This window comes from Halobacterium sp. CBA1132, from assembly GCF_001485535.1.
GTDB lineage: Archaea > Halobacteriota > Halobacteria > Halobacteriales > Halobacteriaceae > Halobacterium.
Genome location: NZ_BCMZ01000001.1, coordinates 2,231,846 through 2,286,756, shown reverse-complemented (window position 1 = coordinate 2,286,756; position 54,911 = coordinate 2,231,846). Strand labels below are relative to the sequence as shown.

The window sequence follows — 54,911 nt, the reverse complement described above, 5'->3', positions numbered from 1 at the left end:
GCGTAGTTCGTCTGGAGGATGTGCTGGGCGAGCTGCGCGTCCTCCTCCGGGTCGGGCTCGTCGGTCACCGTGAAGATGAGGTCGAACCGGGAGATGAGCGCGGGTTCGAGGTCGATCTGCTCGCCGATGGGCTCGTACTGGTCGAAGCGGCCGTACTTCGGGTTCGCCGCGCCCAAAAGCGAACAGCGGGCTTTGAGCGTGGCGTTGATACCCGCCTTCGAAATCGAGATCTTCTGCTGTTCGAGCGCCTCGTGCATCGCCGAACGGTCCTCGGAGTTGTGGACGACCATCCCGTTCGCGACGAAGTTGTGCGTCCCCGCGACGGTGAGATCGTACACTTTCGGCTGTTCGCGCCGCTCGATTTCGGAACGCAGCCGGTCCACCTCGCTGCGGACCTCGTGGATGCGGTCGAGTGCGGCGTCTGCGACCTCGACGAACCGGTCCGTCTCGACGTCCTCGTTCAGCCACCGCGTCACCGTGCTCTGGTTCACGCCGAGGTCCGCCGCGAGTGCTTCGTGAGCGATTCCGTGCCGCGACAGCGCCGTCCGGAGCGCGCTCCACGAATCGACGCTCGGTTCTCGAGCGAGCAGTTCGTCTGCGACCTCGACAGCCTCGTCCTCCGGGACACCGAGGCTGTCGGCGAGTTCACCGCGCAACACCGGAATCCGGTCATCCTGTTCGTCCGGCGAAACGGACTCGACGCTAGCTACTCGCCGCCACTTCACGTCCCCGTAAACGATCTCGCGGAGACCGGTAAGCTCCGTCTCCGCGGCACCCTCGACGACCTCCCGGAGCCGCGACCGGACCGTCGTGAGCAAGCGCTCGTCCTCGCCCCACAGCCGGGAGATTTGCTGCTGGCTGAACGCAGTTCCGGTCGCGAGTTCGTCCTGAGAGACGTGATAGCGGTCCCGGAGGCGCTTGAGTGTCCGCCAGTCGGCGTCTGTCACCTGCTGGCCGTCTCGATCGGCCGCGCGTCGCCGTGACTCGAAGGCGTCGAGGACGTCTCGGGCCAGCCGGATCGAGACGTTCGCGTCGCCGTTCTCGAAGTTGCAGTACGTCACGTCATCGATGCCACACTCGGACTGGTGCAGACGTAGCGACTTTCGGGCCGCCTCGAGCCGTCCGCCAATGCCCGGGACCACGTCCCGAATCGTCCGCTCGCCGGACACGCGTTCGACAGCGTCCTCGAGTGCGTCCTGCTTCCGGTCGAGCGTGAATCCGACGCACTGGTCGAACGCGGCCAGCGAGTCCGCGTCCGTGATCGCGAGCTGGTAGATGTCGCGTTTGTCCTCGTGTTCCCGGTGGTGGAGCTGGCTGGAGACGCCGAACTCCAACAGGAGGTGTTTCACGCCGAGCAGTAGTTCGTAGCTCGCGGAGTGGATGCGGAGCTGCCGGTCGCCGACCGCCCCCTCGCTGTCGGCGAGTGCGCGAACGAACGCCGCCTTCGCTGTCCGCGACGACGCCGTCACGTCGTCCGGTAGCGTCTTTCCGTCGTACGTCTCGCGGTTCATCCCCGCGTCGAGTACCCGGTCGGCGTGTTCTCGGCCGTGGACGCGGACGGTGTCGACGCCGTCGGCGCGCTGCTCGCTCGGCGGGCGCGTCGGCTCGGTGTCGAACGTGCTCCGGGCAGCATCCTCGAAGTCCGCGAGCAACTGTTCTTCGGCGTTCGTGAATCTGATTCCGTAGACCCCCTCGCTGCGGTCGTAGTAGAGGTTCCCGTCGCCGGCGAGATAGCCCAGGACCGCGGCGAATTCCGGCTCGATGCCGTCCGCTCCGGACGAGACAGAGGGCGGTACTGACGCTTCGGTCACCGACCCGCCGTCGGCCGTCGCCCCGGACAGCGACCGCGGGACGTACACCCAGTCGTCGTCGGAGAGCTCCTCGGCCGGCTGCTCGACGCGCTCGCCGTTCTCGAAGGTGAAGAACGGGTGGTCGGCCGTCGCGGTCAGTCGCTCGCCGGACTCCAGTGTCACCTCGACGAGCTCGCTCGGAGCGTCGTACTCGTGGACGGCCGTCACGGGGCGTTTTTCGATTCGTCCGGATTCCGTCATCGTCCAGACGTCGGCCTCGACGCCCCGAATCGTCCGGCCGTTCGGCAACTCCTCCAGATCACCGGACTCGGCAGCGTCGACGGCGAAGTCCCGAATTCTGCTCACTCGGTCGTCAAAGTGGACCAGCGTGTCCCCCGTCACACATCGCATCTTGTCGAGTTCGTCCACCGCCGCGACGCCCTGGTCGGCGAGCACGAGCGCGCCGGCTTCCAGCGTCCACTGCTGGCCGTCCCCGAAGTCGTCGCGGACCGCCGCCGCCGTCAGCCCGGCTGAGCTAGAGCCCTTACCGGAGGTGTAGACGGAGCGCGGCGCGATGTTCTGGACGTAGGAGATGAGCGCGGAGTTGTGCGAGACGACGCCGTTCGAGACGTACGCGTGCGTCCCTTCGACTTCGATGTCGTAGACCCACTCCTCGGCCGGCTCGACGGCCTCGATGGACTCGATTCGGTCCCAGTCGACCGTGGGTAAACTCGCTCCTATTTTGTCATTAGGTCGCTCGACTACACGCCCGCCGTCCGTTACGATTTGTTCGGTTTGGAATCTCTTCGAATCGGCTGCAACCGCTTCACCTTTCTCGAGATTTTCTGCTCGTACCGCTTTCGGTCCGCGGCCCCGACGGACAAACAGCGGGTGCGAGGGCGTCACTTCGAGTTCGCGCCCACTCGACGTGCGAATCCGATACATCTGGTCTGGTGCTTCTCGCTTCCAGACTCGGGTCGCTCGCCGTTCGGTGAGCGTTCCGTCGGCGTCCATCGAGAGAACCGGCAGGTCGGCGTCGTCGTACACGCCGTCGTCGACCGGCTTCGGGTTTTCGAGGTTCTCCTCGACGATGTCCCGAATCGGGCGCTCGGTACCGTCAGCGAGCGTCACGTTCGTGTCCCCGTCGAGGCACTTCCCCGTCCCGGGGTCCCCGATGAGGAGCATGTGGAGGTCGCCGCGGATGCGGGACTCGTCGGGGAGGTGTTTGGTGACGCCGGAGAACAGCTGGAGAATCATCGCGAGCTTGGCCTCCCGGTGGCCGTAGATGGAGGGGGCCATCGAGTCGACCATCTGCTCGTAGATGTTCTCGCGGTTCGAGATTTCGACGATCTGCTGTTTGTCCTCCTCGGTGATGTTCATCTCGTCGAACTCCTCGTCCTCGATGACGACCGACGTCCCCTCCATGTAGAGGTCGAAGACGGGGGACTCGTTGCTCCCCTCGCTCTGGTCGAGGCGGAGCACGCCCGCGACGGTGACGTGGTCGCCGGGCGTCACTTCGCCGGTGATGTCGTCGGTGACGTGCACGTCGATGCTCTGGGGGGTTTCGCCGCCCGCCAGCCCCTCCGGGGACTCCTGAATCCGGAGCTTCTGGGAGTCGACGAACTCCGAGCGCTCGGGGTCGAGTTTGAACGGCCCCTGTCGCTCGCAGGACTCGCACTGGTAGGGCTCTTGGAAGCCGGCGTCTCCCTGGGGCACCTCGGTTTCGGCGCCGCAGCGCTGGCAGACGAACACCGCGCGCTCGATTTTCGGGCGGACGTCCGTCGCCTTCCGCACCATCCCCTGCACGCTGACGAGCGTGTTGAGGTGTTCGGCGCGAATCGCCCGGATTTCGGTGTGCTCGTCGAGGTTCTGGACGCGCACGTGGGCCTGCCCGAGGCTGACGTCGACCGGGAGGTCGTAGAGGCGCAGCGCTTCCTCGGCGGCTTCCCGGAGGTCGTCGGGGTGGTTGATGTAGTCGTCGGCCAGGTCGGGGTCCATCTGGTAGAGGTCCCGCCAGTCGAGGTGGAGGGACTTCGACTCGCGGGGGTACTTGCGCGCGAGCTCCGCGACGTCGTCGCTGTAGTACCGGCGGTAGAACTCCTCGAACCTGTCGACGAGTTCCTGGTTTGCGGCCTGGGCCATTCTGTCCACGATAGGTAACGCGCGCTCGCCTAAGAAGGTTCGCAAACCGGGGTGGAAGTGAATCCACGCCCGAACAGGTATCCCGCTCTGCTGAGAACCCCCGACAACTCCGGAGTCGTCTGATGACAGGACTGGTGTTCGCTGGCTACGTCGCGGTGTTCGGTGTGTCGGCGCTGGCGTGCGTCGCGGGGCTGTCGCGGGTCGAGCGCGTCGAGGACCCCGACACGCGCCGCGGGCTCGCCGCGCTGCTCGTGACCAGCGGCGGCTGGGCGGCGGCGCAGGCGGGGTTCCTCGTCGTCCCGTCGATACAGCTCAAGGTCGCGGTGTACACCGCGGGGCTCGTCTTCGGCATCGCGACCGTGGGCGCGTGGCTGTACTTCTGTTCGGCGTACACCGGCCGGGCGTTCCACCGCGACCCGACGGTTCGGCGAGCCGCCGTCGCCGTCTTCCTCGCCGTCGTCGCGGTGAAGCTCACGAACCCTTGGCACGGCTTCTACTTCGGCGTCGAACAGGTGTCGGCGCCGTTCCCGCACGTGGCCATCGAACACTACGTCCTCCACTGGGTCGTGATGGGGACGGCGTACGCGCTCGCCGCCGTCGGCTACTTCATGCTGTTCGAGCTGCTCGGGCAGACGGGCTACGACACGCGCCCGCTGCTCGCGCTCGTCGGCATCACCGGCCTCCCGGTCGCCGCGGATGTCGTCGGTGCGTCCACGACGCTCGTCCCGGCGCTCAGCTACGAGTCGGTTGGCGTCGCGGCGTTCGCCGTAGGCGTGCTGTTCGTCTACCTCGACCAGTTCCAGGCCGTCCAGCTCGCCGGCGACGTCGAGGACGCGGTCGTCTTCCTCACCGAGGACGACGAGATTCGAGACACGAACGAGCGCGCCCGCGAACTGTTCCCCGCGCTGGCGGGCGCGACCGGCGAACCGCTCGACGCGGTCGTCCCCGAAGTCGCCGACCGACTCGCCGGCAACCGGGACGTCGTCGAACTCGGCCGGAACGGGGAGCGGCGGTTCTACCAGGTGTCGGCGACGCCGTTCACGTTCGGGCGGACGCGCGTCGGGCGGATGGTCGTCGTCACGGACGTCACCGGCGAGGAGACCGCGCGCCGCCGCATCGAGCGACAGAACGAGCGCCTCGGGCGCTTCGCGAGCGTCGTCAGCCACGACCTCCGCAACCCCCTGAACGTCGCCTCCGGGCACGTCGACTTGGAGCGGGAGACCCGCGACAGCGAGCACCTCGACGCGGTGGCGCGGGCGCTGGACCGCATGGAGCAAATCATCGAGAGCGTGCTGTTGCTCGCCCGCGAGGGCGAGGACGTCGGCGAGTACTCGCGGGTGTCACTGGCGACGCTCGCGGAGCGCGCGTGGTCGTCCGTCCCGGCCGAACACGCCACCCACGTCGTCGACACCGACCTCGTGTTCGACGCGGACACGGACCGCGTCGTCCAGATTCTGGAGAATCTCTACCGGAACAGCGTCGAGCACGGCGGCCCGGAGGTCGCGATTCGCGTCGGCGCCCTCGACGACAGCGAGGGGTTCTACGTCGAGGACGACGGCCCCGGCATTCCCGCCGAACACCGCGAGGACATCTTCGAGTTGGGGTACACGACCGGACAGGGGACGGGCCTCGGGCTCTCGATTGTCGAGACGATTGCGTCCGCCCACGGCTGGGGCGTCTCGGTGACGGACGCCGAACACAGCGAGACGGGCGCGCGCTTCGAGGTTCGCGGCGTGGAAACCGCCGCGGAGTGACGCCGACGACGGCGAGGCGGGCGTCGGCCGACGCAGCCCCACTCAGGACGCCACGAGGACGACCGCCGCGACCGCCAGCACCAGCCCCGCGACGTTCGTCGCGGACAGCGCGGCGTCGAAGTAGAGCACGCCGACGACCGCCGGAATCACGAAGTACAGCGCCACGATGGCGGAGACGACAGCCATGTTCCCGCGCGCCAGCGCCGCGTAGAAGCCGATGGTGCCCGCGGCCAGACAGACCCCGGACACCACGGCGAACGCGAGGTCCACCCGGGAACCCGTCATCGGCTGTCGCGTCCACAGCGCGTACCCGCCCGCGACCGTGATGCCCGCGACGTAGGAGACGAACACCGCGTTCACCGCCGTCATGCTCCGCGTCGCCACGCCGGCGGTGACCGCCCACGCGCCGTACAACACGAGCGCTACGACCGCGACGAGAATCGACGACCCGACCATACAGGTCGGTTTCGCGTGCGCCGGAAAAACGCCGCGTTCGAGAAGACTCATCACCGTCGAACACCTCTCGTCGCGTGTGTCCGAGACGCTCCACACGCAAGTGCTGGCCGTCGTCCCCCCGGAAGACGTCGACGACCACGACCTCCAGCCCGCGCTCCGCGACCTCGCGGCCTCGCGGTACGTCCTCGTCTGTCGGAAGGGCGGCGCGCCGTCGTGGCCCGAACGCATCAAGTCGTTCCTGCTGCGCGACCCCATCGAAGCCGTCACGCTCGTCGCCGACGACGCGCCCGAGGAAGGCGCGGAATTCACGGCGCGCGTCGAGGAGACGGAGATGGTCGGCGTCTACGACGTCGTCGGCGTGGAGTGAGGAAATCCATTCGACTATCTGCCGTAACGCCCGCTTCTGTTCGTCTCTCGGTAGACGTATCGGCGGGCAAGTCACACCGTAATTGATTCTCTTGACTATCGAGCAAAAAGGGCCAAGTTCACCGAAAACCATCAAAAATACCGGCCTGATTCACGTCTCGAAGCAACACATCTCGTCGCGACTCAACAAAATGGCCGACCACGGGCTGCTGTATCGGCTTCCGAACGGCGTGTACGGGCACTGAGGAGGGGAAGGCGTACCTCGAAGGCGAGTACGACGCGGAGGCAGAGGAGTTCACCAAGGAGGCGGACGCCGAGAAGTACCAGCTCGGCGACTCCGAGACGGAGGCCAACGGAGCATGAATGTGCGTCGGACAGGCGACTGGATGACGACGCTCGACGACCGGATTCTCGAATACCTCGACACGGACGCAGCTGCGACGCCGCGGACTATCGCACGGTCTCGTCGGCGACCCGTGAGCACGCAGAAGATTCGCGAGCGGCTTCGCGTGCTTGCGCAGGCTGGCTACGTCGACCCGTAGACCGACGACTACGGCCTGTTCTCGCTCACTATTTGGGGGCGGTTCTACCTGGATAGGGAGGCGCGCGCTGACCAGATCGTGCCTGAGCCGAGCGCGCAGCGACCCGGCTATGTGCTGGCTTAGTCCTCGGAACCTTCGTTGAACTCCAGCTCGTCTGTCACGGTGCAGAGAATATCACGTACGTGTTCGGCCTTATCTTCTCTATCGAGCCGATTCACAGCGAGATTTACGAGCTGACGACTTGCGGTCGGCTATATATCGAAGACGAGATTGATGCTCGACATCAGCCGCGACCCCCGCTGGACATGTTCTATAACTAATTGCGTTATAGCTAGTTAGTTGGCTTCTGGAGTATCACTACCCATTCACAGTCAATCACTCCGCTTCCATGGTCTCTACCTTGGAAGAGGTCACGATTAGTAATCTCATCCCAAGCAAATCCTATCAGGTTGAATCCTTCATCTGATTCAAGATTTCCACCATGGCCCTCAAACTGGCCGAGATTCTGTGCGATATCTGCCACGTAGCGGTGACTACTGATATGCCGTCCACTGATGGTATTTTCCCCGATAATGAAAAAGAAATGAGCGCCCCGCTTGAGATGCTCGTAGCTCCGGGTTAACGCTCGTAGGATGTCGTGAGCGAAGAACCGCCAAGTTGTGTATGCTCGACGATTGGCTTCAGTTAGATGTCCCTCGTGGATTTCTTCTATATCTTCATCAAGAGCTGGGAGACTTGTGGCATTAAATAACTCTGTAGAACCCTTCCAACGATCACGAAGAGAGCCCGGAAGGTCTATCTCCGCCTCGCTAATCCTCGAAGCGTTTGTGCCAACTATAGACCGGCGTAACTCATCGGCTTCAAATTCATCTTCGATTAGATCGTAAATCCAGAATAACCGCAGCTTCGTGCCCCGATAGTAATTCATCGCGTTGATGTATGGGGGTGAGGTAATTGCTAAATCGACTGATTCTGAGTACTCCGGATATTGGAATTCACGCGCGTCTGCTAGACGGATATCTATCTTTGCTTGATGTCGTGGATTAGATTCCAGGTCGTCAATATCTTTCTCTGGGTATACGGCATCCCATAAATCCTCTAACCGGTCTTTACTGTCGGCTAGCTCTTCCTGATAAACCGAAACCGCGCTTTGTGGGTGCTCCCCTGCAGATATTTTTTCCTTTATATCTGGCGACTTATATGCCTTCGATACGCCAGGATCTGCATTTGATACTTCATAGACGGCATTTGCTAGCATCAGAACGAGCCACCTCTTGATTTTCTTCAGCAGCGAGGTTGAACCCTCTTTGATTGCTTCTTCCTCAAATCGAGTCAGGTTCTCATATGGGTTGAACTGATCTGTGAATTCTTGAATGACCTTTCTAACAGCAGTTAGCTCTCTTTGAGCGCTTTCCTCGAACCAATGGCCCTTATTGGTCTGATCAAGAAACTCGACATCATATTCTTCGAATTTTTCACTTGTGTCAACCCTTTCTAAATGGGCGGTAAGCTCCGTCACCACTTCATCTAGTACCGTATGTGGTACCGGACTTGTTGACACTTCACTAACTAACTTTGAGAGTGGGTTAATTTCCACACCAAGGTAGTTTCGACCCTTTATCTTCGCTTCCACCCCTGTTGTTCCACTTCCGGAAAACGGATCCATTACTGTAGTTTGCTCGCCCTTAACGTTCCTCACGCTGCTGAATTGCTCGATAATATATTCCGGTATTTGTGGAATGAATATTGCAGGATGTTTGTGAAGAACATGTGTTAGATACTGTGTGTCTTTAACAGAGGATAACGCTCGAAAATCCATCTCTGGATACTCTAGATGTTCTTGGCCAGGTACTACCTTGAGCGGATAAGTTGGAAACTTCCGATCATCTGAGATCGCGGGAGAGGACTCAAAGCCAAAATCAAAATCTGAGGTAGAGTCACCATCGCTAAGTGAACCGCTGAGGTGAGTTTGCTCCGACTGCGACGTCTCCTCGTCCATCTTGTAATGTAACTCAACAGGCGGGGATATAAATTTGGCTTGGAAGAATGACCTCCGTTCCCTTCTGCCATTTTGTGGTTGAGTAGTCCAATAGATTAATCAGCATAGAATAAGTTCGCTGTAATAATGCCAGCATTGGGCTTTCTAGAAGCTCATGAGGAAAGTGAATTTAGGGCACCAATTACCCAACGAGGGTATAACTCTGAATTCTTCCACAGGATTGATCAGCTATTTAATGACCTGGGGAAATCTGATCCCGGCGTAGATCTGGATGACCGAGACCGTATCAAAGCTAAAATTCTTAGAACAGGTCCTTGCCCCTCTAATGCTAGGGTGTACCACCAGTTTAGCACTCCGCCAGAATTTGAAAACTCAGACGATGAGGTTAGCGAAATCCTCGGTCGTGAGGTAAATGTAACACGACGTGAAGCAGGGAACCTCTTCGAAGAATGGGTCGATAAAGCAAATCGCGCGTTTAATCAATGGCTATCCACACAGGATCCGTCCGCGTTGGAAGAACCGGATATCCCGGAAAATCTTAGAGAATTTTATCTCGATAGAACCACGGATATATCCAAGAAAGTTGATGAGCTCGATATCGATTTAGAAGCTCTAAAAATTGATGTCCAACACTCTGTTTCAACTGACTATTTTCATGATGCAGAACCAGATGGCGCATGGTTGCCGGACGAACTTCCCGGGGGCGTTTTTGAATCGAAAATAAGCGTTCCAGATAGTCCGATTGACCGTCATCTACTCGCGGGGTATGCTGTTCACGTCGAAAGAGACAGTGATATCCCAGTTAACTATGGTATTTATCTTAGCTTAAATGAAGAATTGTCTGAACTACGGATTGATCGAGTGTATGTTGATGATGTCATACGAGAGCAGATAAGAACAAATTTGGAACGGTTCACTAGCCTAGCGTTCGACAGTATAACTGAGGATGAGTGGGATAACTCTGAACCACTCAAGGACCGATTACTTGAACCTGAAGAGCCAAAGTATGCGGGGGCATGTACTTCTTGTCTCTACGCTAATGCCTGCCATCAGGGAGGGAAATACTACGACCTTAGAAATGATATTTATAATGATCTAACCAATCTAAAACTGAGCGGCTCGCATATTCTGAAGGTTCTGGAAAAAGTCGCTTCTGGAGCTCCAGCGAGACCGGATGTCGCTGCGAGTGTAATGGAGGTCTTCCCAGACAAAAGTAAGAAGAGCGTTTTCCGAGGTATGGCCATCCCGACCCTGACAAGACTCCATCTAATAAGGGTTGAAAATGATGGACAAAGCATTAATATTGCTCCAAATGGACAGATGATTCTTCAAGCTGAGAACCAAGAAGAGCAAATCCGACGCTTGGCGACTTCAATTCGAGATTACGTGGTATGTGAGCTCAGTCTAACTGGTGACGCTCTGCGATACTTTGAGGATTACGGAGACGAAGTCTCTACAGGAGAATATCCTAATTTCACTCCCGCCCTAGAGCGGTTCAGGAATCAATATCTGGATTATTTCAATATTGACCTGCCAGAGTCTGATGATGGTAACCCACACTTGATTGACCATCTATATCGGGCAGGTGGATTGTACCAGTATCTAATTGATGAAGACTCTCGACGAGAACTAATCCAGATTTCGTTGCCGAATGATCGGCGAATCCAGTATGATTATGCTCGGCGAAAGGTGCTGAAAGAATTAGATAATAGAGACGAACACGCTAGTTCTTGGCTCGTGGATGAACTTATCTGGAGAGAATGGTCTTCAAAATCTCGGGCAATTGATTTAATGGAGGGTTCCACAATGTCCAATACAAGACTCATGAGGAACGCACGAATTTACGATGCAATACTGTTGACCGAGCCGCAAACGGGTGATAGTTAAACATGAACCAAGATGAGCCTCAACAGGTCAAGGACTTACTCCCGAACGCGCCCTTCCAATTGGGCGGTGGTTTGGACCTTGATACTGGACGTGAAACCTTTGTCGCCCTTGATCAACATAAACGGTTCAAGGAGCACGTTCAGAAAAATCGAGTAAGAGGGGTCTGTGTCTATCCACTATCTGGCCCTGTTGGCATCGGTCGGACATGGACGCTTGCTTGGCTAGCTAGGCAAGCCGTTGAGAATGATTTAGATACTGATGAACGCTGGGAAGCCGCACTAGTATCGGACCTTGGTGGGGGGGAAGTTCGAGATCTTTATCAATCTATTTTCTCGGCAACCGAATATCTGCGTGGTGAAGTGGAAGAAGACTTACCGACTGGGACCGATTCAATTTCCGGTCGAGGACGGGAAGGAATTCTCAACCACGCAGTCATGAACCGCGAGAGTTGGGCTGTCCTAACTGGAAATAAGGGACGGTTCCCCAGTATCTCAGGGATAGATGAAAAACCGAAGTGGACGCAAAGAGAGGTGCAAACTGACTTCTTGAGAAGATGGCTAACGCGATTATACGACACGGGAGTCGATAATTTATTAATTCTTATTGACGAGTTCGAGACTACAGTAACCCGACTGAGTTCGAATAAGATGACCGACTTCAGTGACGGTCTCCGTAGACTTTACGACGTAATTGAGCAAGAGGATAACGTTCCTAATGTGGAGATCATCATTAGTGCAACTACGCAAGCAGCAACGAAGATTGATCCAACTGCTTCGTCAAAGGATTTGCCAGGTTGGTTGACTGCACTCGAATCCCGAATGGTTCGTGGATTCAGCTTGGGTAAGATTAGCGAGGATGATGCAAAACAAATAGCATCTCGCGTTATCGACTACAGACGGACCGTTGATCTTGAGGATCAATTTGAGCCGTATACTGAGGCTTCAATTGAAACTGCATTCGATGGCAGTGATGGATTGACCCGAAGATTGGGTGAAATACTTAATGAGATGTACATAATTGCGTATACGGAAACCCAGATTGATGAAGAAATCGCCCGAGAGGCCGTTGAAGCTTTGGACTATGACTTGAGGATGCTTGATTAGACCTGATTGAGTTAGTAAATATATACGCGCTCAAAATCTATATTATGTCTATCTGATTAGAGTTGCAGAACCTTCTCTCACCCGCTGCTGTGCTATCACCGAGTACTTCCTGAACGTATCTCAGCTACTCTAAGTCGTCACGAGAATGCGCTCAACCTCGCGCTCGTAGAGGACCGAAGTGCTGCGAATTCCACGGCCTACAGCCCGTACAGCTCCGCTCGCTCCAGTTCTCGGTTAATCGTCGGCCGCGAACTGTCCAATCGCTCGGCAGCCTTGCGCTTCGAGAGTTCGTCTTTCTGCACCATGTCGAGTACGAAGACGACGTCGTGGTAGTTGTCGGCCTCGACGAGCCGGCCGTCGTCCTTCTCCAACCCGAGCGGCGCGGGGCCGTGGTGGTAGTCCTCGTTGGCCTGTCGCGCAGCTCGCCGTCCTCGGCGTCGGCCATCATCTCTTGGTAGCCGGAGCGCTCGGTGTTCGTGCCAGTGGACTTGTCGCGGTAGATCGAGAGGTCCGCGCCGAACTCGCGCTCGATGTCGTTGCCGGCGCGTGAGATGGAGTCCGTGAGTGATGCTTCTGTGTCTTCGTTGAGCAGAACGCGGACCTCCATCGTTACTACGGGATGTTCCCCGGGCTGGTGGCGATGTCTGAGTCGGTCTCGGCCATCTCACGAACGCGCTCGCGCTCTTCCTCGACTACCCGCATCTCCTCGGGGTGGTCGTGGTAGTACGCCAGCGCGTGGTAGACTTCCGAGAGCGAGAGGTCCAGTCGGGTAGCGACAGTCTCGGGGCCGAGGCCACGACCTTCGACCCACTTGTGGAACACCTACCCCGGCGGCCAGCGTTTCCCGAATTCGTACTCTTCCGCCCAGTTTATCGACGGCTGGGCCTGCTCGGGTTCGGCCACCCGCAGGCTCATCGTGCGCTCGTAGCTCGCGCGCTCGACGAGATACTGCTCGCCGCGCTCCGCGCAGTCCACGACCACGTACTCGACATCGTCGGGACCCGGGACGGTCTGGCTCGTGTCGAAGCGAATCCGGCCGTTCGTCACCGAGCCCCGGCGCACGGCCGCTCGCAGGAGGTCGTCCGCGGGCGTGCGCAGGATGACGTCGTAGGGCGCGTCGCTGTCCATCGCATCGATGACGTCCACGCCGCGGTCGCGTAGCGTCTGGACGATGGCCTCGCGCTCGCCCGCGACGGCGTTCGTGCCGTCCTCGGGCGGCCACTGTTCGTCAAATTTGTACTCGGCCGCCCAGTTGATGCTCGGCTGCTCGATTTCGGGGTCCTCGACGCGGAGGCGCATCTCCGTCTCGAACGCGTCCTCGTCGACGAGATACAGCTGTTCGAGCTCGTGGCAGTACACAGCGAAGAAGTCCGTGTCGCCGTCGTAGGTCTTGTAGACGTTGCCGCTCGAGTTCGTGTGGCTCGATTTCCCGTGGAACTCCACGCAGCCGTCCGAGAGCCAGCCGGTCTTCACCTGAATCCGATAGAGGTCGCCCGCTGATTCCGCGACCAGATCGTAGCGCTCGTTGTCACCAAACGGGACTGACACGGGTATCTCCCGCCGTTTCAACTCCGTGATGACGGTGGCCTCGGTCAAGTCTCCTTTCCGATGCGACTCCATACGAAATAGTGTGGTCGGGATTACATATAGACTTCCGGACTACCGCGTTCGACGGCCGTCGCCCTGGTCGTCGTGACGTCGCAGAGAAGTGGGACCGCCCGAATTTGAATCGGGGTTACAGCGTCCCAAACGCTGAAGGATACCAAGCTACCCCACGGTCCCGCACGTAGACGTACCGCCGGGTGCGGCGTAAGGGTTTCGTTCGGCGGGCTGGCGCCACAACGACTTTCGCGGTGGGGGACACAGCGAGAGGTATGCCAACGATGCTGGAGGTCGGGCTCGCGGTCCTCGTACTGGTGGCGTTGTTCGGCGCGTACCGCGTGATTCGCGCGGTGAAGCCGTTCATCGTCAACGCCGTGGTGGGGCTGGTGGTCATCCTCCTCGCGCAGTATTTCGGTGCGAACGTGGCGGTGACGCCGCTGGCGCTGCTGGTGGTCGCCGTCGGCGGGGTACCGGGCGCGATACTCGTCATCCTGCTGGCGACCGTCGGCGTGGCGTTCGTGCCGGGGCTGCTGACGGTGCCGCTGGCACTCTGACGGGGTGACAACGGATGGACTCGATACGACGCGCGATTGGCGGCGGGGTCGCGGGGACCATCGTGATGTCCGTCGTGCTCGTCATCGCGGAGGTCGAAGCCCGCTTCGAGCTGGGTGTCGGCCCGGCGATAGCGCGGTACGCGGGCGTCTCCGACCAGCCCGTGCTGGGATTGTTCGTATTCCTGCTGGCGGGGATGGTGTTGTTCCCGCTGGTGTTCGTGCGACTGGAGGGCGTGCTCTCGCACGTGCCGGGCGGCGGCGACCCGGCAATCAGGGGGATGGCGTTCAGCCTTCCGCTGTGGGTGGTGTACGTCGCGGTGGGGTCGCCCGACCTCGCGTCGGCGGAGGGCGCGCTCCACCTCTCCTTTACGCTGTTCGCGCACCTCCTCTACGGCTTCACGCTCGGCGCGGTCTACCACTCGCTTGCGGACGTCTGATTACTCCGCGTCGTAGGGGAGTTCGTCCCACTCGGCGGTGCGTTTGTCGCCGTGTTCGCGGAGGTCCCAGGGGTCGTCGGTGGTGACGGGGTCGCCCATCCGGTAGGACTGCACGAGGTTGAACAGCCAGACGACGGTGCCGAGCGCGATGAGAATCGCGCCGAGCGTCGCGACCTGCTGGAGGCCGGCGAACTCCGCAGGGTAGGAGGCGTACCGCCGCGGTAGCCCTTCCTGGCCCATAATCATCATCGGGCCGAACGCGAGCACGATGCCGACGATGGTGAGCACGAAGTGCGCGACGGAGAGCCGGTAGTCGGTGTGTTTGCCGACGACGAGGGGGTACCAGTAGTAGACGCCCGCGAAGAACGCGAACGAGATGAGCCCCATGATGATGAAGTGGAAGTGGCCGACGACGTAGTAGGTGTCGTGCAGCAGTAAGTCGACGGGGATGGCGGCGAGGAAGATGCCGGTGACGCCGCCGACGATGAACGTCCCGATGCCGCCGATGCAGAACAGCATCGGCGCGGTGAGGCGGACGTGGCCGTTCCACATCGTCGTAATCCAGTTGAACACCTTCACCGCCGACGGCACGGCGATGGCGATGGAGACGGCCATGAAGCTAGCGCGGAGGCGTGGATCGATGCCCGTCGTGAACATGTGGTGAGCCCACACGCCGAAGGAGAGCACGCCGATGGCGAGCGTCGAGTAGACGACGAACTTGAACCCGAACAGCTTCCGCCCGGAGAATTTGGGGACGAGCAGGCTGACAATACCCATCGGCGGCAGCACCAGAATGTAGACTTCGGGGTGGCCGAAGAACCAAAACAGGTGCTGCCAGAGGATGGGGCTCCCGCCCTGAATGGCGAAGAACGTCGTGCCGACGGTGCGGTCTAACAGGAGCATGACGAGCGCGCTGCCCAGCAGCGGGAACGCGAACAGGATCAGGCCGGACTGCGTGAGCATCGTCCACGAGAAGATGTCGAGTTCGCGCCACGACACCTCGCGTTCGGTGAAGATGGTCGTGATGAAGTTGATGGCGGACATCGTGGTGGCGACCCCGGAGAGGTGGAGTCCGAGCAGGACGATGCTCACCGTCGGGAGTTCGAGTTGCACGGACAGCGGCGCGTAGAACGTCCACCCCGTGGCGGGCGGCGCGAGCGCGAGCAGTTGTTCGCCGAGCGCGCCGAGGCCGCCGGCGACGAAGACGTGCCCGAGGACGTCCGAGAGCAAGCCCGCGCGCAACAACACGAGCGCGGGGACGAGCAGCCAGAACGCGATGGCGTTGATGCGCGGGAACGCCATGTCGTCGGCGCCGATGAACAGCGGCAGCAGGTAGTTCCCGAGGCCGGCGAGCGCGGGCGTCCCGAACATGAACAGCATCGTCAGCCCGTGCATCGTGAACAGGGCGTTGTACGTGTGTTCGTCCCAGACCGAAACGGCAGGATCGTACAGTTCGGTGCGCATCATCATCGCGTCCGTGCCGCCCCAGAGGAACGCGGTCGCGGCGAACGCCAGATACAGCAGGCCGATGTCCTTGTGGTCGACAGTCGTCAGCCAGCGCGTGACGCCGCTGAGCTTGTTCGCGGCGGTCGTCCCGAGCAGCGAACCCGAGCCCGCGGGTTCGCCACCGTCTGGCTCGACGGGCGTCTGTTCGTCGCTCGGTTCGCCGCCGTCCGCGAGCGCGTTCGCGCCGCTGGGCTGCTGTGCGTCCGGCGAGCGGTCCGCGCGCCACGCGGCGTAGAGCACGATGCCGGCGCCGACAACCGAGAGCGCGGCCAGTCCGGCCGCGGCGACCAGAGGCATGTGCGGCCGGTTTGCGGGCCTCCGGGTAAAATCAAACGGCAGATATGGCGGCGGAAGCGCGCTACTGTTGTTCGTCGCGCAACTCGATGTCGGCGACGATCTCGTAGGGGTGTCGCTGCTTGCGGACGCCGTCCAGAATCGTGAACGCCGCGCCGGGTTCGAGGAAGTGCGTGGTCACGGCGCGCCCGAGCGGTGTCGGTGAGAAGCCGTCGATGAACTCGTACTCGATGAGTTTGCCGAGCGCATGCTTGGTCGGCACCTCGCCGAGCATCCGGTCGTTGAGGCGCTTGGCGGCCTTCCCGCCGACCGTGACGTTCGCCAGCGTCTCCTCGACGGCCGCGGTCTCGTCGTAGTGCGTGACGACGTCCTCCATCTCGCCCTTCAGGAGTTTGAACGCGATTTCCTCCTCCGTGCCCTCCATCGAGGAGTGGTAGGAGGCGTCGGGTTCGACGAGCATGTACACCTTCCCGCGGTCGTGGTAGTCCGGCCGCCCTGCCCGGCCGAGCATCTGCTCGAACTCCTGAACGGAGAGCCACTCGATGCCCATCGCGAGCGTGTCGAAGATGACCTGCGAGGCGGGGAAGTCCACGCCCGCCGCCAGCGCCGCCGTCGTCACGACCGCCGAGAGGTCTTGGTTTCCGAACCGGCGCTCGACGGACTTGCGCTCGCCGTAGTCCAGTCCCGCGTGGTACGCCGCGGAGGGGTAGTCGAGCTTCCGGGAGATTTCGTGGCAGCGCCGACGGGAGTTCGTGAAGATAATCGTCTGTCCCTTGTACCCCTTCGAGGACTCCTGGTCGAACTCGCGGCGCACGAGCTTGTTCTCGATGTCGGGCTTCTCGTTGCCCTCTGCGAACGTCACGTGGCGCTCGATGGGAATCGGGCGCTCCTCGAACTCCACGAGGTTCGCGCGCATCCCCCGCGCGAGCTCGCCGGGGTTGCCGACGGTCGCGGAGAGGTAAATCCACTGCGCGCCCCCGTAGTCGCGGTACTGCTGTTCGCGCTGCTCGCAGTAGTACTTCAGCCGCGAGATGAGGCCGTCGAGGCGGTGGCCGCGCTCGTCCTCCTTGAGCGTGTGCACCTCGTCGATGACCACGGTCCCGATGTCCCCGAGGTCCTTCCCCGTGCGGAGCGCGTGGTCGATGCCCTCGTAGGTGCCGACGATGATGTCCGCGCTGGGGTCGAACGCGTGGCCGTCGTCCCGAATCCGCGACGACCCCACGCGAATCGTGACGTTCGCCAGGTCGCCGTACTCGTCCTCGAAGTCCTCGTGTTTCTGGTTCGCCAGCGCCACCAGCGGCACCAAGAACAGCATCTTCCCGTTCCCGGAGAGCAGCCGATGGAGGCCCGCCATCTCGCCGACGAGCGTCTTCCCGGTCGCCGTCGCCGAGACCACGAGTTGGTCCTCGCCGTCGAGCAAGCCGTTCTCCACGGAGAGGCTCTGCACGGGCAGGAGGTTGTCGAAGCGACTCTCGAACAGCTCCTTCACGCCCGGGTGGAGGTCGAGGTCCGAGACCGGCATCGGGTCGACCTCGTCGGTCGTCGCCGACACCTCGTCGAACTTCGTCAGGTCCGGGTCGAGGTTCCCGCCCAGCAGGCCCGTGATGCGGCCGAGGTCCTGCTCCTCCAGCAGGAGTTCTTCGAGGCGCTCTTGGGCGGCGCCGGTCATGCTGCCGTTGAACGACAACTCCCGCTCCAGTTCCCGAATCGCGCAGTCCTGACAGATGAACTCGCCGTCCGCCTCGATAGCGGTCTCGGACGTTATCGGGGAGTAGCGGCCCTTCCCCGCGCAGTACCGACACGTCCGCACGACCTTGGCGTCCTGCTGGTAGGCGCCCAGCATCTCCTGCAGTTCCTCGCGGCCCGCCCGCGAGGTCTGCTCGCTGATGCGGATGCGGTCCGCGCGCCGCGCGATGTCCACGAACTGGTCGGGGTTGCGCGGCTCCTCGCCGCTCCCCGTCTTCACGCGAAATCGTCCGGGACGCGGCCCCGCGTCCCGCTCCGTCAACTCCAGTTTCGCGCGGAACAACCGGTCGCCGCTCCGCTGAGCGACCGCCAAGTAGTCGTCTCCGGTCTCGTGGAGGAACAACGTATCCACGCGCTGGACCTGCTCAGACACGAACCAACGTAGGAGAGCGCGGTATTTCAGCGATTCGCTTGCTAGGTCTTTCCGCAGTATGTGTTCGCGATTAAGCGGTTGCCGATGCCTCCTCGAAAGCCCCGGCGCGCTCGGCGTCTGCGACTCGCTGCGCTCCTCGGCCTTCGGCCTGTGGTGCTTGCTTCGTCTCGACTGCCGACCGCGCCGCCCCTTTCAGTCCACCCGATACCGGCTGTTCAGTCGCTGTCGCCGGTGGTCGGTGTCGACGTCACTCGACGAGTTCGATAGTGTCGTCGCCGTTCGGGACGACGCAGACGAACGCGCCTTCCTCGTTGCCGGGGTTGTCGTACCAGTGGACCGCGCCCGCGGGGATGAGGAGGCTGTCGCCGGCGCTCACTGTGTACTCCTCGCCGTCGATGCCGACCGTGTACTCGCCTGCGAGGACGTACTGCTCGTGTTCGACCTCGTTCGTGTGCTCGGGGACGCTCGCGCCCGCGTCGAGGACGAACCGCCGCATCGCGAAGTGTGGCGCGCCGTCAGACTCGCTTTGCTCGTCTGACGAGCCCCCGCTCGTGTCGCTCGCGGGGACGCCATCGGTGTCGTCCAGCAGCACGCCCTTCCGCATGCCCTCGGCGGCGTCCACGGTCTCGTACTCGACGTCGGCAGCGCGGCGAATCACGTGGATCGCGGTCTCGGAAGTCGTCATACCCGTACTGTGGCGGTCCCGCGCCTTAGGCGTCACCGTCCCGGAGGCCGAGGACCTCGCGGGCTTCGGCCGGCGACGCGACCGGGCGCCCGAGCGTCTCCGCGACGCCGACGACGCGCTCGACGAGTTGGGCGTTGCTCTCCGCGAGTTCTCCCTTCTCGTAGTAGACGTTGTCTTCGAGGCCGACGCGGACGTGCCCGCCGAACAGCACGCCCATCGCGGCGAACGGGAGTTGGTGGGGGCCGAACCCGAGCGTGTTGAACGTCGCGCCATCCGGGAGGTTCGACACCAAATTGAGGAAGTTCCGGGGACGGGGCCGCGTGAGCGTTCCCGGCCCGAAGATGAGCGTGGCGTACACGGGGTCGGCGAGGTCGTGGCGGTCGAGGAGGCCGTGGACTTCGTTGAGGTGGCCGTCGTTGAACACCTCCAGTTCGGGCTTGATTCCTCGGTCGTCCATCTCGTCGTACAGCGAGTCCACGAGCCCGCGCGTGTTCTCGCTGGTGAGGTGGTCGTAGCGGTTCAGCGGCCCCATGTCGAGGCTCGCCATCTCCGGCGCGGGGTCCGTGCGAAGGGGTTCGTGGCGCAGGTCGTCGGGCGCGCCCGTGCCGCCCGTCGAGTGCTGGATTATCACGTCGTCCGCCCGCGCCCGGATTTCGTCGTCGATTGCTTGGAAGTCCTCGGTGGCGAACGACCGCTCGCCGTTCGGCTTCCGCGCGTGGACGTGGACCACCGACGCGCCCGCCGCCTCAGCCGCCGCAGCGGCCTTCCCGATCTCCTCGGGCGTCTCGGGGACGTTCGGGTTCGCTTCCTTCCCGTGGACGCCGCCCGTGAGCGCCGCGGTCACGATGACCGGCTCGTCCGCGAGGAACGCCTCGTAGCTCACGCGTTCTCGCCCGCGTGCTCGCGGAATATCTCGCAGTCAGTGGCGTGGTCGAGGTCGTAGCGGTCGTTGCAGACGTCCGCGCGCATCGCCTCGACGAACTGGTCGGCGGCCCCGCAGTACGCCCGCTCGACGTCGAACGAGCGGCCGTCGCCCTCGTCGCGGTACTCCAAGAACGGGCAGGTCATACGCCGGCTTCGCGGGCTGGCGTGTTAACAGTTCGCTGGCACCACCGTCCCTCGGTGACACGGCCGTCACCCGGTGACGGTGCCGTCTAACTGGGGTATAGGTGTCTGGGAGCCGTACGGCCGAGTATGCCACCGACGACGCCGGGACTCCACCACGTCACGGCCATCGCGGGCGACCCGCAGGCGAACGCCGACTTCTACGTCGAGACGCTCGGCCTGCGGTTCGTCAAGCGCACCGTCAACCACGACGACACCGGAACGTACCACTTCTACTTCGGGGACTACGAGGGGACGCCCGGGACGAACATCACGTTCTTCCCGTGGACGGAAAGCGGCCGCGACGGCCAGTTCGGCGCGGGGCAGACTCGCGACACCGCCTACCTGATTCCGCCCGAGTCCGTCGACTACTGGGTCCAGCGCCTCCACGAGCGCGGCGTCGACGTCGAGGAGGACGAGCGCTTCGGCGACACCGTCCTCCGGTTCGCGGACCCGGACGGCGTCGGCCTCGAACTAATCGCGAGTGAGCACGCCCGCGATTCCGACGCGGTGCCGTGGCCCGACGGCCCGGTGCCCGCCGAACACCAACTCCGGGGGTTCCACAGCGTCACGCTCGCGGTCCGCGAGTTCGGGCCGACCGAGGAGATTCTGACGGACGTACTCGGCTACGAACGCGTCGCCGAAGACGGCGACCGGCGGCGCTACCGGACGCCCGAAGGCGGCGCGCACGCCCTGCTGGACCTCGTGGAGACGGAGGCCGCCCGCGGCACGATGGGCGTCGGGACCGTCCACCACGTCGCGTTCACGGCTCGGAGCGTCGACGAACTGGAGGCGTACGAGGAGGCCTACGCCGAGCGCGGCCTCGCGGCGAACGGCCCCATCGACCGCAAGTACTTCCAGTCGCTGTACTGCCGGGAGCCCGGCGGCGTCCTCTTCGAAATCGCCACCGACGGCCCGGGCTTCGACGCCGACGAGCCGGTCGAGGAACTCGGGTCGTCGCTCGTCCTGCCGGACTGGCTGGAGGCCGACCGCGAGGCAATCGAGGCGGCGCTCCCCGACTTCGTGCCGCCGGCCGCGGGCGACGGGGGCGAGTAGCGTGCCGGCGCCCGGGAGCGACCGCGTCGGCGCGCCCTTCCGCTTCGACTACGACACTCCCGTCCTCCGGTACGGCGCCGACTGCGTGGCCGACCTCGCGGCCGAACTCGACGCGCAGGGGTTCGAGCGCGCGCTCGTCGTCTGCGGGTCGACGGTCGGCAACACGGCGGCCGTAATGGACCCGGTTCGCGACGGCCTCGGCGACCGCCTCGCGGGCGTCTTCGCCGAGACGACCCCCGAGAAACTGCTGTCGACGGCGCTGGACGCGCGAGACGCGTACCGTGAGCGCGACGCTGACGTACTCGTCTCGCTCGGCGGCGGCAGCAGCCTCGACGTTGCCAAAGCCGCCAGCGTGCTCGCCGCGGGCGACCACGACCGAGAAGCCGCCGCCCGCGAGTTCGCGTCGACGGGGACGCTGTCTGCGGACGGCGACCTCGAACCAATCGTTGCCGCGCCGACGACGCTCGCGGGCGCGGACCTCTCCGTGGTCGCGGGCCTCAACGCCGCGCCCGATGCGGGACTCGTCGACGAGTTCGTGAGTGGCGGGCTCTCGGACCGCCGGCTGATGCCGCGTGCGGTCTTCTACGACCCCGCGCTCGTCGCGACGACGCCCTACGACGTGCTCGTCGGCTCCGCGATGAACGGCTTCGACAAGGGCATCGAGACGCTGTACGCCGCGAACGCCACGCCCGTCACGGACGCCACTGCCGCCCGCGGCCTCGGCCTGATGGCCGACGGTCTCCGCGAGTTAGGGCGCAGAGCGGTGAGCGCGGACACGCTCGAACCCGTGCTAGAGGGGTTGTTGCTCGTCCAGTACGGTATCTCGCGGCCCGGCGAGACCACGCTCTCGATACTCCACGCGTTCGGCCACGGCCTCACCGACGGCTACGCCGTCCAGCAGGGCGCCGCGCACGCCGTCATAGCACCCCACGCCCTCCGCTACCTCTTCGCTGAGGTGGACGGCCGCCGCGACCTGCTCGCGGACGCGCTCGGCGTCGGAGATGCGGACGACCCCGCCGAAGCCGTCGTCGAGGCAGTCGCGGACGTCCGGGACGCGCTCGGTCTCCCCGACTCGCTGTCGGCCGTCGACGGCCCCGAACCCGACGACTTCCCGGCGGTCGCCGAGACCGTCGTCGCGGACTCGTTCGTCGCGAACGCGCCCGCCGGTCTCGACCTCACGACTGGTGATGTCGAAGCCGTCCTCCGCGCGGCCTACTGACCACCGCGGCGCTCGCCTCGGGTCGTCGCCGCCCCCGCTTTTAAACGGCGTGCGCCGGTATCCGTGTGTATGCGAAGCTTCAAAGTCGGGAGCGCGTTCGGCATCCCGATCAAACTCGACGTCACGTTCCTGCTGATTCTCCCCGTGTTCGCGTACCTCATCGGGACGCAGGTCGACATCTGGATAGAGACGCTCAACAGCGTGCCGTTCGACGCCAACCTCGACGCTGCCGCGCTCACCGACGGAGACATGCAGTGGTACCTCGGCATCGCTGCCGCCGTCGGCCTGTTCGTCGGCGTCGTCCTCCACGAACTCGGACACAGCGTCGTCGCGATGCGGTTCGGATTCCCCATCGACTCCATCACGCTGTGGATTCTCGGCGGCATCGCCTCCCTCTCCGACCAGCCCGAGGAGTGGAGCCAAGAGTTCTGGATTGCCATCGCCGGCCCCGTCGTCAGCATCGCGCTCGGGGTGTTGTCGTTCGGCGCGCTGCGGTTCCTGCCGGCGTCGCTCGACACGCTCCGGTTCGTCTTCGGCTACCTCGCGCTGATGAACTTCGCGCTCGCCGCGTTCAACCTCCTCCCCGGCTTCCCGATGGACGGCGGGCGCGTCCTCCGCGCGCTGCTCGCCCGCAAGCGCTCGTTCGCCCGCGCCACTCAGATTGCCGCCGAGGTCGGGAAACTGTTCGCGCTCCTCATCGGTATCGTCGGCCTGCTTGGGTTCAATCCCATCCTCATCGCCATCGCCTTCTTCATCTACATCGGCGCGTCCGGCGAAGCCCAGCGCACCGTGATGAACGCCGTCTTCCAAGACGTCACTGTCGCGGACATCATGACCCGTGACGTCCACACCGTCGACGCCGACGACTCCGTCGCCGAACTCATGGAGCGCATGCTCGAAGAACGCCACACCGGCTACCCAGTCATGCGCAACGGCAGCGTCGTCGGGATGGTCACGCTCGACGACGCCCGCGACGTCGACGCGGTCGAACGGGACGCCATCCTCGTCGAGGACGTGATGTCCGACCAAGTCCACTCCATCGGCGAGACGAACAACGCGATGGACGCGCTCGACGCCATGCAGGAGCACGGCGTCGGCCGCCTCGTCGTCGTCGACGAGGCCGACGAGATGGTCGGCCTCGTCTCCCGCACCGACCTCATGACCGCCTTCGACATCATCCAGTCGACGGGGGTCAGCGCCGAACCCACCATCCCCGGCACGAGCGGCCAGTCCGCGCCCTGACTACTCCAGCGGCTCCACCACGACCCGTCCGTTCGTCGTGCCGATTGTCACGTCCCGCGTGCCGCCCCCGAGCGTCCCCGTGACGTGGGCGTTGTCGCCGCGCTCGTCCTCTAGCGGCAGTTCCTCGATTTCGACGTAGCCGGTCTCCGTTCGTGCGTCCAGCGTCGCGTCGGCCTCCGGCGACAGCGCCACCTCGACGTCCCCGTTCTCGGTGCGCACCGACACGTCCCCCGGCAGGGGCGCCGGCACGTCCGCGGCGACGTCGCCGTTCTCGCTGGCTACCGTGCTGACTGGGCCGGCGTCGCGAACCGTCACGCTCCCATTCATCGAGCGCGCCGCGGCCACCCCGGCCACGCCCCGAACCTCGACGTGGCCGTTGTCCGTCTGTACCGACCCCATCGCGGCGTCCTCGGGTGCGCGGACGTCGATGTCGACGCTCACGCTGCTGGTGTCTCCGTCAATGTCGACGGTCAACGCCCGGTCGTCGCCGTCTCCGGACACCGCGACGGTCACGTCGTCGAGGCGTTCGTCGCTGGGCACCGTCACTACCGCGTCGACGCTCACTTCGGGTCTGTTCCGCCCGGAGACATTCACGTCGCCGTTCGCGTTCTCGATTCGAAGCCGGCCGCCGTCCGGCAGGTCGAAGTACCGCTCGCGGGTCTCCTGCACGGGGTCACCGAACAGGCTACCCCGGTCCGTACACCCGGCGAGGGCGGCAGTCGTACCGGCCGCGAGGCCGGAGAGGAGGGCTCTGCGTCTCACACCGGATGCGCGTACCGAACCAGTAAATCAGTTGTCGTCTCACAGCGGTCGCTGTGTGGGGTGCCGCTGGTGGGTTCATTCTTCGACTGCTGGGCGCTACGCTACTCGGTTGGCTCGTAGGAAGGTCCAGGGTCGAGAATCGAACCGTTGTGAGACGGTCGCCTCGCTACGCTCGGCGCTGCGACTTGTACGCCCCATATCAGAATGTTTAATTAAGAATTTTGTCGGTACTTCTAGTAGTCACTATCGACTACGATGTTCGAGTGTCCGACCTGTGGCAAGTCATTCGATACGGAACGTGGTGGTCGTGTCCACCACTGGCGGTCACACGGAGAGCGATTGGCTAACCGAACGTGTAGTGAGTGTGGAGACCAATTCTACTCTGAATACGAACAGAAGTACTGTTCTTCAGCTTGTCGGGAAGTGGCTGTTTCACACGAGGGGGCGGAAAACCCGAACTACAAGGGTGGAACGGAATCCGAGACGTGTCGAATCTGCGGTACCGCATTCGAATACTATCCATCTGAGAAGTCCGGCGTCTACTGCACCGCCTGCGTCGATAGCGGTTCGTGGCAGTCACCACCAGTTCTCGAAGGTGAGAAGAATCCTCGCTGGAATGGCGGCAAACAGACAGTTGACTGCACTGTCTGCGGAACCGGAGTCGAACGGTACCCCAGTCAAACTGTATCCGCAGTATTCTGTAGTCGTGACTGTCGAGCTACGTGGCTCTCTGAGCAGTTTTCGGGTGATGGACATCCGAATTGGAAGGGTGGCGGAAACCTCGAATACGGTACTGGATGGCGAGAGGCACGGTCAGAAGCCCTTGACCGGGATGGATACGAGTGCCAGTTGTGTGAATCGACGCGAGAAGAACTGGGACGTAACCCGGATGTACACCACATCATCCCAGTTCGATGCTTCGTCGATTCAGACACGCACACTGCCGAGGATGCGCACTTCCTGGCGAATCTGATATCGCTTTGCAGTAGCTGCCATCGTCGTGCCGAATCCGGGAGCGTAGAACGTGATGATTTGCGCTCATTAATTGGGGCACCAGTTCATAAATCCAAACCTAAATCCGCAGAAAACGCCGGCTAAGTTCGTATATCTGGATGCAAGTCTCACTACGTAACTCGAAAATAAATGTAAAAATTGGAACAGTCCAGGGGCGAGAATCGAACCCGCGTCTCAGCCTCCACAAGGCTGAAGGATAGTCCACTACCCTACCCCGGACACTGCATCCATCTCTAGCCGACTGGAATTCAAATACGTTACGACACGCACCGGCCTCCCCACACTATCTGAACTGCAGTTCACACCGGAACGACTATCTGAAGAACAGTTCAGATAGGCTGTATGGCTCAGGCTCCCGACCGGCTTCGACGGCTGCTCGCCGACGAACTCGGCGAGTGCTGCGACGGCGACGTAGAGCGGCGTCTCGAGGAACTCCACGGGCTCGCCGACGACGCCTTCGACGACCGAACGCAGTCCGTGTTCGCGGTGCTCGGCAACGACACCCGCTACCGACTGGCGCGCGTGCTCGCCGCGAGCGACGGCGAGCGCTGCGTCTGCGAACTCGAACCGCTCGTGGATGTCTCGGACAGCGCGGTCAGTCACGCGCTCGCGGACCTCGTGGACGCCGGCCTCGCCACCCGTCGAAAGGACGGCAACTGGCGGTACTACGACGCCACCGCGCTCGCGGACGACCTCTTCGTCGCCGCCGACCGCGGGGTGAGCGATGAGTAACGCCCACGAGCACGGCCCGAACTGCGACTGCGAGGCCTGCGGCGACCCGCGCTCGATGGACGTCCTCGACAAGTACCTCACCGTCTGGATTTTCGCCGCGATGGCCGCCGGCGTCGGCCTCGGCTACGCCGCGCCGTCGGTCACTCAGCCCATCCAGGACCTCCACCTCGTGGAAATCGGGCTGGTGTTGATGATGTACCCGCCGCTCGCGAAAGCCGACTACTCGCAACTGCGGGCGGTGTTCAGCAACTGGCGCGTGCTCGGTCTGAGTCTCGTGCAGAACTGGCTCATCGGCCCGACGCTGATGTTCACGCTCGCCGTCGTCTTCTTCGGCGGCGTCGTCCCCGGCCTGCCCGCCCGCCCCGAGTTCTTCCTCGGCCTCGTGTTCATCGGGATGGCGCGCTGCATCGCGATGGTGCTCGTCTGGAACGAACTCGCCGAAGGCTCCACGGAGTACGTTACTGGCCTCGTCGCGTTCAACAGCCTCTTCCAGATTCTCACGTACGGCGTCTACGTCTGGCTGTTCGCGCTCGTGCTCCCCTCCGCGTTCGGGCTTGACGCCCTCGCCGCCGGCATCACCAGTTTCGACGTCACCCCGATGCAGGTGTTCGAGGCCATCGTCGTCTTCCTCGGCGTCCCGTTCGCCGCGGGCTTCTTCACCCGATTCGCGGGCACTCGGCTCCGCAGCGAGCAGTGGTACGAGGACGTGCTCGTCCCGAAAATCGACCCGCTGACGCTCGTCGCGCTGCTGTTCACCGTCGTCGTGATGTTCGCCACGCAGGGCGGCAGCATCGTCGCCGCGCCCGGCAACGTTCTCCTCATCGCCGTCCCCCTGACGATTTACTTCGTCGTGATGTTCCTCGTGAGCTTCGGGATGGGGAAAGGAATCGGCGCGGACTACTCCACCACGACCGCCATCGGCTTCACCGCCGCGAGCAACAACTTCGAACTCGCTATCGCCGTCTCCGTCGCCGTCTTCGGCGTCGGCTCCGGCGTCGCGTTCGCCACCGTCGTCGGCCCGCTCATCGAAGTCCCCGTCCTATTGGCGCTCGTCAACGTCGCACTGTACTTCCAGCGCCGCTACGACTGGAGCGGCCACACCACCGGCGGCCTCGACGCCCCAGCCACCGATGACTGACACCACTACTGTCGCGTTCGTCTGCGTGCAGAACGCCGTCTCACCTGCGGCGCGACGTGTGCTGCACGTCCCGCGAGAGGTGGTCGCGTGACCACCACTGTTGCGTTCGTCTGCGTGCAGAATGCGGGCCGCTCCCAAATGGCCTACGCGTTCGCCCAGCGCGAACGCGAGAGCCGCGGCCTCGACGGCGAAATCGCGCTCGTAACGGGCGGCACGGACCCCGCTGACCACGTCCACGAGGCAGTCGTCGACGCGATGGCCGACGCCGGCTTCGACCTCGCCGACCGCACGCCCCGCGAAGTCACGTTCGAGGAAGTTCGCGACGCCGACTACGTCATCACGATGGGCTGCTCGGCCGAAGACATCTGCCCCGCGGGCTGGGCGGGCGAGAACCGCGACTGGGACCTCGACGACCCGGACGGTCGCTCCCCGGACGAAGTGGCGCGCATCCGCGACGATATTGAGCGACGAGTCGTCGCGCTCTTCGACGAACTCGGCACCTGAACGCGGACGATACGCTTTTCCACGACAGCCGCCTACCCGTGAGTGACTGTGGCCGTCACGGACAAAATCTACGTGAAGAACCACCGGCAGATCGCGTCCCAGATAGACACGCGCTTCCCGAAGAGCGCGTTCAGCGGCGCGACCCTGGACATCCTCTTCACGGGCGATCTCTCGGAGCTGGACGAAGCCACCCGGGACAAAGTGCTGGACTTCTCGGAGGACTTCCTGGACTGCGGCTGCGACTCCAACCCCTACTGCGGGCATCCCGAGCGGAAGTTCGTCAAGTACCTGCTGGACCTGCGCGCGCAGGGACTAGACCCCGAGTCGATGGTCGACGTGATGACCCAGGACTACATGGTGTACGCCTACCCCGGCGACCTCTACTCGTTCCTCGACGACGCGGTCCGCACGCTCGAAGCCGTCGAGGACCTCGCCGACGTGGACGGCCGCCAGGAGCAGGCCGAGCGCGCGACCAGGGAGAAACGCGAGCTGTCGCGGTAGCTACCCGAGCTGGTAGGGCTCTTCGTCGTCGTCGCCGTCCAGTTCTTCGAGGTGGATGACCTCCTCGACGTCGCCCTCGGACTCGACTTGCTCGCGGAGGTGGTCGATGTACTTCTTGTGCTCCTCGAGCTGGTCGCGGAGGTGTTCGGCTTCGAGTTCGAGGCGCTCGTGCTCGCGCACGAAGCTCTTGGACACCTCGACTTTCGGCGGGAACTCCTCGCCGTCGACGGACTCGGGCTGGTTCTCGGGGACGACCCGGACTTGGCCGTCGTGGGCGACCAACGAGTCGACGTAGTCCCGGAACACCGCGGACAGCGAGAGGTCGCGCTCCTCGGCGATGTCGCGGAGCGCGTCGAACGTGTCCTCGTTCACGCGGAACGAGATGGTCTTGTTCTTGTTCCCCATCTACCGCCAGATAAGGAAACGAGCCCTATAAGCGTTTGTCAGACAGTCACGCGTCGGCCGGTACGTCGGCTTCCGTATCGAAGTCCTCGAGCGCTTCGAGGAGCGCGCGGCGGTACGGGGAGACGTCCTCGCCGTACTCGGCGCGGGCGCGCTCGGCGTACTCGTTGCCCTCGTCGTCGAACGCGTCGAGGCGTTCGAGCGTGCGCTCGGCCGTCTCGACGACCCAGCGGTCGCGGGTCGCCTCGTCGACGGGCGTGATGGATTCGGGGCGCAGGGAGACGTTCACGGACCCGTCGTCGGTCTCGAAGGTCCGCGGTTTCCCGACCACGGCGACGTACTGCGGCGTCTCGGCGTCCCGGAGCGCGGACGCCGCTTCCGGCTGGTACTGGCCCGCGTACACGAAGAACGTCCCAGTGGGGTCGACGACGCGGCCCCGCCAGTACTCGGAGTCCTCGCCGATGTCCTCGGTTTCCGTGAGCGTGCCGACGACGAACACGCGGTTCGCGCGCTCGCCCGTCGGCAGCAGCGCGTACAGCGGCGCGCGCTCGTCGTCGGATTCCTTGAACGTGAACTCGGCGTCGTTGAACTCGGCGGCGAAGGCGCGGCGTGCGACCTCGCGGGTGGGTGCGTTACTCATGTTACATCGACCTCGCTTCGATGAGGACTGCTTCCGGGTCGGCTGGCTCGCCCAGCTGTTCGGTGTCGTTGGCGAGCACGTACCGGCCGAACGTCGGGCCGGTCACGTGGTAGTAGCGCCCGAGCACCGTCTCGCGCATCTCGTCGGCGACGACGGTGGTGTCGAGTGCGTCTTTCGCCATCTGTTTGGCTTCTTCGAGGCCGATGCCGGTCAGCGCCTCGGTCGCTTCCTCGTCGAAGATGACTTCGTGGACGTCGCGGCCGTCGTCGAGCACGCCCTTGATGCGGAGGTCGAACTCGCCCTCCACTTCGCCGTGCTCGTTGCAGCGGCCGTTCTGGAGGACGCGCGTGCAGTCCTCCTCCGGGCAGCGCTTGATGAGGCCGCTCCCGGACTGGATGTCCACGAGCGCGCCCTCGACGTCGTCCTCGTTGTCGCCGACGTCGAACTCCTCGTCGACCTCCTGAATCGAGGTCGTGCGATTGAGTTTCACGGAGTACCGGCCCTGGTACTCGTCGGTGACGACGTTCCCGAGGCGGTACGTCTGGCCCTCCTGGAGGTCTTCGAGGTCGGATTTCGCCCACTTCGTGAACTTGATGGTGCCGGTCGGGTCGCCGAGCAGGCCGACCTGCCCGACGGAGTCCGAGCGGGGCTCCCAGAGTTCGACGACCTTCGCAGTGAGGTCGACCCACTGCTCGGGTTCGTCGACGTCCTCGACTTCGACGGTCTCGTTACCGCCGCCGCCCGCGAGGTCGTCGCGGTCGAGACCGGCCTCGTCGAGGTAGTGGTTCTCGACGGAGCGCCGCGCCTCGTCCAGCGGGACTTTGTACTCGGATACCAGTTTCTGTAGCCGTGCTTCTACGTCGTCGACGGTGGCGTCGACGTGCTCGGAGAACTCGTCGTGAATCTCCGCAGCGGTGTCTGAAAGGTCGCTCATGGTCGTATTCGTCTCCGCGTGTTTTCGGTGGGAGACGTATCGGGGTTGGTGCGCTACCGTATTTAAATTGTCGTAACCACAGTGAAAGTGGAGTTCGGAGATGGCTACCTTGGCGAGCAGGCGCGGCGCAAACAGGCCTATAACGCGAGCCGTGCAAGCCCGACGCGATGCCCTGTTCGCCCGACGCCCGCGAGGAGTTGTCGCCCCCCAACCGCGGTGGTTCCGCGTGGTAACCACGGTCGCCGTCCTGCTCGCGGGCGGCACCGGTACCCGGCTCTACCCAGCGAGCCGCAGCCACCGCCCCAAGCAGTTCCTCGCGCTCGGCGACGACGACCGCAGCCTCCTCCGTCGCACCGCCGACCGCGCCGGCTTCGCCGACGAACTCGTCGTCGTCACGCGCGAGGCGTACGCCGACCGCGCCCGCGACATCGTCCCCGAAGCCACGGTGCTCGTCGAGCCAGCGGGCCGCGACACCGGCCCGGCGCTCGCGTACGCCGCCGGCGAGGTACGTAACCGCTTCGCGGACGCCGCGATGCTCTGCCTGCCCAGCGACCACGTCGTCGGGGACGGCTTCCGCTCAACGGCCGAAACCGCCGTCGACGTCGCCGCTCGCACGGACGCGCTCGTCACGCTCGGCGTCGAACCCGACAGAGCGGCGACCGGCTACGGGTACATCCAGCCCGGCGTCGACTACGGCGACCACTACGCGGTCGAGCAGTTCCGCGAGAAACCCGACGAGGCGACCGCCGAGAACCTCCTCGACGCGGGCTGCCTCTGGAACGCGGGGATGTTCGCGTGGACGCCCGACGCGTTCCTCGACGCCGCCCGCGACGGTCCACTCGAACAAATCGTGGCCGCGCTGGAGACCGGTGATGTCGATGCCGCCTTCGACGAAACCGAGGCGGTGAGCGTCGACTACGCCGTCTTGGAGCGCGCCGACGACGTCCGAGTCGTGCCCGCGGACTTCGAGTGGGACGACGTCGGCGCGTGGGATGCGCTACTGCGCCTCGCCGACGAGAAGAACGCGACGCTGGGTGACACACTCGCCATCGACGCGTCGGGGAACGTCCTCGCGAGCGACGACAAACACGTCTCCGTCGTCGGCGCGGACGACCTCGTGGTCGCGGCGTTCGACGACCGCGTGCTCGTCGTCCCGACTGACGACGCCCAGCGCGTCCGCGAGGTCGTCGCAGCACTCCGCGAGGACGACCTGTTCTGAGCTACTCGTCGCCCTGCCGCACTTGGATGGCGCCGTCGCTGGTCACGGACACCAGAAGCGGCGCGTGCACGCCGCGGCCCCTGACCGCCGACCCGGCCGCGTCGCTGACGCGCTTCATCACTTCCGGCGCGGACAGCGAGACCTTCACGTTCGCCTCGTCGCAGGCCGCGTACACCATGTCCGGCACGTCGTAGAGGTCCGTGTCCGGGTCGATCTCCACGCGCACCGGCGCCTGCAGCGCCTCCGCGAACGCCACCGTCTCCCGGGACTTCGCGACGTTCTCGCGCGCGCTCGCCTCCACCTTCGAGATGTTCGCGCGGGACGTCCCGAGTTGGTCGGCGATGGCCGCTTGGGCGGCGCCGCGCTCGCGCAACGCCAGCACCTCCGCTTGCCGCCGCGTCAGCACGCTCTCGTCGGCGTCGAAGCCGGCGCTGGCCAGCACCTCGTCGGCGTCCGGAACCCCCTCGTCCATGCCCGAACCGACGCCGCCGGAACGCAAAAACCCCGTGGACGCCCTCCGAACGCTTTTACGCGTCAGCGACTTTCCTCCACCAATGAGGCGAGGGACGGCCGCGGGCCGGGGTCGTCGTACGTGACGATTCGCGTCGACGCGCTCGACGACGACGAACACGGGGTTCGCGTCGCCGACACGGCGGAGGGCGAAGCGATAGCGCTTCGGACCGACCGGCCGGTCGCACCCACAGCGGCGAACGGTGACGCGTTCACGATGCCGGTCGACACCGCTGTCGAACTCGATGTGGGAGAGTTCTCCGCGCCGCTGGCGGTCACCGCGATTTTCCGGCGGGACGGCGAGGTCGTCCACCGAGCGGAGTCAGCCGCGTCGGTCGAGCCACTGCCGCGGGGTACGTACGAGGTCGACTTCTCGCCGCCGGGCGTGAAACTGTACGTTCGCGTCGAAGGTGCGGAACCAGCCGTGGAGTTCGTCGACGGCCACACGCGCCTCGAGTTCGGTGACGCGACGCGGGTCGTACTCGGCGTGCGGTCGATGCACGAGTCGCCGGCGGGGACGGTGACGGTGACGGAGGACCCGCGTGATTTGATGCGTGCGGTGTCGACGTTCGGGTCGGCGCTGAAGACGCAGACGCCGGACCGGTCGTGGCCGACACTGCGGGGACATCCCCCCGCAATCGAGCTGGGGAGCCACCTCCACGTACCCGCGGAAGTCGAACCCCCGGAGACGGGCGTTCGAATCGAAGTCCCGCCGGAGTACGGCGCGATTTACACGGTCGCACCGCTGGCGTACTATTTGGGCGCGACTGTCCTCCCGGGGAATCAGTCGCGACTGGTCGCCGACGGCGAAACCTACGAGTTCGACTCGCGAGCGCTGGCCGAGGACGTTCGGTCGGTCTTAGAGCACGTGTTCACGCTGGACTGCGTCGTGCGGGAAGCCGGCGTCTTCTCCTTTCGCACCGAGGCTTCCGAGGACTTGGAAGCACGCGTGGCGTTGGACTACGAACGGTTGTTCGAGTTGTCGCTGTCGGAGCGAACGGCGGCGTACCTCCGGATTCCGCGGTCGGCGACGGAGGGATTGGTGGCGTGGCACTACACGGCGGACGTGGCGGCGGCGCCGTCGTACGCCGCTGCGCTGCCGTACTTAGTGGACGAGTTGGCAGTCGTTCGGAGTCCGCCGCGGCGGACGTCGACGGTGGAGCTCACGCCGTCACCGAACGCGCTCCAGGCCGGCAGCGCGCTCGTCCGGTCGGTCACCAGCGAGACACCCGACCCCCTTTCGGGAGTTGTCCCGGAGGACGCCGACACACCCGGGCACTCGTGGGTCGCGGGAGACTTCGCACCGAGCGCGGCGAACCCGACAGTGGGGTCGTTCCGGCGCGGGTTCGAGTGGCCCACGGGTGACGGACCACTGGACATCCACGTCGTCTACAACGACGCACGCCTCGAAGCCAGCGACGAGACTGCCTACGACATCCACCCGGCCTCCGAGACGGACGTTCGGGTGTCGCACGGGCTGTCGACAGCAGAACTCCGCGAGGCGCTCTACGCGGAGACGGACTTCCTGCACTTCGTCGGGCACGTCACGGACGACGGGATGGTGTGTCCGGACGGGGTGCTGGACACGCGAACGCTGGCGAAGACGGGGGTGAAGGCGTTCTTCCTGAACGGCTGTCGCTCCTACGAGCAGGGACGCGCCTTACTGACGGCGGGCGCAGTCGGTGGCATCGCCACGGCCGACGATGTCTCCGACGACGACGCGGGCCGTGCCGGCCACGCGGTCTCGATGCTGTTGGACAGCGGGTTCCCGCTGTACGCGGCGCTCGACGTCCTCGGCCGAACCGGGCTGCGACGCGACCGGTACGCGATTCTCGGCAGCGGAACGCTCGCGTTCCGAGCGAGCGAGACGGGGACTCCGTTCCTCTACGAAACCGATACCGCGGCGTTCGACGCGGATACCGACCCGATTCCGGTGACTGGCCGGTACTACCCGTACGGCGTCCACGGCATCGGGGCGTTCGTCCACTCGACGTACGCGACGACGGACGCGATAATAGCCAGCGGCCGCGTTCGGTGCGAGCAACTCCCGCGTGCGGACCTGGAGCGCTCGCTCGACGTGTCACCTCATCCGATGCTCGTCGACGGCGAACTCCGTTACACGCCGAATCTCACGATGGCGGACTTCAGTTGATTGTCGGATTCCGGGGGCAGCATACTTTTAGTTGCACCCGCTGACAATCCGGTATGGCTCGAGGGGCGACGGGCGACCGGGGCGAAGCGACGTGACGATTCGCGTCGACGCGCTCGACGGCGAGCCGGGCGTGGTCGTCCGGGACGAGGTCGCGGGCGAGCAGTTCCCGCTCCGCACGGACCGGCCGGTCGACCCCGAATCGGCGAGCACCGAAGCGTTCACGATGCCGGTCGACGCCGCTGTCGCGGTCGAAGCCGCGGAACTCGGGACGCCGGCGTTCACCGATGTCATATTCTGGCGAGACGGCGAGGTCGTCGACCGCGCTACGTCAGAGGAGCCTGCCGACGAACTGCCGCGGGACACGTACGAAGTGGATTTCTCGCCACCGGGCGTGAAACTGTACGTTCGCATCGAGGACGCCGAACCGACAGTCCGGTTCCCGGAGAGTCGCGCGACCCTCGACTTCGGCGAGGCGACGCGGCTGGTGTTGGGAGTGCGGTCGATGCACGAGTCGCCGGCGGGGACGGTGACGGTGACGGAGGACCCGCGTGATTTGATGCGTGCGGTGTCGACGTTCGGGTCGGCGCTGAAGACGCAGACGCCGGACCGGTCGTGGCCGACGCTACGCGGGCACCCGCCGGCTCTGGAACTCGGTGACGCGCTCCACGTACCCGCGGAAGTCGAACCCCCGGAGACGGGCGTTCGAATCGAAGTCCCGCCGGAGTACGGCGCGATTTACACGGTCGCACCGCTGGCGTACTATCTGGGTGCGAGTGTCCTCCCGGGGAGTCGTCCGCGAGTGGTCGCAGACGGGGAGACTCGCGAACTCGATTCGCGAGCGCTGGCCGAGAGCGTGCGTTCGGTCTTAGAGCACGTGTTCACGCTGGACTGCGTCGTGCGGGAAGCCGGCGTCTACCCGTTCCAGACGGCGATGTCCGAGGAACTGACCGCGCGCGTGGCGCTAGACCGCGAACGGTTGTTCGAGTTGTCGCTGTCGGAGCGAACGGCGGCGTACCTCCGGATTCCGCGGTCGGCGACGGAGGGATTGGTGGCGTGGCACTACACGGCGGACGTGGCGGCGGCGCCGTCGTACGCCGCTGCGCTGCCGTACTTGGTGGACGAACTCGCGCTGGTGCGGAGTCCGCCCCAGCGGGCGTCGACGGCGGAACTCACGCCGTCACCGAACGCGCTCCAAGCCGACGGCGTGCTCGTCCGGTCGGCCACGCCGGAGTCCTCGCCGTCTGCCGTCGTCGTGCCGGACGACGTGAAGACGCCCGGCCACTCGTGGGTCACGTCGAGCTCCGCCGTCGACGCGGCGAACCCGACTGTCGGGTCGTTCCAGCGCCCCTTCTCTTCGACGGAAGGCGACGGGGCGCTGGACGTCCACGTCGTCTTCAACGACGCGCGCCTCCAACAGGGGGACGTCTCCCTGTTCGACAGTCACCCGTATCGGGAGACGGACGTGCGTGTGTCGCGGTCGCTATCGACGGCAGAACTCCGCGACGCGCTCTACGAGGAGACGGACTACCTCCACTTCGTCGGGCACGTCACGGACGACGGGATGGTGTGTCCGGACGGGGTGCTGGACACGCGGACGCTCGCGAAGACGGGCGTGAGTGCGTTCTTCCACACCATCCTCGGGGACGACCGGAGCAGCCTCCGGCACAGCCAGTCGGCCATCTCTGTCCTCCCCGCGGTCGACACCGGCACTGCGTCTGCGCCGTGGCCGCTGTCTGTCCACCACTTCCCACACGCGGACAGTGGAATCGGCGCGCTCGCCTCGTACACGTACACTGACGCTCCCGCGGACGTCTACGACGCATCCGTGACGGAGACGGCGCTTTCACAGCACGTGCTCGAAGAACTACTCGCGGACTCGGGCGTTCCGGTCCTCGTCGACGGCGAAGTCCACCTCACCGACGACCTCTCGGTCGAACGCTTCCGCTAGTTACCCCAGAAGTTCTCGCGGCTGCCGAGGCGCTCACTTCCTTCTTCGTCGTCCTCGTCGGCCGCGTCTTCGGCTTCGGCGTCTTCCTCGGCGTCCTCGTCCACTTCGCCGTCCTCGTCGTCCGGCTCGTCGGGGAGCTTCTCTATGAGGTCCGCGCGAGCGTAGTTCGGCTTCACTTTCGTCACCTCGGCTTTCACGCGCGCCGGCGGCAGCACGCCGTCGACCATCACGATGAACCCGCTCTCCTCCTGCCGGCCGACGCCAGCGCCGCTCTCGTGCATGTCGTCGACTTCCAGCACGACCTCCTGACCGGGTACCACGGGCGCGGTCTTCAGGTCCTCGATGGGCTGGTTGTAGTGGTTGCACCACTCCATCCCGCCGCGGTCGCCGTAGTGCTGGCACCCCATCCCTTCGATTTGCTCCTGGAAACTGGGGCATTCGTCGGCGAGTGGACAGTCAGCCATACAGGCCGTTACTGGCCGGTCGGCTAAACCCTTGCGGCACGCCGTCGCCGTCCCGGAGCGGCGTCAGCGCACCCGCGCGCTCGCCGGCAACGGCCGGCCGCGTCCCTAGATGAGCTGTTCGAGCTGGCGGCGCCGCCGTTCGAGGTCGATGTGTGGGTCGAGGCCGGCGTCGGCGGCGAGCCGGTCGAGCACGAGCAACACGTCGACGCCGCGGCGCTCGGCTTCCGTCGCGACCGCTTCGGCCTCGCTGCGGTGGACGACTAGTCGGTCGAGTAACGCCAACAGGCACGCGACGACGGCGCCGGTTTCGCCGTCGGGGAACGCGTCGCTGACGCTCGAAAAGTCGGGGTACGCGTCGGGCGCTTCGTCGGCCGGTGACACCCGGAGACAAATCGTACACAGCGTCGCCGCCGGCCGGTCGTCGGGGAGGAACTCGGCGACGGCGTCCGGAATCGGGAACTGGAGTCGGTCGCCGCCGCAGTTCGGACAGCTCATACCTCGACGTTGCGCGCGCGGTACTTAGCCGGCGCGGACGAAAGCCGAAGCCGCGTTCAGTTTGCGAGCGCTTCTTCGGCCGCCTGCTCGGCCGCCTCTTCTTCCTCTTCCTCGTCTTCTTCTTTCTTCGCTTTGACCTTCTTCATGCGGAAAATCTCCTCGCGCTCCTGCTCTTCGAGCTTCTGCTCGATGTACTCCTGGCCCTCGTAGAGTTCGGGGAGGAGCTTGAATTCGAGCGCGTTCACGCGGCGCTTGGTCGTCTCGATCTCCGTGAGCATCTTCTTCATCGCGGTCTCGACTTCCGCCGCGAGCACGATGGACTCCAGGAGCTCCTCGTAGGCTTCCGCGGCCTCGTCGATGCGCGCGCTCGTGCCGAGGATGCCGTAGCCGCGCTCGTCGAGGCTCTTGCGGACCTTCGAGGACTCGATTTGCGGGACGACGACGCCCATGATGTTCCGGGATTCGACGGTAATCTCGGGGTGTTCTTCGAGCGCCGCGGCCGCCCCTCGAACGGACATGTCGCCCTCCATCGCGCGCGCCATGTTGATCTTCTTCTGGGCGGTCTCGTAGTCGGCTTCGAGGTCCTCGCGGACGTCCTGTGCCTGGTCGAGGATGTCCATGAACTCCATGATGAGGCCGTCGCGCTTCTGCTCGAGCGTGTCGTGGCCCCGCTCGGAGAGTTCGATTCGGTCCTCGATCTCCATGAGGTTCTTCCGGGTCGGTTTGATGTCCTGGGCCATCTGTTCTCTTGGCGGGGACTTCTGGACGGAGGGAGGTAAACGTTTCCTGTCGCTGCCGCCAGCTACAGCAGTCCTGCCGCGCGGTCCATCCACGTCACGACTGCGACGTGGGGCAGCGTCAGCACTGCGACGAATGCGAGATACAGCGCGGCCCCGCCGGCCAGCGTCGTCGGCGGGTTCGGCACGACGACCCAGAGCCCGCCCAGCAGTGCGAGCGCGGCGACGGTCAGCGGCGCCGCTTCGCGCGCGAATCGGGCCAGTGGTCCGCGCAAGTCACCCGCAGCGAGCGCGTGCCGCGACCCGTTGTCGACGGCGACTGCGCGCGCGACGTGGCGGACGGCGTGCCACAGGCAGAAGTAGACGCCTACCGCGAATACGGGCGGGACGACGAGGAAGAACACCCACAACCCCAGTGTCTCAGCGGCGTCGACGCGCCACGCGGTCGGCGGCGATTCGGTCGTTGCGAGTCGATTCGCAGCCAGCGTCACGACGGTTACGGCGGCGAAGCCGACGCCGAGCACGAGCCGCGCGTCGGGCGCGAACAGCCAGAGGTCGCCGACGCTGCCGCCGAACGGCGCGGCGAACGCCGCCACCACGTCGCGGTACGTCTCGGGGTGGCCCAGCAGCGGCACGAGCATCGGGAGGCCGCCGCGGACGACGCCCGTCGCCACGCGTCGCGCGCGCGAGTCAAGATAATCTGCGTCCAGTAGCACGGCCAGCGGGTAGACGTCGCCTTGCCCCCAGTGGAGCCACGTCAGTCCGACGAACGCCAGCGCCGCCGCGACCGGCCACGCGAACCACGCGATAGCGTACGCGCCGCCGAGCACGAGATAGAGTGCGCCGACGACTGCGAGCCACCGCCGGGTCACGCGGCCCGCGACTGCGCGCGGGAGCGCCACGTAGTCGATAGCACCGTGGGGGAGGCCGAACACCACGACGCTCGCAATCAGTGGCGCGTACCGGACCGCCGTCGGCAACGCCACACCGGCGAGCGTCGGGAGCGCCGCGACGGCGACCCCGACCCAGCCAGCGGCCAGCGCCGGCCACGCCAGCGTGTTGCGGACCGCCTCGTCCAGTCCGTTCACGCCCATCGTGCGACCACCCAGTCGTAGAGCAGCAGTCCCTGCACGACGAAGAGGTTCGTCACGAGGAAGAACGCGCCCTCCTCGATTGGGAGGCCCGCGACGGCGACGCCGGTGCTGTACGTCGGTGAAATCGTCCAGATGCCGTCCGCGAGCGCGAGGCGGTCGGCGACGGCGAAGTACAGCGTCGGCACGCCGACGCCCGCGGCGACGGCGCGCGGGCGTTCGAGGAGGTACCGCCAGCCGACGGCCCACTGCATCGCGAGGACGGGGCCGGCCCACGCCAGAATCGCGCCGAGGTAGAACGTGCTCGCCGCGCCGAGGAACGCGACGCCCGACGCCGTGACCGCGAGGCCCGCGAGCGCGCCGACCGCTGCGTCCCGCTTCGAGGGGCGGAACTCGGCGTCCGGCGGTCCAGCGATGACCTGCACCCACAGTCCCGCGACGACCGTCTGCATCGCCACGAACGCGTACTCCTCGACCGGCGCGAGCCACAGCGTCGCCAGCACTGCGTCCTCGCCGTACGTCCAGACACCGCGTCGAATCAGGTAGTTGTCCCACGGCGTCGTGTACGCCAGCGCGAGGACGACGAGGACGCCCACGCCGGCCAGCGACCACCAGTCCTCGCGGCGGTTACGGACGCGCAGCGCCGCCAGCGCGACTAGCGGCGGCGCGACGAACGCGGCGAGGAACTGGAGGTACGTCGCCATCAGCGCGTCCCCTCGAAGTCGCACAGTCGCGACTGTCCGGTCGCGTCAGTTCGCAAAAGATACGTGGACGACACGCCGCGAACGCGGCGGTCAGTCGGCGGCCGCGGCCTCTTCGGCCTCGGCCTCGTCCTCGACGTAGTACTGCTCGATGAGCTCCTCGTCGACGCGGTTGAGCTCCTCCTTGGGGAACAGGCTGAGCAGCTCCCAGCCGAGGTCCAGCGTCTCCTCGACGCTGCGGTCGGTGTCGAAGCCCTGGTCGACGAACTCCGCCTCGAAGCGGTCCGCGAAGTCGAGGTAGAGGTTGTCGCGGTCGCTGAGTGCCTCGCGACCGACGATGTTCACGAGGTCGCGGAGGTCCTCGCCTTCCGCGTACGCCGCGTACAGCTGGTCGGAGACGTCGCCGTGGTCTCCGCGCGTGAGGCCCTCGCCGATACCGTCGTCCATCAGCCGCGAGAGGCTCGGGAGGACGTTCACGGGCGGCGTCACGCCCTGACTGTTCAGGTCGCGGTCCATCATGATCTGGCCCTCCGTGATGTAGCCAGTGAGGTCCGGAATCGGGTGCGTGTCGTCGTCGCCGGGCATCGTCAGGATGGGAATCTGGGTGACAGAGCCGTCCCGTCCCTCGATGCGGCCGGCGCGCTCGTACAGCTGCGCGAGGTCCGTGTACATGTACCCGGGGTAGCCACGCCGACCGGGCACCTCCTCGCGTGCCGCGCCGATCTCGCGCAGCGCCTCGCAGTAGTTCGTCATGTCCGTCAGGATGACGAGGACGTGGTAGTCCTTCTCGAAGGCGAGGTACTCCGCGGTCGTGAGCGCCATCCGCGGCGTGACCGTCCGCTCGACTGCGGGGTCGTCCGCGAGGTTCATGAAGACGACACTGCGTTCGAGCGCGCCGGTGCGCTCGAAGTCCTCCATGAACTCGTTGGCTTCCTCGGCGGTGATACCCATCGCGCCGAAGACGACGGCGAACTCGCTGTCCTCGTCGCCAGCTTCCTCTTCCTCCGGCACGGAGGCCTGTCGCGCAATCTGGAGCGCGAGGTCGCTGTGGGGTAGCCCCGACGCCGAGAAGATGGGGAGCTTCTGCCCGCGCACGAGCGTGTTCATGCCGTCGATGGCAGAGACGCCCGTCTGGATGAACTCCTCGGGGTACTCACGCGCGTGGGGGTTGATCGCTTCGCCGACGATGTCGCGGCGCTCCTCGGGCACGATGTCCGGGCCGCCGTCGATGGGCTGACCGGAGCCGTCGAGCACGCGACCGAGGAGGTCCTCGGTCACGGGCATCTTCAGGGTCTCGCCGAGGAACCGCACCGAGGCGTCCTGCCCGATGCCTTCGGTTCCCTCGAAGACCTGAATCGCGACGAACTCGTCGCTGGATTCGAGCACCTGACCGCGCTTGACTTCGCCGTCGGGCGTCTCGATCTCCACCATCTCGTCGTAGGCCACCGGCTCGTCGATGTCGACGTACACCAGCGGGCCGCTGACTTCGGAGATTGTCTTGTACTCTTTCATTAGTAGTGGTCCCGTAGTTGCTCGCTGAGGTCGTCTTTCAGCTCCTCGATGTACTCGTCGTAGTCCTCCTGGACGCCCATGCGGTTGAGGCGGGGCGCCGCGTCGACGTTCTGAATCTCCTCGACGGGGACACCGGCTTCGAGCGCGTCGAAGGCCTCGTCGTTGAACGTCTTGATGGCTGTGAGCATCTTGTACGTCTTCTCGGGCTCACAGTTGGTGTCGACGTCGTGGAGCGCGTTCTGCTGGAGCCACGCTTCACGGAGGTAGCGAGCGACTTCGAGAGTGAGCTGCTGGTCGTCGGGCAGCGCGTCTTTGCCGACCAGCTGCACAATCTCTTCGAGCTCTGTCTCCTCGTCGAGGACGTCGACGGCCCACTGCCGGACCTCCGGGAAGTCCTCGGAGACGTTCTCGCGCCACCAGTCGTCCAGCTGGTCCTTGTACAGCGAGTACGACTCGTTCCAGTTGATAGCCGGGAAGTGCCGGCGTTCGGCGAGGTCCGCGTCCAGCGCCCAGAACGTCTTCACGATGCGCAGCGTGTTCTGAGTGACCGGCTCGGAGAAGTCACCGCCCGGCGGGCTGACCGCGCCGACCACGGACACCGACCCCTCTTCGTCGTTGAGGGTGGTGTAGAGGCCCGCGCGCTCGTAGAACTGTGCGAGGCGAGCGGCGAGGTACGCGGGGTACCCCTCCTCGCCCGGCATCTCCTCGAGGCGCGAGGAGATTTCGCGCATGGCCTCGGCCCACCGCGAGGTGGAGTCGGCCATCAGCGCCACGTCGTAGCCCATGTCGCGGTAGTACTCCGCGATGGTGATGCCCGTGTAGATGCAGGACTCGCGGGCCGCCACCGGCATGTTCGACGTGTTCGCGATGAGGCACGTCCGCGCCATCAGCGGGTTCCCGGTCTGAGGGTCCTCGAGTTCGGGGAAGTCCTCGATGACTTCCGTCATCTCGTTGCCGCGCTCCCCGCAACCGATGTAGACGACGATGTCCGCGTCGGACCACTTCGCGAGCTGCTGCTGGGTGACCGTCTTCCCGGAGCCGAACGGCCCCGGAATCGCGGCCGTCCCGCCCTTCGCGAGCGGGAACAGGCCGTCCTGAATCCGCTGGCCCGTGACGAGCGGCGTCCGCGGCGTGTGCTTGTCCTTCGAGGGACGCGCACGCCGAACCGGCCACTCCTGGCGCATCGCGATTTCCTCGCCGCTGTCGAGCACGGCGACGGGCTCGTCGACCGTGTGCTCGCCGTCGTTCACTTCGGTGACCTCGCCGCCGTCGCTGCGCGGCGGGACGAGAACCTTGTGTTCGATGCTGACCGTCTCGTCGACGGTGCCGAGGACGTCACCGGCCTCGACGTGGTCGCCTTCCTCCACGACGGGGTCGAACGACCACTCCTTCTCCAGGTCGATGCCGGGCGCGTCGACACCGCGGTCGAGGAACGCGCCCATCTCGCCCTGCAGGACGTCGAGCGGGCGCTGGACGCCGTCGTAGATGGAGTCCAGCATGCCGGGGCCCAGGTCGACGGTGAGGGGTTCGCCCGTGTTGTCCACGGGGCCGCCCGGGCTGATGCCCGAGGTCTCCTCGTAGACCTGGATGGTTGTTACTTCGCCTTCGATTTCGATGACCTCGCCCATCAGGCCTTCGTCGCCCACGTAGACGACGTCGTTCATCTGGGCGTCGAGGTCCGTGGCGGTCACGACCGGACCGCTCACGCTCTCGATTACGCCGGAGTCAGTGATTTCTTCTGCTTGACTCATTCGTTGGATTCGTCTTCTTCGGCCATCAGGTCGATCCCGATGGCCCGCTTGATCTGGTCGCGTAGCCCGCTCCCGCCGGCGGCGCCGCCGCCGATGGTCACGAACGTCGGTTCCACGCTCGTCTCGACTTCCTCGCGGACTCGCCGCGAGAGCGCGTCGAGGTCGTCGTCGTGCATCACCGCGATGCCGACGTCGTCGTCCTCCAGCACCGACTCGACTGCATCGTCGAGCGCTTCGTCTTTGTCGTCCTGCGGGACGTTCTCGAACTTCCGAACGCCCGCGAGCCGGAACCCGGTAGTGAAATCCGGGCTGCCGACGACTGCGATCTCCTGGCTCATAGGATGACCAGCTCCTCTTCGATTTCCGCCTCGCTCAGGCCGGCTTCCCGGCCGCGAGCGATGGCGCGGATGTTGTCTACTTCGCGTTCCTTCGCGAGCACGTACGCCAGCACCGGACAGACCGACAGCGGGTAGACGTACGAGAGGTGGTCGGAGTACTCAAGCAGCGCCCGGTCGAGGGCGTGCTCGAAGCCGATGAGGCTGTCCGCCTCCTCCAGTTCGTCGAGCGCTCGCGAGAGCTCGTCGCCGTACTTGCTCTCCCGGATGCGGTTGACCAGTGCCGAGCGGTCCGCGACGAGCTGGCTGACTTCCTTCCGACTGAACAGCGCGCCGCCGTCGATGAAGTACTCGGCGGGGTCGACGTCGGCGCCCGACCGCGCCAGCCGCAGCGCGTTCCGAACGTTCCGGAAGTCGATTTCGGCTTCGAGGAACTCGCGGTAGAGCTGCGCTGCTTCGCCGCGAACGGAGGCGTCGGGCACGAGGTTCTCGTAGTACGCGCGGTCGACCGCGTTCTCCAGCGGGACCAGCGTCCCGGACTCCTCGTAGGCCTCGAACGCGGCGTCGATGTACGTCTCGAACAGGGTCCCGTCGAGCAACTCGACGACCGCTTCGATGGACTCGGCGGCGACCAAGCGGTCGAGGAACTCGTCCTCGAACTCGCCGGCGTCGATGAGGTCCTCGCGGACTTCGTCGTCGCTGGCGCCCGAGTAGAGGCCGCGCAGCACGGTCTTGACGTTCCACGCGTCGAACTTGCGGAGGTAGCGCACGACCTGCTCGTAGAGCCGGCCCTCGCTGTACCGCAGCAAGTCCTGGAAGTCGTCCGCGAGCGTCTCGTTGAGCGCGTGCTCGACGAGGTCGACGCCGCTGAACCGCGAGCCCAGCGCGTTCACCGCGTCCTCGTACTGGGTCTCCTCCATGAACCGGGCGATTTCGCCCGTGCCCATGCGGAGCAGTTTCCGGTACTCGTCGTCGCTGAACAGGCTGGCTCGGCGGTGGCGGACGCGGGCGACCACGTACTCGTAGTTTGCCGACCCGTACACGCTCATTGCTCCTCGTCGAAGAGGCGCGCGCTGATCTCCTTCAGGTTGTTCTCCCAGACGTCGTCGATGACCGAGTCGAACGTGTTGTTCACCCGGACCCGGGACGTCTCGCTCTCGACAACGACGCCGCCGAGACAGTCGTGCTCGCCGGCGTACTCGTAACCGTCGTAGTCGTCGAGGATGTTCGAGATGAGTGCCTCGTCGTCCGCACGGCCGTAGACGCTGACGTCGGCGTCATCGGACTGCGTCCGATTGCCCGAGGGACTCTGTCCCTCGCCGTCGGCGTCGAATTCGTCGGCCGCAGCGTCGAGGAGGGCGCGAGTGAGTTCCTCGCGGTCGTCGCCGTCGATGGCGGCGATTTCCTCCTCGGCGGTTTCGCGGACGTCCTCGAGGGCGTCGCGGCGCGCTTCGAGGCGCATCTGCTTGGCCTCGAGTTTCGCGCTGGAGAGGCGCTGCTCGCGCTCCCGCTCGATCTCGCGCTCGGCCTCGGCTTCGGCCTCGGAGAGAATCTCCTCGGCGTCGGCCTCGGCGTCCGCGACAATCTCGTCGGCGCGGGATTCGGCATCCGACCGAATTTCCTTCGCGCGCTCGCGGGCCTCGTCTCGAATGTCCTCAACTACTGTTTCCAAGCTCATAGATGAGAGGGGGGACGGTGGTTTAGAATGCGGACGGCACGACGAAGACGACGACCAGCGCGAGAATGACCAGCGTTTCCGGGAGGACCGTCAGAATGAGGCCCGTACCGAAGAGGTCCTGGTCTTCCGCGATGGCGCCGACGGCCGCGCTACCGATACCGCGCTCCGCGTACCCTGCGGCGAGTGCGGCGAGACCGACGGCGAGTGCGGCGGCGGACTTCGGGGTGATTGCGGGGCTGCTGCTGGTAGCCGTTTCCTGTGCGATCGTGGCGAACTGTGTGAGTGCGTCAATCATGTTACTTAGTCCTCAGTGGTGTAGTTTCGCTGGTGGCCGAACGGGTGATACTTCTCGCCACCGCCCTCATAAAACTTGTTAAAGAACTCCACGTATTCGAGGCGTAGCGTCTGTAAGCCGGCGGATGTGACGCCGAGCGCCAACACGAGAAGGTGGCCGAGCACGAACACGACGATGCCGCCGAGCACCCCCGCGGTACCCATGTGAATCAGGCCGGGGAACAGCACTTCGCCCCCGTGGGTGTGGGTGTTGAACAGCATGAAGTGCGTCTCGTGTTCGAGCGTCGCCGAGAACAGACCGAACATGTACTCGACGGTCTCGGGCTCTTCGAGGTGGAGTTCGTAGGCGCCGAACACGAGCAGATTGACGACGTACGCCATGCCCGCCTTCGCGAGCAGGACCGCCGCAATCCGCGTGTAGGAGACGGTGTTGACGAGCGCGTACGTCGGGCTCTCGAGGAACCCGGCGGCGCCCTCGCCAATCGTCACGAGTACGAGTCCAAGCACCGCGAGCGCGAGGCCCACGATGCCGACGATGGGCGGGAGTTCCAGTGCGCGGTAGAGCAGTTCGGGGCGCGGACCGCCGCCGGACTGCATGTGCGTGCTGAACAGCCACGCGCCGACACCCGCCATGAGCAGGAGCGGACCGCCGCTCTCCGTGACGGCGGCCTTCAGGCCGTGCGAGCGCGTCTCGTTGACGAGCCCGAACACGTAGCCGATTGCGAGGTGGGCGATACCGAACAGGAGGCTCGCCGCGAGCCACAGTTCGGCGAACGCGCTGACGTGGAGCCCCTTCTTCAGCGGGGCGTCCGCGAGGCCGAGCGCGCCGTGCCACAGGTACTCCGTGACGAGGTGGAGTCCGAATATCTCGCCGTACAGAACGCCGAACAGGGCCGTGAATCCGCCGGCCCACATGGCGACACCGCCGAGCTTCGAAATCATCTCGCTGTCGAAGCCGCGGTACAGCCAGAAGCCCAGTGCGCCGTACAGGATGCCGTACCCGAGGTCCCCGATCATGAACCCGTAGAACGCCGGGAACGTCAGGAACAACACGACCGTCGGGTCGAGCTCCGTGTACTTCGGTCGGTTGATGACCTCGGTCAGCGCCTCGAACGGTCGCGCAACACCGGGGTTGTCCTGGATGACCGGCGGGCTGTCGTCCTCGTCGAACTCGGCCGCCGTACCGCCGTCGGTCGCGGCCTCGGTTTCGTCGTCCGTGACCGGCTCCGGCTCGTCGCTGGGGCCGTGGTGGCCGTGACCGGACGGCTCGTACTCCGCTTGTTCGAGTTCTTCGACCGCAGCGTGCTCGCCGACGGCGTCCTGAAGCCCTTCGACGAACGTCGCGTACTCGTCGCTGGGAATCCACCCCTCGGCGACGAACGCGTGTTCGGTGGTCGCGAACTGCAGCGGAACTTCCGCCTTCTGGACATCGATGGAGAGTTTCTCCTCGGCGGCCAGCAGGAAGCCCGCGTGCTCCACGCGGAGGTCGTCGAGTTCGCTCTCCACGCTGTCGAGTTTCGACTCGATGGTCTCGCGGTCGTGGCGGAGTTCCTCGACGTACGCTTCGGGGCTACCCTCGGCGTCCGGGACCTCCAGTCGCGCGAACTCCACGCCGACGAGCGCGTCGTCGAGCGCGTCGGGGTCGTCGCTGCGCGGGTACGCGAACACCGCGAGCGTGTCGTCCCCCTCGAAGACCTCGAACGCCTCGATGGGTTCCGCGGTCCGGAGTTCGTCGCGGACGTCGTCGGCGTTCCCCTCACCGACTGCGACCTGCAGGCTGTCGTAGCCACCGAGCAGGTCGAGGTCGATGCCGAGGTCCGCGAACGGTTCGACGGCGTCGATTCGCTCGTCGATGTCGCGGAGTTCGTCCTCGAGTTCACCGTAGCGGTCGTCGAGGTCGTTGACCTCGACGCGAATCTCTTCGAGTTCGGTTTCGAGCGCTTCGTCGGTGACGATGCGGGTCGGGCCGGCGTCGGCCTCGTCGACGTCGAGCGTCGACTGCAGCGACCGCACCGTGACGAGCTTCTCGGAGGCGTCGTCGGCGCCCTCCATCGGGTTGCCGTTATCGAACCCCTCGATGTCGCCGTCGTAGTCCGAGAGGTGGACGAGATTCAGGTCGTGAATCGTCTCGATGACGTCGTCGATGACGCGCTTCGAGCCCGTCACCGACACCTTGCTCATGCGTTCAGGTCTGAGCATGTACCGCCTCCTCGAACTGTTCGACGGCGTACGCGACTGCGTCCTCGTCGTTCTCCTCAGCGAGCGATTCGAGTTGCTCGCGTTCGGTTTCCCCGTTTTCGAGGATGCTGTCACGCTCCGCTTCGATGTCTTCGCGCGCCTCTTCGAGTTCTTGTTCTTTCAGCTCGCGAGCCTCCTCTTCCGCTTCGCTGCGGATCTCATCGGCTCGCTGTCGGGCTTCGGACAACCGTTGCTCCCGGTCCTCCTCCGCCTCAGCCACGATGTCGTCGGCGTCCGATTCTGCCGATTTGATGTTTTCGAGAACCTCTGGCCTTGGCATACACTTACCGGGCGGACCTTTGGCCACGGCCTATATGGTAGTTGCGAAGTTCGCGGGCGCTAACGCAAGCTATTATGCGTCTTCGGGCGCAATTCCGGGGCAATGGGAGTCCTCGAAGACAAGGCGCGAGCGCGCACCTTCTACAAGTACCTCTCGAAGGTGTACGACCGCGTCAACCCGTTCGTGTGGAACGAGGAGATGCGCGACGAGGCGCTGGCGATGCTCGACTTGGACGCCGACGACCGCGTCCTCGACGTGGGCTGTGGCACCGGGTTCGGGACCGAGGGAATCCTCCAGTACACCGACGACGTCTGCGGGCTCGACCAGAGCCCCCACCAGTTGGAGAAGGCGTTCGCGAAGTTCGGGCGCCACGACGACGTGGCGTTCCACTACGGGGACGCCGAGCGCTTGCCGTTCAAGGACGACTCCTTCGACGCGGTGTGGTCGTCGGGGTCCATCGAGTACTGGCCCAACCCGGTCGAGGGCCTGCGCGAGATTCGCCGCGTCCTGAAGCCCGGCGAGTGGACCGTTGTCGTCGGTCCCGACTACCCGAACTCGACGGTGTTCCAGAAGGTCGCCGACGCAATCATGCTGTTCTACGACGAGGACGAGGCCGACCGAATGTTCGCCGAAGCCGGCTTCGTCGACGTGGAAAATCACGTGATGCAGGCGAAACCCGGCAGCCCGCGCGCAATCGTCACACTCGCGCGAGCACCGGCGGACGACGAAGCCGCGGACTGATTACTTCTCTCGACTGTCGTTTCAGCGACGGCCACGACGCGGCCGTCGACGTACACCTCAACCCTGAGCGACGCGCCCGCTCGCAACGCGGGGGTGTTCGTCCCAGCCACCCGCAGCGACGCCGTCTCCCCCACATTCCACGTCGGGTCGGCGGCCACGTTGAACGGTCCCGTTGGGCCGCCGCGAAATCCGGCCGCGGCGAAGAACGGAACTGGCGGCTGGTGGGCGAGTCGCTTTCCGTCGACGGAAATCCGCACGGTCGCCTCGCGCACGTCGAGCGGTTCCCCGGCCAGCACCGTCACCGCGACGCGGCCGTCGCTGGTCGCGTCGGCGTCGATGCCGCGCTGCGGCGGCGGGTCACCAGGGAGGACGGGAACCGCCGTCGCGACGGCTGCCGCGGTGGCGACGGTGACCGCGAGCAGGAGGACGACCGCGACGGGCGCGTAGCCGCGGGGCACGCGCTCCAGTGGTCGCGCGCTCGGACAAGAACCCTCGGACGGGCCGCGTCGTCAGGGCGACGGCCGCGCAGTCACGTTGGCCTCCAGCGTCGCGCCGTCGTGGACCGTCGAGACGCTGTACTCGCCAGCGGGACTCAGCAGCCAGAGCCGACCGTCGTCGCCCGTGTCACCGACAGTTTCCCCATTCAGGGAGACGGTCGTATCGAGGGGTTCGTCGGCTTCGTTCTCCACCTGCACGAGCAGCGGCCCGCCCGTGTACGTCCGGGAGGTCGTCAGCGTCACGTTGTTCTCCGTGTCGGTCTGTCCGGTGTCTGCGGGGAGCTGCGAGAGCGTCTGCTGGTGGCGTTCGACGTAGACCCGCTCGGTCGTCGTGTCGATGTACGCCGAAATCTGGCCGTGGCCGTAGTTCGCCGTGTAGTAGAAGGCGTACCCGCCGCGCGTCTCGATGCTCGGCGACGTCGAGTGGTTCGACAGCCACGGGTACTGCGTCTGGATGATGGCGGGCGCTTCCGAGATGTCCCCGCCGAGGTTCTCTTCGACGTTGTCGGGGCGGACAGTCTCGCGGACGTAGCGGCCGTCGGTGATGGTCGAGAGCATGACGCCGTTGCCGACCGTCAGGTGGACGCGAATCTGGTCGCGGTCACCGTGGACGACCGCCGCGACGCGCTCCCGGACCGGCCCCTGCACTGTCGCCAACTGCGCGCGGAGCCGGTACACTCGCGTACCGATCTCCGAGAAGCCGTCGTCGTAGGCGTGCGTGTACAGCGTTCCGGCGGCGGACGTGCTGCCGAGTATCGAGGAGAGACTGCTGGCTTCCGCGTGAATCGTGCCCAGCGTGCGGACGTACGCCGAGGCCGTGATGTCGCCGTCGGTGTACGCGTCGTGGGCGGCCGTCGCCCGAGCACGGAGTTCCGCGACGCGTTCGGCGGCCTCGTCGGTGGCGTTCTGGAGGATTTTGCGGCGGGCGGACCGGTTCTCCGTCGCCGCGAGGCGCTGCTCGACCGTCCCGAGTTGGAGGTTGTCGCCGAGGGCCGCGTGGCCGGATTCGAGCGTGCTCGTCACGGACGCGTTCGGTTCGTTGTACGCCGCCGCGTCAACCTCCGTGAGGAGGAGGACGTGCGTGGACTGCTCGGAGGTGCCAACGACGGGGCTGTCGCTGGGCTCGACGGGCGCGGCGACGCCGCCGGCGGCGAGTGTGGCCGTCGTGGCGACGACGAGGAGGACCGCGGCGAGGGCGGGGCGGACGCGGGACATGGGAACGCGTTCGACCGCACCCGACAAAAGCGATGCGGAGACGACGACCGCGGCCGAGTCCCGGTCGAAGCCCACCGGGGGTGGCGCTTGTCGTGCGCAGCGACGACTGACGTGGGGCGTCCGGCGTGAAGTCAGCGAGCTGGTGGGTTCCACCGGATAGAAAATACTTTGCACGAGCGGGGTGGACGGAACTGGTATGCGGCAGGCCGCCCTCCTCGTCGCCGTTGTCTGTCTCCTCGCTGTGCCCGTGGCCGGTACAGTCGGAGCGCCCGCTCCGCAGCCGGCCGCTCCGCAGTCGGCCGCCCTCCAAGATGACGCAGGACTGGAAGCGTCGGGCGTCGACATCACCGTCCAAGTGCAGCCCGACGGCGCGGCTCGCTGGACCGTCTCCTCGAAGTACACTCTCGAAGGCGACAACGCCACCGCGGCGTTCGAACGGCTTCGCGACCGGTTCGAGACGGGTGTGACTGACACCGAGTTCTCGGTGGACGTGTTCCGCGCGGTCGTCCCGTCGGTCAGCGACCGCGTCGGCCGACCCATGGAAATCCGGGACGCCAGCCGGTCGTCGCGCGTCGTCGAGCACGGGAACAACTCCACGGGCGTGCTCTCACTGCGGTTCACGTGGACGAACTTCTCCCGCGTCGAAGACGAGCGACTGGTCGTCGACTCGTTCTCCACGCAGTGGTTCGGCGACCTCTCGGCGAACCAGACGCTGACCCTCCGCTCGCCGGAGGGCTACGACACGGAGCGCGTGTTGCCGGACACGAGCATCGTCAACAACGGGTACCGTTGGTCGGGGCCGCAGACGTTTGGCGCCGACGAGCCGTTCGCCGAGTTCACGGAGAACGACAGCGTGGTCGGCGTCTCCGTCGTCGTACTCGTCGCAGTCGGCGTACTCGCGCTGGTCGTCGGCGCCGCGACCGTGTGGGCGTACTACCGCGACGAGCCCGCGTCCTCGTGGCTGGACCGCGTTCGCGACGAGGTCACCAGCACCGACGCGAGCGACGACTCTGAGAGCGACGAACCACCAGCAGACGCCGGAGCGGTGACCGGGACCGGCGGGGCCGCGGCGTCCTCGCCGAGTGCGGGCGGCGACACAGACTCAGAGTCCGAGCGAACCGACCCCGAGTTGTTGAGCGACGAGGAGCGCGTCGAGCGGCTGCTGCGCGAGCACGGCGGCCGGATGAAGCAGTCCGAAATCGTCGAGGAGACGCGGTGGTCGACCGCGAAGGTCTCCCAGTTGCTCTCCTCGATGGCCGACGACGACCGCGTCGAGAAGCTCCGTATCGGCCGCGAGAACCTCATCTCGCTGCCCGGCGAGGGCGTCGACGGCGGCGTCGACGAGGAGTAGCGCCCCGGTCCCGGAGAAACTGTTCGTGCGCTCCTCGCAGTTCCGAAAACGTTTACCTGCGTCCCGGAGCACTCACGCACGATGAAGGTTCTCGTCACCGTCAAGGAGGTCGCTACTGTCGAGGACGACTTCGAGATTTCCGGCACGGAAATCGAGGAGACGTACCTCGACTACGACCTCAACGAGTGGGACGACTACGCCGTCGAGGAAGCCGTCCAGCTCGCGGAAGCCGGCGACAGCGCCGAGCAGAGCTCGGCGAGCAATCAGGTACAACCTGATGACGACGTCGAAGTCGTCGCGGTCACCATCGGGCCGGAGCGCAGCGAGGAGACGATTCGGATGGCCCTGGCGAAGGGCGCCGACCGCGCGGTCCGCGTCTGGGACGACGCCATCGAGGACGTCGAACTGCTGGACGTGGAGACGAAGGCCGAACTGCTCGGGGCGGTCGTTGCGGACGAGGACCCCGACCTCGTGCTCTCCGGCGTGCAGGCCAACGACGACAGTTTCGGCGCGACCGGCGTGGCGCTCGCGGAGACGCTCGGCTTCGAGTGGGCGGCGGTTGTGAACGCCCTCGACACCGAGACGGTTCTCGACGAGAGCGTCGCTTCTGTCCGCCGCGAACTGGAGGGCGGCGTCGAGGAACTCACCGACATCGAACTCCCAGCAGTGCTGGCCATCCAGACGGGCATCAACGAGCCGCGGTACGCCAGCCTGCGGGGCATCCGTCAGGCCCAGTCGAAGGAAATCGACGTGCAGAGCCTCGACGACCTCGGAATCAGCGACGTGGCGAGCAGCCTCGACGTGACAGCGATGTACGAACCCGAGACCGAGAGCGACGCGCAGTACCTCGACGGCGACGCCGGCGAGCAGGCCGGGAAGCTCGCTGACGTGCTCCGCGAGAAGGGGGTGGTCGGCGAATGACTTCCGTCGGACGTTCCACGCCCGACGACGTCATCGTTCTCACCGGGGGTGAGAGCCAATGACCGACGTGCTCGTTGTCGCCGACCACCGTCGCGGCGACCTGCGCGACGTCAGTCTCGAACTGCTCTCGGCGGGCCGCGAACTCGCGGACGCCACGGGCGGCGACCTCCACGCCGCCGTCGTCTCGGGGAACGTCGAGTCGTTCACCGAGGAACTGAACCGCGACGGCGTCGACGCGATTCACACCGTCGACTACGGCGAGGAGTTCAACCACGACGTCTACACGCAGGCGGTCGTGGCGCTCGCGGAAGAACTCGACCCAGAGGTCGTCGTGGTGCCTAACAGCGTCAACGGCCTCGATTACGCGCCCGCGGTCGCGACGCGCCTCGACCGCCCGTACGTCTCCGACGCGACCGACCTCGACTACGCGGACGGCACGCTGGAAGTCACCCGCGAGATGTACGGCTCGAAGGTCGAGACGACCGTCGACGTCGCAGAAGGTCCGTTCGCGGTGTCGATTCGTGGCGGCGAGTGGCCGCCTGCTGAGGGTACTGGCGACGCCGAAATTTCGGCGTTCGACGTCGACATCGACGAGGACGCCGTTCGGTCGAACGTGAAGGGCTTCGAGGAGGTCGGCGGCGGCGACGTCGACATCGGCGACGCGGACTTCCTCGTCTCCATCGGCCGCGGCATCGAGGAGGAGGAGAACCTCGAACTCGTCGAGAAACTCGCCGAAGTCACCGGCGCGACGCTCTCCTCGTCGCGCCCCATCGTGGACAACGGCTGGCTCCCGAAGAACCGGCAGGTCGGCCAGTCCGGCAAGCAGGTGACGCCGGACGTCTACCTCGCAATCGGTATCTCGGGCGCCGTCCAGCACGTCGCCGGGATGAAGGGCGCGGACACCATTATCGCGGTGAACACCGACCCGAACGCGCCCATCTTCGACATCGCGGACTACGGCGTCGTCGGCGACCTCTTCGACGTCGTGCCCGCGCTCATCGAGGAGTTCGGCGGGGACGCGCCGAGCGTCTGAGCGCTCGACGACTCACGTTTTCTTCGCGGTTCTGTCGGACCGGAAGCGACGCGTGCGCGCCGCTGGCCGGGAAATCCCGTCATATATTTCCGCGCGAATCCCCGAGAGACGGGTAATGGAGTACGTGGAGGCGCGCCGCGCCGCCATCGAACAGCGGCTCGCGGAGACCGTCGCGGCCGTGGAGCCGTCGGAACTCAGCGACGAACTCGAACACGTCGTGCTCGCGGGCGGCAAGCGCGTGCGGCCGACGCTCACCGTGCTCGTCTGCGAGGCCGCCGGCGGGGACAGCGAGGACGCGATGGGGTTCGCGGTCGGCGTCGAACTCGTGCACAACGCCTCCCTCGTCGTCGACGACATCATCGACCAGTCGGCGCTCCGCCGCGGGAAGGCCAGCGCGTGGGCGGAGTTCCAGCACGGCCCCGCGCTGATTGCGTCGAACGGCCTGCTCGGGGAGGCGTTCGCGCTGTTCTCCCGGGACCCGCGTGCGATGGAGTGCGTGACCGATGCGCTCGTCGAGCTCGGTGAGGGCGAGGCCATCGAACTCGTCGACCGGCCCGAGACGGAAGCCGAGTACATGGAGTTGGCGCGCCGGAAGACGGGCGCGCTGTTCCGCGCGGCCGCGGAGCTCGGCGCGATTGCCGCGGACGCGGACGGCCGCTCGATAGAGGCGCTCGGGGAGTACGCCGAACGGGTCGGCGTCGCGTTCCAGATTCGGGACGATGTCCTCGACGCCACCGCGGACAGCGAGGACCTCGGAAAGCCCGCGGGCATCGACGAGGAGATGGACCGTCCGAGCATCGTTCGCGTCACCGACCGTTCGCCGGCGGAGTTGAACGCGCTCGCCGAACGCGAGAGCGAGCGCGCGATGGAGGCCCTCGACAGCCTCGACCTGCCGGCGGGGGAAGCCTACGACTACTTGGAGTATCTCGCGGAGTTCGTCGTCTCCCGGGAAGCCTAGGCGGCGTCCGGGCCGCCCTTCCGCTCGGCTCGCCACGACTCGACGACCGCGAACGTCAGCGTCGACAGCACGCTCACCAGCGTCCCCGCCGTCAGCACCGCGGCGAGTTCGGTGAGCGTGACGTACCCGAGGAAAAACGCCGACAGCATGTGGAGGACAGCGGCGATAGAGAGCACGTAGAAGGGGGCGTTGAGGTACCGCCAGCGGAAGCGCTCGGCGAGGTACTCGTCGGTGACCTGCCCGAGACTCGTCGTGAGGCCGGCGGCCGCGAACCACCGGACGGCGCCGTACGTGAGCGCCGCCAGC

At 65.3% G+C, this 54,911-nt stretch carries 55 protein-coding genes and 2 tRNA genes (2 of these 57 running past the window's edge); 23 read left to right on the top strand and 34 right to left on the bottom strand.

Annotated features, from left to right (window positions below; all coding sequences use genetic code 11):
* Nucleotides 1-3,932 carry the 5' portion of an LAGLIDADG family homing endonuclease gene (locus AVZ66_RS12020; protein ID WP_058984314.1) on the bottom strand. Its footprint begins 631 nt before the window's first position, so the window shows 3,932 of its 4,563 coding nt (coding positions 1-3,932); the start codon lies at nucleotides 3,930-3,932; its stop codon lies beyond the left edge, outside the window.
* A 122-nt stretch (nucleotides 3,933-4,054) separates the two neighbouring features.
* Between AVZ66_RS12020 and AVZ66_RS12015 the strand changes: the two genes are divergently transcribed.
* Nucleotides 4,055-5,686: an ATP-binding protein gene (locus AVZ66_RS12015; protein ID WP_082678840.1), complete on the top strand. Its 1,632-nt coding sequence runs from the start codon at nucleotides 4,055-4,057 to the stop codon at nucleotides 5,684-5,686.
* 42 nt (nucleotides 5,687-5,728) lie between these two features.
* Here AVZ66_RS12015 and AVZ66_RS12010 read toward each other — a convergent pair whose 3' ends face one another.
* Entirely contained in the window at nucleotides 5,729-6,142 is a 414-nt protein-coding gene (locus AVZ66_RS12010; protein ID WP_058984312.1) for an EamA family transporter, read from the bottom strand.
* Between the two features lie 76 nt (nucleotides 6,143-6,218).
* On the opposite strand from AVZ66_RS12010, the gene AVZ66_RS12005 reads away from it, so the two are divergent.
* Nucleotides 6,219-6,509: a hypothetical protein gene (locus AVZ66_RS12005; RefSeq protein ID WP_058984311.1), complete on the top strand. Its 291-nt coding sequence runs from the start codon at nucleotides 6,219-6,221 to the stop codon at nucleotides 6,507-6,509.
* Nucleotides 6,510-6,867: 358 nt separating this feature from the next.
* Nucleotides 6,868-7,050 carry a hypothetical protein gene (locus AVZ66_RS16315; RefSeq protein WP_157575658.1) on the top strand — a complete coding sequence of 61 codons (183 nt, stop codon included), beginning with the start codon at nucleotides 6,868-6,870 and terminating at the stop codon, nucleotides 7,048-7,050.
* Between the two features lie 331 nt (nucleotides 7,051-7,381).
* Here AVZ66_RS16315 and AVZ66_RS15740 read toward each other — a convergent pair whose 3' ends face one another.
* Nucleotides 7,382-9,049 (bottom strand): DNA methyltransferase, encoded by a 1,668-nt coding sequence (locus AVZ66_RS15740; protein ID WP_082678839.1) that lies wholly within the window; start codon nucleotides 9,047-9,049, stop codon nucleotides 7,382-7,384.
* Between the two features lie 126 nt (nucleotides 9,050-9,175).
* On the opposite strand from AVZ66_RS15740, the gene AVZ66_RS16310 reads away from it, so the two are divergent.
* Complete coding sequence (locus AVZ66_RS16310; RefSeq protein ID WP_157575657.1) at nucleotides 9,176-10,936, top strand: CRISPR-associated protein Cas4; 1,761 nt, start codon at nucleotides 9,176-9,178, stop codon at nucleotides 10,934-10,936.
* Nucleotides 10,937-10,938: 2 nt separating this feature from the next.
* A complete protein-coding gene (locus AVZ66_RS16305) occupies nucleotides 10,939-12,039 on the top strand; it encodes a hypothetical protein (protein WP_157575656.1) in 1,101 nt (366 codons plus the stop codon).
* A gap of 197 nt (nucleotides 12,040-12,236) precedes the next feature.
* On the opposite strand, the gene AVZ66_RS16905 is transcribed toward AVZ66_RS16305, so the two are convergent.
* The 4 genes from AVZ66_RS16905 to AVZ66_RS11990 all read right to left on the bottom strand — a co-directional run bounded on the left by AVZ66_RS16905 (nucleotide 12,237) and on the right by AVZ66_RS11990 (nucleotide 13,821).
* Nucleotides 12,237-12,410, bottom strand: a complete 174-nt coding sequence (locus tag AVZ66_RS16905; RefSeq protein ID WP_231727110.1) for a hypothetical protein — start codon at nucleotides 12,408-12,410, stop codon at nucleotides 12,237-12,239.
* 241 nt (nucleotides 12,411-12,651) lie between these two features.
* On the bottom strand, nucleotides 12,652-12,861 hold the full coding sequence (locus AVZ66_RS12000) for a hypothetical protein (RefSeq protein ID WP_058984310.1): 210 nt from the start codon (nucleotides 12,859-12,861) through the stop codon (nucleotides 12,652-12,654).
* The gene (locus AVZ66_RS16300) at nucleotides 12,862-13,659 is read right to left on the bottom strand and encodes a group I intron-associated PD-(D/E)XK endonuclease (protein ID WP_058984309.1); all 798 of its coding nucleotides are present in this window, start codon (nucleotides 13,657-13,659) and stop codon (nucleotides 12,862-12,864) included.
* Between the two features lie 89 nt (nucleotides 13,660-13,748).
* Nucleotides 13,749-13,821: transfer RNA gene (locus tag AVZ66_RS11990), tRNA-Pro, on the bottom strand.
* A gap of 92 nt (nucleotides 13,822-13,913) precedes the next feature.
* On the opposite strand from AVZ66_RS11990, the gene AVZ66_RS11985 reads away from it, so the two are divergent.
* Together AVZ66_RS11985 and AVZ66_RS11980 are read left to right on the top strand one after the other, a co-directional pair.
* Nucleotides 13,914-14,195 (top strand): pro-sigmaK processing inhibitor BofA family protein, encoded by a 282-nt coding sequence (locus AVZ66_RS11985; protein WP_058984308.1) that lies wholly within the window; start codon nucleotides 13,914-13,916, stop codon nucleotides 14,193-14,195.
* A gap of 14 nt (nucleotides 14,196-14,209) precedes the next feature.
* Entirely contained in the window at nucleotides 14,210-14,632 is a 423-nt protein-coding gene (locus AVZ66_RS11980) for a DUF6789 family protein (RefSeq protein ID WP_157575655.1), read from the top strand.
* On the opposite strand, the gene AVZ66_RS11975 is transcribed toward AVZ66_RS11980, so the two are convergent.
* The 5 genes from AVZ66_RS11975 to AVZ66_RS11955 all read right to left on the bottom strand — a co-directional run bounded on the left by AVZ66_RS11975 (nucleotide 14,633) and on the right by AVZ66_RS11955 (nucleotide 20,304).
* Nucleotides 14,633-16,435, bottom strand: a complete 1,803-nt coding sequence (locus tag AVZ66_RS11975) for a cbb3-type cytochrome c oxidase subunit I (protein WP_058984306.1) — start codon at nucleotides 16,433-16,435, stop codon at nucleotides 14,633-14,635.
* A 61-nt stretch (nucleotides 16,436-16,496) separates the two neighbouring features.
* Nucleotides 16,497-18,551 (bottom strand): DEAD/DEAH box helicase, encoded by a 2,055-nt coding sequence (locus AVZ66_RS11970; RefSeq protein ID WP_058984305.1) that lies wholly within the window; start codon nucleotides 18,549-18,551, stop codon nucleotides 16,497-16,499.
* A 247-nt stretch (nucleotides 18,552-18,798) separates the two neighbouring features.
* Nucleotides 18,799-19,236, bottom strand: a complete 438-nt coding sequence (locus AVZ66_RS11965) for a cupin domain-containing protein (RefSeq protein ID WP_058984304.1) — start codon at nucleotides 19,234-19,236, stop codon at nucleotides 18,799-18,801.
* 25 nt (nucleotides 19,237-19,261) lie between these two features.
* A complete protein-coding gene (locus AVZ66_RS11960) occupies nucleotides 19,262-20,119 on the bottom strand; it encodes a 3-keto-5-aminohexanoate cleavage protein (protein WP_058984303.1) in 858 nt (285 codons plus the stop codon).
* A complete protein-coding gene (locus AVZ66_RS11955; protein ID WP_058984302.1) occupies nucleotides 20,116-20,304 on the bottom strand; it encodes a hypothetical protein in 189 nt (62 codons plus the stop codon). Before AVZ66_RS11955 ends, AVZ66_RS11960 begins: the two co-directional genes overlap by 4 nt.
* Nucleotides 20,305-20,430: 126 nt before the next feature.
* Between AVZ66_RS11955 and AVZ66_RS11950 the strand changes: the two genes are divergently transcribed.
* The 3 genes from AVZ66_RS11950 (at nucleotide 20,431) to AVZ66_RS11940 (ending at nucleotide 23,857) form a co-directional block, all read left to right on the top strand.
* Nucleotides 20,431-21,396: a ring-cleaving dioxygenase gene (locus AVZ66_RS11950; RefSeq protein ID WP_058984301.1), complete on the top strand. Its 966-nt coding sequence runs from the start codon at nucleotides 20,431-20,433 to the stop codon at nucleotides 21,394-21,396.
* A 1-nt stretch (nucleotide 21,397) separates the two neighbouring features.
* Entirely contained in the window at nucleotides 21,398-22,615 is a 1,218-nt protein-coding gene (locus tag AVZ66_RS11945) for an iron-containing alcohol dehydrogenase family protein (RefSeq protein ID WP_058984300.1), read from the top strand.
* 69 nt (nucleotides 22,616-22,684) lie between these two features.
* Entirely contained in the window at nucleotides 22,685-23,857 is a 1,173-nt protein-coding gene (locus tag AVZ66_RS11940; protein ID WP_058984299.1) for a CBS domain-containing protein, read from the top strand.
* Here AVZ66_RS11940 and AVZ66_RS11935 read toward each other — a convergent pair whose 3' ends face one another.
* A complete protein-coding gene (locus AVZ66_RS11935; RefSeq protein ID WP_058984298.1) occupies nucleotides 23,858-24,619 on the bottom strand; it encodes a DUF4097 family beta strand repeat-containing protein in 762 nt (253 codons plus the stop codon).
* Nucleotides 24,620-24,874: 255 nt separating this feature from the next.
* On the opposite strand from AVZ66_RS11935, the gene AVZ66_RS15725 reads away from it, so the two are divergent.
* Nucleotides 24,875-25,717, top strand: a complete 843-nt coding sequence (locus AVZ66_RS15725) for an HNH endonuclease (RefSeq protein ID WP_082678838.1) — start codon at nucleotides 24,875-24,877, stop codon at nucleotides 25,715-25,717.
* A 62-nt stretch (nucleotides 25,718-25,779) separates the two neighbouring features.
* Here the strand turns inward: AVZ66_RS15725 and AVZ66_RS11930 are convergent.
* Nucleotides 25,780-25,852 (bottom strand) — tRNA-His (locus tag AVZ66_RS11930).
* Between the two features lie 123 nt (nucleotides 25,853-25,975).
* Between AVZ66_RS11930 and AVZ66_RS11925 the strand changes: the two genes are divergently transcribed.
* The 4 genes from AVZ66_RS11925 to AVZ66_RS11910 all read left to right on the top strand — a co-directional run bounded on the left by AVZ66_RS11925 (nucleotide 25,976) and on the right by AVZ66_RS11910 (nucleotide 28,508).
* Nucleotides 25,976-26,365 carry a metalloregulator ArsR/SmtB family transcription factor gene (locus AVZ66_RS11925; RefSeq protein ID WP_058984297.1) on the top strand — a complete coding sequence of 130 codons (390 nt, stop codon included), beginning with the start codon at nucleotides 25,976-25,978 and terminating at the stop codon, nucleotides 26,363-26,365.
* Nucleotides 26,358-27,503: an ACR3 family arsenite efflux transporter gene (gene arsB / locus AVZ66_RS11920; RefSeq protein ID WP_058984296.1), complete on the top strand. Its 1,146-nt coding sequence runs from the start codon at nucleotides 26,358-26,360 to the stop codon at nucleotides 27,501-27,503. Before AVZ66_RS11925 ends, arsB begins: the two co-directional genes overlap by 8 nt.
* Before the next feature lie 87 nt (nucleotides 27,504-27,590).
* Entirely contained in the window at nucleotides 27,591-28,007 is a 417-nt protein-coding gene (locus AVZ66_RS11915) for a low molecular weight phosphatase family protein (protein ID WP_058984295.1), read from the top strand.
* Between the two features lie 48 nt (nucleotides 28,008-28,055).
* Nucleotides 28,056-28,508 carry a DUF5814 domain-containing protein gene (locus AVZ66_RS11910; protein WP_058984294.1) on the top strand — a complete coding sequence of 151 codons (453 nt, stop codon included), beginning with the start codon at nucleotides 28,056-28,058 and terminating at the stop codon, nucleotides 28,506-28,508.
* Here AVZ66_RS11910 and AVZ66_RS11905 read toward each other — a convergent pair whose 3' ends face one another.
* The 3 genes from AVZ66_RS11905 to AVZ66_RS11895 are packed head-to-tail and all read right to left on the bottom strand — an operon-like array spanning nucleotide 28,509 to nucleotide 30,484.
* The gene (locus tag AVZ66_RS11905) at nucleotides 28,509-28,913 is read right to left on the bottom strand and encodes a CopG family transcriptional regulator (protein ID WP_058984293.1); all 405 of its coding nucleotides are present in this window, start codon (nucleotides 28,911-28,913) and stop codon (nucleotides 28,509-28,511) included. It abuts the gene before it with no gap.
* 46 nt (nucleotides 28,914-28,959) lie between these two features.
* A complete protein-coding gene (locus AVZ66_RS11900) occupies nucleotides 28,960-29,550 on the bottom strand; it encodes an RPA family protein (protein ID WP_058984292.1) in 591 nt (196 codons plus the stop codon).
* Between the two features lies 1 nt (nucleotide 29,551).
* Complete coding sequence (locus AVZ66_RS11895) at nucleotides 29,552-30,484, bottom strand: replication factor A (RefSeq protein WP_058984291.1); 933 nt, start codon at nucleotides 30,482-30,484, stop codon at nucleotides 29,552-29,554.
* Between the two features lie 226 nt (nucleotides 30,485-30,710).
* Between AVZ66_RS11895 and AVZ66_RS11890 the strand changes: the two genes are divergently transcribed.
* The gene (locus AVZ66_RS11890; RefSeq protein ID WP_058984290.1) at nucleotides 30,711-31,703 is read left to right on the top strand and encodes a mannose-1-phosphate guanylyltransferase; all 993 of its coding nucleotides are present in this window, start codon (nucleotides 30,711-30,713) and stop codon (nucleotides 31,701-31,703) included.
* 1 nt (nucleotide 31,704) lies between these two features.
* On the opposite strand, the gene AVZ66_RS11885 is transcribed toward AVZ66_RS11890, so the two are convergent.
* Nucleotides 31,705-32,175, bottom strand: a complete 471-nt coding sequence (locus AVZ66_RS11885) for a Tfx family DNA-binding protein (RefSeq protein ID WP_058984289.1) — start codon at nucleotides 32,173-32,175, stop codon at nucleotides 31,705-31,707.
* 120 nt (nucleotides 32,176-32,295) lie between these two features.
* Here AVZ66_RS11885 and AVZ66_RS11880 point away from each other — a divergent pair, with 120 nt between their 5' ends.
* Both AVZ66_RS11880 and AVZ66_RS11875 read left to right on the top strand, forming a co-directional pair.
* Nucleotides 32,296-34,365, top strand: coding sequence for a hypothetical protein (locus AVZ66_RS11880; protein WP_058984288.1), 2,070 nt, complete (start codon nucleotides 32,296-32,298; stop codon nucleotides 34,363-34,365).
* A gap of 91 nt (nucleotides 34,366-34,456) precedes the next feature.
* Nucleotides 34,457-36,313, top strand: coding sequence for a hypothetical protein (locus AVZ66_RS11875; protein WP_058984287.1), 1,857 nt, complete (start codon nucleotides 34,457-34,459; stop codon nucleotides 36,311-36,313).
* Here AVZ66_RS11875 and AVZ66_RS11870 read toward each other — a convergent pair.
* From AVZ66_RS11870 to ahaH, 13 genes are all read right to left on the bottom strand, one after another.
* The gene (locus AVZ66_RS11870; protein ID WP_058984286.1) at nucleotides 36,310-36,777 is read right to left on the bottom strand and encodes a TRAM domain-containing protein; all 468 of its coding nucleotides are present in this window, start codon (nucleotides 36,775-36,777) and stop codon (nucleotides 36,310-36,312) included. The two genes, AVZ66_RS11875 and AVZ66_RS11870, sit on opposite strands and share 4 nt — an antisense overlap.
* A gap of 105 nt (nucleotides 36,778-36,882) precedes the next feature.
* On the bottom strand, nucleotides 36,883-37,272 hold the full coding sequence (locus tag AVZ66_RS11865; RefSeq protein WP_058984285.1) for a DUF6276 family protein: 390 nt from the start codon (nucleotides 37,270-37,272) through the stop codon (nucleotides 36,883-36,885).
* Nucleotides 37,273-37,328: 56 nt separating this feature from the next.
* The gene (locus AVZ66_RS11860) at nucleotides 37,329-38,012 is read right to left on the bottom strand and encodes a V-type ATP synthase subunit D (protein ID WP_058984284.1); all 684 of its coding nucleotides are present in this window, start codon (nucleotides 38,010-38,012) and stop codon (nucleotides 37,329-37,331) included.
* Nucleotides 38,013-38,074: 62 nt separating this feature from the next.
* Nucleotides 38,075-39,103 (bottom strand): Brp/Blh family beta-carotene 15,15'-dioxygenase, encoded by a 1,029-nt coding sequence (locus tag AVZ66_RS11855; protein ID WP_058984283.1) that lies wholly within the window; start codon nucleotides 39,101-39,103, stop codon nucleotides 38,075-38,077.
* On the bottom strand, nucleotides 39,094-39,804 hold the full coding sequence (locus AVZ66_RS11850) for a lycopene cyclase domain-containing protein (RefSeq protein WP_058984282.1): 711 nt from the start codon (nucleotides 39,802-39,804) through the stop codon (nucleotides 39,094-39,096). Before AVZ66_RS11850 ends, AVZ66_RS11855 begins: the two co-directional genes overlap by 10 nt.
* Nucleotides 39,805-39,894: 90 nt before the next feature.
* Nucleotides 39,895-41,313, bottom strand: a complete 1,419-nt coding sequence (locus AVZ66_RS11845) for an ATP synthase subunit B (RefSeq protein ID WP_058984281.1) — start codon at nucleotides 41,311-41,313, stop codon at nucleotides 39,895-39,897.
* The gene (locus tag AVZ66_RS11840) at nucleotides 41,313-43,064 is read right to left on the bottom strand and encodes an ATP synthase subunit A (RefSeq protein ID WP_058984280.1); all 1,752 of its coding nucleotides are present in this window, start codon (nucleotides 43,062-43,064) and stop codon (nucleotides 41,313-41,315) included. The genes AVZ66_RS11845 and AVZ66_RS11840 overlap by 1 nt, the downstream gene beginning before the upstream one ends.
* Complete coding sequence (locus AVZ66_RS11835) at nucleotides 43,061-43,402, bottom strand: V-type ATP synthase subunit F (RefSeq protein WP_058984279.1); 342 nt, start codon at nucleotides 43,400-43,402, stop codon at nucleotides 43,061-43,063. The genes AVZ66_RS11840 and AVZ66_RS11835 overlap by 4 nt, the downstream gene beginning before the upstream one ends.
* Nucleotides 43,399-44,448, bottom strand: a complete 1,050-nt coding sequence (locus tag AVZ66_RS11830; RefSeq protein WP_058984278.1) for a V-type ATP synthase subunit C — start codon at nucleotides 44,446-44,448, stop codon at nucleotides 43,399-43,401. Before AVZ66_RS11830 ends, AVZ66_RS11835 begins: the two co-directional genes overlap by 4 nt.
* Nucleotides 44,445-45,077: a V-type ATP synthase subunit E gene (locus AVZ66_RS11825; protein ID WP_058984277.1), complete on the bottom strand. Its 633-nt coding sequence runs from the start codon at nucleotides 45,075-45,077 to the stop codon at nucleotides 44,445-44,447. Before AVZ66_RS11825 ends, AVZ66_RS11830 begins: the two co-directional genes overlap by 4 nt.
* A gap of 22 nt (nucleotides 45,078-45,099) precedes the next feature.
* Entirely contained in the window at nucleotides 45,100-45,372 is a 273-nt protein-coding gene (locus tag AVZ66_RS11820) for an ATP synthase subunit K (protein WP_058984276.1), read from the bottom strand.
* A 5-nt stretch (nucleotides 45,373-45,377) separates the two neighbouring features.
* Complete coding sequence (locus AVZ66_RS11815) at nucleotides 45,378-47,570, bottom strand: V-type ATP synthase subunit I (protein WP_058984275.1); 2,193 nt, start codon at nucleotides 47,568-47,570, stop codon at nucleotides 45,378-45,380.
* Nucleotides 47,557-47,889: an ATP synthase archaeal subunit H gene (gene ahaH, locus AVZ66_RS11810; protein ID WP_058984274.1), complete on the bottom strand. Its 333-nt coding sequence runs from the start codon at nucleotides 47,887-47,889 to the stop codon at nucleotides 47,557-47,559. Before ahaH ends, AVZ66_RS11815 begins: the two co-directional genes overlap by 14 nt.
* Before the next feature lie 102 nt (nucleotides 47,890-47,991).
* Between ahaH and AVZ66_RS11805 the strand changes: the two genes are divergently transcribed.
* Nucleotides 47,992-48,630, top strand: coding sequence for a methyltransferase domain-containing protein (locus tag AVZ66_RS11805; RefSeq protein ID WP_058984273.1), 639 nt, complete (start codon nucleotides 47,992-47,994; stop codon nucleotides 48,628-48,630).
* Here the strand turns inward: AVZ66_RS11805 and AVZ66_RS11800 are convergent.
* The gene (locus tag AVZ66_RS11800; protein WP_058984272.1) at nucleotides 48,546-49,088 is read right to left on the bottom strand and encodes a type IV pilin; all 543 of its coding nucleotides are present in this window, start codon (nucleotides 49,086-49,088) and stop codon (nucleotides 48,546-48,548) included. The genes AVZ66_RS11805 and AVZ66_RS11800 overlap by 85 nt on opposite strands.
* A gap of 51 nt (nucleotides 49,089-49,139) precedes the next feature.
* Nucleotides 49,140-50,342, bottom strand: a complete 1,203-nt coding sequence (locus tag AVZ66_RS11795; protein ID WP_058984271.1) for a hypothetical protein — start codon at nucleotides 50,340-50,342, stop codon at nucleotides 49,140-49,142.
* A 196-nt stretch (nucleotides 50,343-50,538) separates the two neighbouring features.
* Between AVZ66_RS11795 and AVZ66_RS11790 the strand changes: the two genes are divergently transcribed.
* The 4 genes from AVZ66_RS11790 to AVZ66_RS11775 all read left to right on the top strand — a co-directional run bounded on the left by AVZ66_RS11790 (nucleotide 50,539) and on the right by AVZ66_RS11775 (nucleotide 54,605).
* Complete coding sequence (locus tag AVZ66_RS11790; protein WP_058984270.1) at nucleotides 50,539-51,693, top strand: hypothetical protein; 1,155 nt, start codon at nucleotides 50,539-50,541, stop codon at nucleotides 51,691-51,693.
* 81 nt (nucleotides 51,694-51,774) lie between these two features.
* Nucleotides 51,775-52,614 carry an electron transfer flavoprotein subunit beta/FixA family protein gene (locus AVZ66_RS11785; RefSeq protein ID WP_058984269.1) on the top strand — a complete coding sequence of 280 codons (840 nt, stop codon included), beginning with the start codon at nucleotides 51,775-51,777 and terminating at the stop codon, nucleotides 52,612-52,614.
* Nucleotides 52,615-52,672: 58 nt separating this feature from the next.
* Complete coding sequence (locus AVZ66_RS11780) at nucleotides 52,673-53,647, top strand: electron transfer flavoprotein subunit alpha/FixB family protein (protein ID WP_058984268.1); 975 nt, start codon at nucleotides 52,673-52,675, stop codon at nucleotides 53,645-53,647.
* A 115-nt stretch (nucleotides 53,648-53,762) separates the two neighbouring features.
* Entirely contained in the window at nucleotides 53,763-54,605 is an 843-nt protein-coding gene (locus tag AVZ66_RS11775; protein WP_058984267.1) for a polyprenyl synthetase family protein, read from the top strand.
* Here AVZ66_RS11775 and AVZ66_RS11770 read toward each other — a convergent pair.
* Nucleotides 54,602-54,911, bottom strand: the final stretch of a protein-coding gene (locus tag AVZ66_RS11770) for a DUF373 family protein (protein WP_058984266.1). The gene runs 788 nt beyond the window's last position; only the last 310 of its 1,098 coding nucleotides appear in the window; its start codon lies beyond the right edge, outside the window; it ends in the stop codon at nucleotides 54,602-54,604. The genes AVZ66_RS11775 and AVZ66_RS11770 overlap by 4 nt on opposite strands.

What these genes read in the sequence shown, in the direction of transcription:
- AVZ66_RS11955 (WP_058984302.1), bottom strand. Translation starts at nt 20,304, where the DNA reads ATGACCTGCCCGTTCTTGGAGTACCGCGACGAGGGCGACGGCCGCTCG.
- AVZ66_RS11815 (WP_058984275.1), bottom strand. Translation starts at nt 47,570, where the DNA reads ATGCTCAGACCTGAACGCATGAGCAAGGTGTCGGTGACGGGCTCGAAG.
- AVZ66_RS16310 (WP_157575657.1), top strand. Translation starts at nt 9,176, where the DNA reads ATGCCAGCATTGGGCTTTCTAGAAGCTCATGAGGAAAGTGAATTTAGG.
- AVZ66_RS11965 (WP_058984304.1), bottom strand. Translation starts at nt 19,236, where the DNA reads ATGACGACTTCCGAGACCGCGATCCACGTGATTCGCCGCGCTGCCGAC.
- AVZ66_RS11925 (WP_058984297.1), top strand. Translation starts at nt 25,976, where the DNA reads ATGGCTCAGGCTCCCGACCGGCTTCGACGGCTGCTCGCCGACGAACTC.
- AVZ66_RS11870 (WP_058984286.1), bottom strand. Translation starts at nt 36,777, where the DNA reads ATGGCTGACTGTCCACTCGCCGACGAATGCCCCAGTTTCCAGGAGCAA.
- AVZ66_RS16300 (WP_058984309.1), bottom strand. Translation starts at nt 13,659, where the DNA reads ATGGAGTCGCATCGGAAAGGAGACTTGACCGAGGCCACCGTCATCACG.
- AVZ66_RS11780 (WP_058984268.1), top strand. Translation starts at nt 52,673, where the DNA reads ATGACCGACGTGCTCGTTGTCGCCGACCACCGTCGCGGCGACCTGCGC.
- AVZ66_RS11805 (WP_058984273.1), top strand. Translation starts at nt 47,992, where the DNA reads ATGGGAGTCCTCGAAGACAAGGCGCGAGCGCGCACCTTCTACAAGTAC.
- AVZ66_RS11885 (WP_058984289.1), bottom strand. Translation starts at nt 32,175, where the DNA reads ATGGACGAGGGGGTTCCGGACGCCGACGAGGTGCTGGCCAGCGCCGGC.
- AVZ66_RS12010 (WP_058984312.1), bottom strand. Translation starts at nt 6,142, where the DNA reads ATGGTCGGGTCGTCGATTCTCGTCGCGGTCGTAGCGCTCGTGTTGTAC.
- AVZ66_RS11825 (WP_058984277.1), bottom strand. Translation starts at nt 45,077, where the DNA reads ATGAGCTTGGAAACAGTAGTTGAGGACATTCGAGACGAGGCCCGCGAG.
- AVZ66_RS11855 (WP_058984283.1), bottom strand. Translation starts at nt 39,103, where the DNA reads ATGGGCGTGAACGGACTGGACGAGGCGGTCCGCAACACGCTGGCGTGG.
- AVZ66_RS11980 (WP_157575655.1), top strand. Translation starts at nt 14,210, where the DNA reads ATGGACTCGATACGACGCGCGATTGGCGGCGGGGTCGCGGGGACCATC.
- AVZ66_RS15725 (WP_082678838.1), top strand. Translation starts at nt 24,875, where the DNA reads ATGTTCGAGTGTCCGACCTGTGGCAAGTCATTCGATACGGAACGTGGT.
- AVZ66_RS11900 (WP_058984292.1), bottom strand. Translation starts at nt 29,550, where the DNA reads ATGAGTAACGCACCCACCCGCGAGGTCGCACGCCGCGCCTTCGCCGCC.
- AVZ66_RS15740 (WP_082678839.1), bottom strand. Translation starts at nt 9,049, where the DNA reads ATGGACGAGGAGACGTCGCAGTCGGAGCAAACTCACCTCAGCGGTTCA.
- AVZ66_RS11790 (WP_058984270.1), top strand. Translation starts at nt 50,539, where the DNA reads ATGCGGCAGGCCGCCCTCCTCGTCGCCGTTGTCTGTCTCCTCGCTGTG.
- AVZ66_RS11865 (WP_058984285.1), bottom strand. Translation starts at nt 37,272, where the DNA reads ATGAGCTGTCCGAACTGCGGCGGCGACCGACTCCAGTTCCCGATTCCG.
- AVZ66_RS16315 (WP_157575658.1), top strand. Translation starts at nt 6,868, where the DNA reads ATGAATGTGCGTCGGACAGGCGACTGGATGACGACGCTCGACGACCGG.
- AVZ66_RS11830 (WP_058984278.1), bottom strand. Translation starts at nt 44,448, where the DNA reads ATGAGCGTGTACGGGTCGGCAAACTACGAGTACGTGGTCGCCCGCGTC.
- AVZ66_RS11895 (WP_058984291.1), bottom strand. Translation starts at nt 30,484, where the DNA reads ATGAGCGACCTTTCAGACACCGCTGCGGAGATTCACGACGAGTTCTCC.
- AVZ66_RS16305 (WP_157575656.1), top strand. Translation starts at nt 10,939, where the DNA reads ATGAACCAAGATGAGCCTCAACAGGTCAAGGACTTACTCCCGAACGCG.
- AVZ66_RS11905 (WP_058984293.1), bottom strand. Translation starts at nt 28,913, where the DNA reads ATGGGGAACAAGAACAAGACCATCTCGTTCCGCGTGAACGAGGACACG.
- AVZ66_RS11795 (WP_058984271.1), bottom strand. Translation starts at nt 50,342, where the DNA reads ATGTCCCGCGTCCGCCCCGCCCTCGCCGCGGTCCTCCTCGTCGTCGCC.
- AVZ66_RS11835 (WP_058984279.1), bottom strand. Translation starts at nt 43,402, where the DNA reads ATGAGCCAGGAGATCGCAGTCGTCGGCAGCCCGGATTTCACTACCGGG.
- AVZ66_RS11950 (WP_058984301.1), top strand. Translation starts at nt 20,431, where the DNA reads ATGCCACCGACGACGCCGGGACTCCACCACGTCACGGCCATCGCGGGC.
- AVZ66_RS11845 (WP_058984281.1), bottom strand. Translation starts at nt 41,313, where the DNA reads ATGAAAGAGTACAAGACAATCTCCGAAGTCAGCGGCCCGCTGGTGTAC.
- AVZ66_RS11840 (WP_058984280.1), bottom strand. Translation starts at nt 43,064, where the DNA reads ATGAGTCAAGCAGAAGAAATCACTGACTCCGGCGTAATCGAGAGCGTG.
- AVZ66_RS11775 (WP_058984267.1), top strand. Translation starts at nt 53,763, where the DNA reads ATGGAGTACGTGGAGGCGCGCCGCGCCGCCATCGAACAGCGGCTCGCG.
- AVZ66_RS12015 (WP_082678840.1), top strand. Translation starts at nt 4,055, where the DNA reads ATGACAGGACTGGTGTTCGCTGGCTACGTCGCGGTGTTCGGTGTGTCG.
- arsB (WP_058984296.1), top strand. Translation starts at nt 26,358, where the DNA reads ATGAGTAACGCCCACGAGCACGGCCCGAACTGCGACTGCGAGGCCTGC.
- AVZ66_RS11940 (WP_058984299.1), top strand. Translation starts at nt 22,685, where the DNA reads ATGCGAAGCTTCAAAGTCGGGAGCGCGTTCGGCATCCCGATCAAACTC.
- AVZ66_RS11860 (WP_058984284.1), bottom strand. Translation starts at nt 38,012, where the DNA reads ATGGCCCAGGACATCAAACCGACCCGGAAGAACCTCATGGAGATCGAG.
- AVZ66_RS11985 (WP_058984308.1), top strand. Translation starts at nt 13,914, where the DNA reads ATGCCAACGATGCTGGAGGTCGGGCTCGCGGTCCTCGTACTGGTGGCG.
- AVZ66_RS11785 (WP_058984269.1), top strand. Translation starts at nt 51,775, where the DNA reads ATGAAGGTTCTCGTCACCGTCAAGGAGGTCGCTACTGTCGAGGACGAC.
- AVZ66_RS11975 (WP_058984306.1), bottom strand. Translation starts at nt 16,435, where the DNA reads ATGCCTCTGGTCGCCGCGGCCGGACTGGCCGCGCTCTCGGTTGTCGGC.
- AVZ66_RS11820 (WP_058984276.1), bottom strand. Translation starts at nt 45,372, where the DNA reads ATGATTGACGCACTCACACAGTTCGCCACGATCGCACAGGAAACGGCT.
- ahaH (WP_058984274.1), bottom strand. Translation starts at nt 47,889, where the DNA reads ATGCCAAGGCCAGAGGTTCTCGAAAACATCAAATCGGCAGAATCGGAC.
- AVZ66_RS11850 (WP_058984282.1), bottom strand. Translation starts at nt 39,804, where the DNA reads ATGGCGACGTACCTCCAGTTCCTCGCCGCGTTCGTCGCGCCGCCGCTA.